This window comes from Phenylobacterium sp., from assembly GCF_030654915.1.
Taxonomy (GTDB): Bacteria; Pseudomonadota; Alphaproteobacteria; order Caulobacterales; family Caulobacteraceae; genus Phenylobacterium.
Map to the genome: position 1 here is coordinate 1 of NZ_JAURWM010000134.1, position 47,106 is coordinate 47,106.

39 protein-coding genes and 1 pseudogene are annotated in these 47,106 nt (G+C 66.5%); 15 read left to right on the top strand and 25 right to left on the bottom strand.

The features are described 5' to 3' along the window. Window positions 1-138: 138 nt before the first annotated feature. From Q7T84_RS06760 to Q7T84_RS06775, 4 genes are all read right to left on the bottom strand, one after another. Window positions 139-765 (bottom strand): PEPxxWA-CTERM sorting domain-containing protein, encoded by a 627-nt coding sequence (locus Q7T84_RS06760; RefSeq protein ID WP_304807000.1) that lies wholly within the window; start codon window positions 763-765, stop codon window positions 139-141. A 296-nt stretch (window positions 766-1,061) separates the two neighbouring features. After that, window positions 1,062-3,695 carry an alanine--tRNA ligase gene (alaS, locus tag Q7T84_RS06765; protein ID WP_304807001.1) on the bottom strand — a complete coding sequence of 878 codons (2,634 nt, stop codon included), beginning with the start codon at window positions 3,693-3,695 and terminating at the stop codon, window positions 1,062-1,064. A 249-nt stretch (window positions 3,696-3,944) separates the two neighbouring features. Next, on the bottom strand, window positions 3,945-5,018 hold the full coding sequence (gene recA / locus Q7T84_RS06770; protein WP_304807002.1) for a recombinase RecA: 1,074 nt from the start codon (window positions 5,016-5,018) through the stop codon (window positions 3,945-3,947). A gap of 153 nt (window positions 5,019-5,171) precedes the next feature. Next, a complete protein-coding gene (locus Q7T84_RS06775; RefSeq protein WP_304807004.1) occupies window positions 5,172-7,556 on the bottom strand; it encodes a TonB-dependent receptor in 2,385 nt (794 codons plus the stop codon). A 358-nt stretch (window positions 7,557-7,914) separates the two neighbouring features. Here Q7T84_RS06775 and Q7T84_RS06780 point away from each other — a divergent pair, with 358 nt between their 5' ends. From Q7T84_RS06780 to Q7T84_RS06795, 4 genes are all read left to right on the top strand, one after another. Further along, the gene (locus tag Q7T84_RS06780) at window positions 7,915-8,478 is read left to right on the top strand and encodes an RNA polymerase sigma factor (RefSeq protein WP_304807005.1); all 564 of its coding nucleotides are present in this window, start codon (window positions 7,915-7,917) and stop codon (window positions 8,476-8,478) included. Continuing rightward, complete coding sequence (locus tag Q7T84_RS06785; protein WP_304807007.1) at window positions 8,441-9,463, top strand: FecR domain-containing protein; 1,023 nt, start codon at window positions 8,441-8,443, stop codon at window positions 9,461-9,463. The genes Q7T84_RS06780 and Q7T84_RS06785 overlap by 38 nt, the downstream gene beginning before the upstream one ends. 72 nt (window positions 9,464-9,535) lie before the next feature. Continuing rightward, complete coding sequence (locus Q7T84_RS06790) at window positions 9,536-11,026, top strand: amidohydrolase (protein WP_304807009.1); 1,491 nt, start codon at window positions 9,536-9,538, stop codon at window positions 11,024-11,026. A gap of 210 nt (window positions 11,027-11,236) precedes the next feature. Further along, entirely contained in the window at window positions 11,237-13,999 is a 2,763-nt protein-coding gene (locus Q7T84_RS06795) for a M14 metallopeptidase family protein (protein ID WP_304807011.1), read from the top strand. A gap of 178 nt (window positions 14,000-14,177) precedes the next feature. Here the strand turns inward: Q7T84_RS06795 and Q7T84_RS06800 are convergent, their stop codons facing one another. Next, window positions 14,178-17,141, bottom strand: a complete 2,964-nt coding sequence (locus Q7T84_RS06800) for a TonB-dependent receptor domain-containing protein (protein ID WP_304807013.1) — start codon at window positions 17,139-17,141, stop codon at window positions 14,178-14,180. A gap of 288 nt (window positions 17,142-17,429) precedes the next feature. Between Q7T84_RS06800 and Q7T84_RS06805 the strand changes: the two genes are divergently transcribed. Next, the gene (locus Q7T84_RS06805) at window positions 17,430-18,707 is read left to right on the top strand and encodes a dicarboxylate/amino acid:cation symporter (RefSeq protein WP_304807015.1); all 1,278 of its coding nucleotides are present in this window, start codon (window positions 17,430-17,432) and stop codon (window positions 18,705-18,707) included. A 155-nt stretch (window positions 18,708-18,862) separates the two neighbouring features. Here Q7T84_RS06805 and Q7T84_RS06810 read toward each other — a convergent pair whose 3' ends face one another. Together Q7T84_RS06810 and Q7T84_RS06815 are read right to left on the bottom strand one after the other, a co-directional pair. Beyond that, window positions 18,863-19,837, bottom strand: coding sequence for a CorA family divalent cation transporter (locus tag Q7T84_RS06810; RefSeq protein WP_304807017.1), 975 nt, complete (start codon window positions 19,835-19,837; stop codon window positions 18,863-18,865). A 74-nt stretch (window positions 19,838-19,911) separates the two neighbouring features. Next, on the bottom strand, window positions 19,912-20,064 hold the full coding sequence (locus Q7T84_RS06815; RefSeq protein ID WP_304807019.1) for a hypothetical protein: 153 nt from the start codon (window positions 20,062-20,064) through the stop codon (window positions 19,912-19,914). 326 nt (window positions 20,065-20,390) lie between these two features. Here Q7T84_RS06815 and Q7T84_RS06820 point away from each other — a divergent pair, with 326 nt between their 5' ends. Then, window positions 20,391-20,792, top strand: coding sequence for a GFA family protein (locus Q7T84_RS06820; protein ID WP_304807021.1), 402 nt, complete (start codon window positions 20,391-20,393; stop codon window positions 20,790-20,792). Window positions 20,793-20,796: 4 nt separating this feature from the next. Here the strand turns inward: Q7T84_RS06820 and Q7T84_RS06825 are convergent, their stop codons facing one another. Further along, window positions 20,797-21,885 carry a phosphatidylinositol-specific phospholipase C1-like protein gene (locus Q7T84_RS06825; protein WP_304807022.1) on the bottom strand — a complete coding sequence of 363 codons (1,089 nt, stop codon included), beginning with the start codon at window positions 21,883-21,885 and terminating at the stop codon, window positions 20,797-20,799. A 44-nt stretch (window positions 21,886-21,929) separates the two neighbouring features. After that, window positions 21,930-22,424 (bottom strand): NUDIX hydrolase, encoded by a 495-nt coding sequence (locus tag Q7T84_RS06830; protein ID WP_304807024.1) that lies wholly within the window; start codon window positions 22,422-22,424, stop codon window positions 21,930-21,932. A 123-nt stretch (window positions 22,425-22,547) separates the two neighbouring features. Between Q7T84_RS06830 and Q7T84_RS06835 the strand changes: the two genes are divergently transcribed. After that, on the top strand, window positions 22,548-24,173 hold the full coding sequence (locus tag Q7T84_RS06835; protein ID WP_304807026.1) for an EAL domain-containing protein: 1,626 nt from the start codon (window positions 22,548-22,550) through the stop codon (window positions 24,171-24,173). Window positions 24,174-24,296: 123 nt separating this feature from the next. On the opposite strand, the gene Q7T84_RS06840 is transcribed toward Q7T84_RS06835, so the two are convergent. After that, window positions 24,297-26,144, bottom strand: a complete 1,848-nt coding sequence (locus Q7T84_RS06840; RefSeq protein ID WP_304807028.1) for a DUF885 family protein — start codon at window positions 26,142-26,144, stop codon at window positions 24,297-24,299. A gap of 191 nt (window positions 26,145-26,335) precedes the next feature. Here Q7T84_RS06840 and Q7T84_RS06845 point away from each other — a divergent pair, with 191 nt between their 5' ends. The 3 genes from Q7T84_RS06845 (at window position 26,336) to Q7T84_RS06855 (ending at window position 29,350) form a co-directional block, all read left to right on the top strand. Then, window positions 26,336-27,346 carry a fatty acid desaturase gene (locus Q7T84_RS06845; protein WP_304807030.1) on the top strand — a complete coding sequence of 337 codons (1,011 nt, stop codon included), beginning with the start codon at window positions 26,336-26,338 and terminating at the stop codon, window positions 27,344-27,346. A gap of 123 nt (window positions 27,347-27,469) precedes the next feature. Then, entirely contained in the window at window positions 27,470-29,098 is a 1,629-nt protein-coding gene (locus Q7T84_RS06850) for an AMP-binding protein (protein WP_304807032.1), read from the top strand. Window positions 29,099-29,155: 57 nt separating this feature from the next. Then, window positions 29,156-29,350, top strand: coding sequence for a hypothetical protein (locus Q7T84_RS06855; RefSeq protein ID WP_304807033.1), 195 nt, complete (start codon window positions 29,156-29,158; stop codon window positions 29,348-29,350). A 6-nt stretch (window positions 29,351-29,356) separates the two neighbouring features. On the opposite strand, the gene Q7T84_RS06860 is transcribed toward Q7T84_RS06855, so the two are convergent. From Q7T84_RS06860 to Q7T84_RS06875, 4 genes are all read right to left on the bottom strand, one after another. Beyond that, complete coding sequence (locus Q7T84_RS06860) at window positions 29,357-30,016, bottom strand: YoaK family protein (RefSeq protein WP_370653626.1); 660 nt, start codon at window positions 30,014-30,016, stop codon at window positions 29,357-29,359. 43 nt (window positions 30,017-30,059) lie between these two features. Next, a complete protein-coding gene (locus Q7T84_RS06865) occupies window positions 30,060-31,076 on the bottom strand; it encodes an NADP-dependent oxidoreductase (protein WP_304807035.1) in 1,017 nt (338 codons plus the stop codon). Between the two features lie 62 nt (window positions 31,077-31,138). After that, on the bottom strand, window positions 31,139-31,897 hold the full coding sequence (locus Q7T84_RS06870) for a TVP38/TMEM64 family protein (RefSeq protein ID WP_304807037.1): 759 nt from the start codon (window positions 31,895-31,897) through the stop codon (window positions 31,139-31,141). 222 nt (window positions 31,898-32,119) lie between these two features. Then, window positions 32,120-34,036 (bottom strand): DEAD/DEAH box helicase, encoded by a 1,917-nt coding sequence (locus Q7T84_RS06875; RefSeq protein ID WP_304807038.1) that lies wholly within the window; start codon window positions 34,034-34,036, stop codon window positions 32,120-32,122. Window positions 34,037-34,218: 182 nt separating this feature from the next. On the opposite strand from Q7T84_RS06875, the gene Q7T84_RS06880 reads away from it, so the two are divergent. Beyond that, entirely contained in the window at window positions 34,219-34,602 is a 384-nt protein-coding gene (locus tag Q7T84_RS06880; RefSeq protein WP_304807041.1) for a hypothetical protein, read from the top strand. 42 nt (window positions 34,603-34,644) lie between these two features. Then, window positions 34,645-35,859, top strand: a complete 1,215-nt coding sequence (locus Q7T84_RS06885; protein ID WP_304807043.1) for a TIGR03862 family flavoprotein — start codon at window positions 34,645-34,647, stop codon at window positions 35,857-35,859. Here Q7T84_RS06885 and Q7T84_RS06890 read toward each other — a convergent pair. From Q7T84_RS06890 to fliQ, 5 genes are all read right to left on the bottom strand, one after another. After that, a complete protein-coding gene (locus Q7T84_RS06890) occupies window positions 35,849-36,775 on the bottom strand; it encodes a mechanosensitive ion channel family protein (protein ID WP_304807045.1) in 927 nt (308 codons plus the stop codon). The genes Q7T84_RS06885 and Q7T84_RS06890 overlap by 11 nt on opposite strands. A 48-nt stretch (window positions 36,776-36,823) precedes the next feature. After that, window positions 36,824-38,890, bottom strand: coding sequence for a cell cycle histidine kinase CckA (cckA, locus tag Q7T84_RS06895; RefSeq protein WP_304807048.1), 2,067 nt, complete (start codon window positions 38,888-38,890; stop codon window positions 36,824-36,826). A gap of 76 nt (window positions 38,891-38,966) precedes the next feature. Further along, entirely contained in the window at window positions 38,967-40,055 is a 1,089-nt protein-coding gene (gene flhB, locus Q7T84_RS06900) for a flagellar biosynthesis protein FlhB (RefSeq protein WP_304807050.1), read from the bottom strand. Between the two features lie 4 nt (window positions 40,056-40,059). After that, window positions 40,060-40,815, bottom strand: a complete 756-nt coding sequence (fliR, locus tag Q7T84_RS06905) for a flagellar biosynthetic protein FliR (RefSeq protein ID WP_304807052.1) — start codon at window positions 40,813-40,815, stop codon at window positions 40,060-40,062. An 18-nt stretch (window positions 40,816-40,833) separates the two neighbouring features. Beyond that, window positions 40,834-41,097 (bottom strand): flagellar biosynthesis protein FliQ, encoded by a 264-nt coding sequence (gene fliQ / locus Q7T84_RS06910; RefSeq protein ID WP_304807054.1) that lies wholly within the window; start codon window positions 41,095-41,097, stop codon window positions 40,834-40,836. Between the two features lie 135 nt (window positions 41,098-41,232). On the opposite strand from fliQ, the gene Q7T84_RS06915 reads away from it, so the two are divergent. Next, window positions 41,233-41,805 (top strand): AAA family ATPase, encoded by a 573-nt coding sequence (locus Q7T84_RS06915; RefSeq protein WP_304807057.1) that lies wholly within the window; start codon window positions 41,233-41,235, stop codon window positions 41,803-41,805. On the opposite strand, the gene Q7T84_RS06920 is transcribed toward Q7T84_RS06915, so the two are convergent. The 5 genes and pseudogenes from Q7T84_RS06920 to flgB form a co-directional block, all read right to left on the bottom strand. Further along, a complete protein-coding gene (locus Q7T84_RS06920; protein ID WP_304807059.1) occupies window positions 41,796-43,334 on the bottom strand; it encodes a glycine betaine ABC transporter substrate-binding protein in 1,539 nt (512 codons plus the stop codon). The two genes, Q7T84_RS06915 and Q7T84_RS06920, sit on opposite strands and share 10 nt — an antisense overlap. Continuing rightward, the gene (locus tag Q7T84_RS06925; protein WP_304807061.1) at window positions 43,331-44,104 is read right to left on the bottom strand and encodes an ABC transporter ATP-binding protein; all 774 of its coding nucleotides are present in this window, start codon (window positions 44,102-44,104) and stop codon (window positions 43,331-43,333) included. The genes Q7T84_RS06920 and Q7T84_RS06925 overlap by 4 nt, the downstream gene beginning before the upstream one ends. Before the next feature lie 24 nt (window positions 44,105-44,128). After that, window positions 44,129-44,431, bottom strand: a complete 303-nt coding sequence (locus Q7T84_RS06930) for a flagellar hook-basal body complex protein FliE (RefSeq protein ID WP_304807063.1) — start codon at window positions 44,429-44,431, stop codon at window positions 44,129-44,131. A 12-nt stretch (window positions 44,432-44,443) separates the two neighbouring features. Next, a pseudogene (gene flgC, locus Q7T84_RS06935) lies at window positions 44,444-44,863 on the bottom strand (flagellar basal body rod protein FlgC). Window positions 44,864-44,873: 10 nt separating this feature from the next. After that, a complete protein-coding gene (gene flgB, locus Q7T84_RS06940; RefSeq protein ID WP_304807065.1) occupies window positions 44,874-45,287 on the bottom strand; it encodes a flagellar basal body rod protein FlgB in 414 nt (137 codons plus the stop codon). A gap of 106 nt (window positions 45,288-45,393) precedes the next feature. On the opposite strand from flgB, the gene Q7T84_RS06945 reads away from it, so the two are divergent. Both Q7T84_RS06945 and fliP read left to right on the top strand, forming a co-directional pair. Further along, window positions 45,394-45,681, top strand: a complete 288-nt coding sequence (locus Q7T84_RS06945; RefSeq protein WP_304807068.1) for a flagellar biosynthetic protein FliO — start codon at window positions 45,394-45,396, stop codon at window positions 45,679-45,681. Continuing rightward, entirely contained in the window at window positions 45,681-46,478 is a 798-nt protein-coding gene (fliP, locus tag Q7T84_RS06950) for a flagellar type III secretion system pore protein FliP (protein ID WP_304807070.1), read from the top strand. The genes Q7T84_RS06945 and fliP overlap by 1 nt, the downstream gene beginning before the upstream one ends. Here the strand turns inward: fliP and Q7T84_RS06955 are convergent. Continuing rightward, window positions 46,479-47,106 (bottom strand): transporter (locus Q7T84_RS06955; protein WP_304807073.1); only part of this gene is annotated, 628 nt, incomplete at its 5' end.

The following is a 47,106-nucleotide window of genomic DNA, read 5'->3' on the forward strand; positions in this document are numbered from 1 at the left end:
GCGCCTATATGCGCGACCCGACCGGCAACAAGATCGCGGTCTTCGCCAAGGGTTGAGCGGCCGCGGCAACCGGCAGAGCGAGCAACAAAAAAGGCCGGGGTCTCCCCCGGCCTTTTCCGTAACTATCTAAGTCGTCGCTTAGGCGGCGAAAGCGACCATGCGGCGGCGACGGATCGCCGTGCCGGCCAGGCCGAAGCCCGTGATCATCATCGCCCAGGTCGCCGGCTCCGGCACGGCCGAAGTAACCGACTCGCTCAGCAGCTCGAACTTGCCGGTGACGACAGAGCCGTAGCCCTTGCCTTCGTTCACGCCGAAAAAGCCTTGATTGAAGACGGTGTCCTGCAGGCTGATCTTCAGCTTGCCGCCGTTGCCGAAGGTGTAGATTTCCGGCGCGTCCCAAGTCACCACGCCGCCTTGGGTGACGAACAGGTTGAAGCCGAAGGTTTCCCCTTCAACGGGATCGCCCGACACGCCGGTCGGCGACAGGAAGTTGAAGCTCACCGCGATGCTTTTCGGCGAGAGGTCATCCCATTCGACGGTCTTCTCGTTCGTCCAGATGGTGAACAGGCCGACCGGGCCCGAGTTCTCGCCCGCGTTAAGGTCGAAGTTGAACGAATTGAACAGGCCCGACTTGATGATGAGGCCTTGGCCCGAATTGGCCGACACATTGCTGACGCTGCCAGCGATTGTGGTGAGTGCATTGGCGGCCGAAGCCGAAATCGTGAGCGCGAGCGCGGCGCCCGCCGCGGCTAGGTACTTAAACATTAAGCCATCCCTCTGAAAATCTTCGAAACCTGCGCTACTGGGCGCCACCTGGGATGGTGAATTAAGACTTAACCGTGGCTTCCGCAACGACACTCGCCTGACAGGGGTGCTGAAAAGGCAAGTTCGCCGAGCCGCGTTCCAAATGTTCGCCAGAACGCCGCCATGGCACATTTCAATGTCGATTTTCGACGTTGAGCGGCGTGGTGATTCGGCGTTCCACGCCTTCATCAGCCCAACGAAAACGGCGCAGGAGAGCCTCCTGCGCCGTTCGTCATATCTGGCTGGTCACCCGATTCTCAGCCGGCGAGCAACGCTTTCACCGCCGCTAGCCCCTCGGCCGCCTTGGCGCCGTCCGGCGCGCCGCCCTGGGCGAAGTCCGGACGCCCGCCGGCGCCCTGCCCGCCCATGGCCAAGACCGCCGCCTTGGTCAGTTCGACAGCGCTGAACTTGCCCGCCGCCGCGCCGTTTACAGCGACGGCCACCGACGCCTTGCCCTCGGCCGAGCCGATCAGGGCCACGACGCCATCGGGGACCTGCTTGCGGAATTCCTCAATGATCGGACGCAAATCCTTACCGCCAACGCCTTCCATCACCCGGGCGATGACCTGCACCCCGCCGATGTCTTCCGGACCGGAAGCCGCGCCGCCGCCGCCCATGGCGAGCTGCCGCTTGGCCTCGCCCAGTTCCTTGTCGAGCTTTCGGCGCTGGGCCTCAAGGGCCTCGACGCGCGCCAGGACTTCGGAGACCGGCGCCTTGAACTGGTCGGCGAGCGCCTTGGCGACCCCGGCCTGTTCGATCAGCCAGCGGCGCGCCGCCTCGCCGGTCAGGGCCTCGATCCGCCGCACGCCGGCCGCGACGCCGCTTTCCGAGACGATCTTGAATAGGGCGATGTCGCCGGTGCGGGCCACGTGGGTGCCGCCGCACAGTTCGACCGAATAGTCGCCCTCGCCGTCCAGCGACTTGCCAAGCGCGAGCACGCGGACGGTGTCGCCGTACTTCTCGCCGAACAGCGCCATGGCGCCGGCCTCGATCGCCTTCTCGGGCGCCATTTCCTGGGTGGTGGCGGGCAGGTTCTGACGAACCACCGCGTTCACCTCGGTCTCGATCTTGTCGATTTCCTCGGCCGTCAACGGACCGCCATGGCTGAAGTCGAACCGCATGCGCTCACCATCGACCATCTGGCCCTTCTGGGAGACGTGCGGGCCGAGCACATTGCCCAGAGCCTTGTGCAGCAGGTGAGCCGCCGAGTGATTGGCGCGCGTGGTGGTGCGCAGGTCCGGATCGACCGCCAGGCGCGCCTCGGCGCCGACCGACAGCTCACCGGTCAGGATTTCGATCTCGTGGACAAACAGATCGCCGGCCTGCTTTTGGGTGTCGAGCACCTTGGCCTTGCCGCCGGTCCATTCGATTTCACCGACATCGCCGGCCTGCCCGCCGCTCTCGGCGTAAAAGGGCGTGCGGTCGAACACCGCCAGCACGGTCTCGCCGGCCTTGGCGGCGGCGATCTCAGCGCCGCCTGACACCAGCGCCAGCAGCTTGCCGGTGGCCTCGGTGGTGTCGTAGCCGAGGAACTGCGTCGCGCCCAAGCGCTCGCGGATCGCGAACCATTCGGCACCCTGCGCGGACTGGCCCGAGCCGGTCCAGGCTTCGCGCGCCAGGTCCTTTTGACGCTTCATGGCGTCCTCGAAGCCCGACAGGTCAACCGAGATGCCCTTGTTGCGCACCGCGTCCTGGGTCAGGTCGAGCGGGAAGCCGTAGGTGTCGTAGAGCTTGAAGGCGGTTTCGCCCGACAGCATGTCCCCTGGGTTCATGTTGGCCGTCGCCTCGTCGAGCAACGTCATGCCGCGCCCGAGCGTCCGGCGGAAGCGTTCTTCCTCCTGGCGCAGGGTCTCGACGATCACCGGCTCGGCGCGGCGCAGTTCCGGATAGGCGCCGCCCATCTCGGCCACCAGCACGGGCGCCAGTCGGTGCATCAACGGCTCTTCAGCGCCCAGCAGGTGGGCGTGGCGCATGGCCCGGCGCATGATCCGGCGCAGGACGTAGCCGCGACCTTCGTTCGAGGGCGAGACGCCGTCGGCGATCAGGAAACTGGTGGAGCGCAGGTGGTCGGCGATCACCCGGTGCGACGGACCGTTGGAGCCGCCGCCGACCAGTTCCTTCGACGCCGCGATCAGCGTGCGGAACAGGTCAATGTCATAGTTGTCGTGGACGCCCTGCAGGACCGCAGCGACGCGTTCCAGGCCCATCCCGGTGTCGATCTGCGGCTTGGGCAGGTCGCGGCGGGTGCCGTCGGCGAACTGCTCGAACTGCATGAAGACCAGGTTCCAGATCTCCACGAACCGGTCACCGTCTTCGTCCGGACTGCCGGGAGGGCCGCCTGGAATGTGCGGGCCGTGATCGTAGAAAATCTCGGAGCAAGGGCCGCAGGGCCCGGTGTCGCCCATCGACCAGAAGTTATCGTTGGTCGAGATGCGGATGATCTTCTCGTCGGGGAGGCCGGCGATCTTCTTCCACAGCTCAGCGGCTTCATCGTCGGTATGATAGACGGTGACGCACAGCTTCTCGGCCGGGATCTTGAATTCCTTGGTCAGCAGGGTCCAGGCGTGCTCGATCGCGCCGGCCTTGAAGTAGTCGCCGAACGAGAAATTCCCCAGCATCTCGATGATGGTGTGGTGGCGGGCGGTGTAGCCGACATTGTCCAGGTCGTTGTGCTTGCCGCCGGCGCGCACCGACTTCTGCGACGAGGCCGCGCGCGGCGCGGGCGGCGTCTCAGCCCCGGTGAAGTAGTTCTTGAACGGCACCATGCCCGCATTGACGAACAGCAGGGTCGGGTCGTTCTGCGGGACAAGCGGAGCCGACGGAATGATCAGGTGATCATTCTTCTCGAAGTAGCCCAGGAAGGCGCTGCGGATTTCGTTGAGGCTCTGCATGGCTCGTTGGACGATCTAAAACAGGAAAACCAGATATGGGGTGACGCTAGCCGCACCGCCCCCGCGCGCGACCGTTTACGAATTTTGTCAGCGCCCGCAAAGGAAAAGGACGCTTGGACGGGCTGCGTCCAAGCGTCCTCACGCAGTGCGGAACAATCGCGCGGGGGTCTCGGCCCTCGAAGCGGGCCGAACGTCGGGTTGGGCGCGTTCGGCTTTCAGGGGCCGTGGCGACGTTCCGCGACGCGATCCCTATTCGGCGTCTTTTTCTTCCTCGACGGTCGGGCCGACCAGAAGTTCTTCCTCGATAACTTCCTTGGCGCCGCGGACCTGCTTCTCGATCTGAGCGGCGATGTCAGGGTTATTCTTGAGGAATTCCCGAGCGTTGTCGCGGCCTTGGCCGATCCGGGTCGAATTCCAGGAGAACCACGAACCAGACTTCTCGACCACACCAGCCTTGACGCCCAGATCGATGATCTCGCCCAGCTTGGAGATACCCTCGCCGTACATGATGTCGAACTCGACCTCCCGGAACGGCGGGGCGACCTTGTTCTTCACGACCTTCACGCGGACATTGTTGCCGACGATCTCATCGCGGATCTTCACCGAACCTGTCCGGCGGATGTCCAGGCGGACCGAGGCGTAAAACTTCAGCGCATTGCCGCCCGTGGTGGTCTCCGGGCTTCCGTACATCACGCCGATCTTCATGCGAATCTGGTTGATGAAGATGACCAGGGTGCCGGACTTGGAGATCGAAGCGGTCAGCTTGCGGAGCGCCTGGCTCATCAGGCGGGCCTGGAGGCCCGGCAGGCTGTCGCCCATCTCGCCTTCGATTTCGGCGCGCGGCGTCAGCGCCGCCACCGAGTCGATGACGATCACGTCGACGGCGCCGGAGCGGACCAGGGTGTCGGTGATCTCCAGGGCCTGCTCGCCGGTGTCGGGCTGCGAGACCAGCAGATCGTCCAGGTTCACGCCCAGCTTGCGGGCATAGGACGGATCCAGCGCATGCTCGGCGTCCACGAAGGCCGCGGTGCCGCCGTTCTTCTGAACCTCAGCCACCACATGCAGCGCCAGCGTGGTCTTGCCCGAGCTTTCCGGGCCGTAAATCTCCACGACCCGGCCCTTGGGCAGGCCGCCGATGCCCAGCGCGATATCAAGGCCGAGGGAGCCGGTCGAAACCGCCTCAACCTCGATCTTGCTCTTCGAGCCAAGCTTCATGACCGAGCCCTTACCAAAGGCCCGATCGATCTGGGCGAGCGCCGCTTCCAGCGCCCGCGCCTTGTCACCTTCTTCTCGTCCCACGAGTTTCAACGCCGACTGACTCATTGCAAGGCGCTCCTTGTTTCATGATTCCAACCCGACAGTTCGACTCTCGAAAGAGCCGCCGGCCGTCTGAACAAAGGCGTACGCAGTTTGTTCTATGTTCGCAAGATGTTCTTTTGAGGCGGAGCCCCGACTACGACCGATCTTGACGCAGCCTCAAAACGTCCGAATTGCGGAGAGACCAAAGCGGCGGGGACGCGGGGCCGAGACCTGCGGCTGGCGAGCGGAGGTCGCGAAGGTCGGCCGATCTGAGTCCAGGATGTTGTCCACGAAGGCGCCCAGCGTCCAGGCCTGCGCGCGCAGGCTGGCGCGGACGTTCAATAGCAACAGATCGCCCAGTTTGACGTTCGCCGCGCCGCCGTTGTCGAAGGCGCTGTGAGACACTCCGATATAGCTGGCGTCGGCCCGCGCCAGCAGCTCAAGATCGGCGCCCAGGTCACGGCGGTACTCCACCCAGCCGCCGGCCGCGAGGCGAGGAATAACCGGGATGCGGTCGCCCGCGCTCCCCAGACCGACCGCGTCGTTGGTGGCCTGGTCCTTGGTCAGGACGGCATCGGTCAGGGAAAGGTTCAGCCCGCCCCGCCAGGCGGGGCTGACGGTGTAGATGGTGTCGGCCTCGAGCCCGAGAACACGGGCCTGGCCCAGATTGGTGATGAAGGCGAAGGCGCCATTGGTGCTGTTGGCGCTGTACTGCATGTCGCGCCAGTCGATCCGATAGACCGTGGCGTTGATCACCAGCCGACTGCCCAGCCACACGCTCTTCAGGCCCGCCTCGTAGTTCCACAGACTGTCGGCGTCATAGGCGGCCAGGTCCGGCGGCAGCCCCGGCACGGTGTTGATGCCGCCCGGCCGAAATCCCTGCGCCGCCTGCACATAGCCCATCAGCGCGGGGCTGAAACGATGACTGCCGACGAATTTGAGGCTCCAGCCGGCCTGCTGGGTGGTGGTGAGGAAATTGGCTTCGGAGGTGTTGGAGATGACGTTGACCACCAGCGCCTTCCCCTCCGTCCGCTTGTCATATTCGAAGCGGCGCGCGCCCAGGCTCAGCGAGGTGTCGCGATCGGCGCCCAGCGTGACCTCGCCATAGACCGCGCGCTGATTCAGCCGACTGTCGACGATGCGGCGGCCGGTGAAGCCCGCCGAGGATAGCGGCAGGCCGCTGGCCGGATCGCCAACCACGACCTGGCTGTCGATGGTGTCCTCGCGCACTTCATGGAACAGGCCCGCGGTCCAGGCGACGAAGCCCGGCGTCTCCGATTGAACGCGCAGTTCCCCCACCCTGGCGGTCAGGTTGATGGGCTGGTTCAGCAGGCCGGGCGCCCGGCTGTCCACATAGGCTGAATAGCCGTCCAGCTCGGCCGGCGTGCAGGCGCCGCCGAGCGGCAGGCCGAGATAGCGCTGGCAGCCTTCCAGGCTGCGCCGTTCGGCCAGCAGGACGCCGGTGTACTCGATCTGGCGGGTGCTATCCCAGCGATAGCCGGCGGCCATCGCCGTCACATGGACGCCGCCGACGCGCCAGTTCGCCGATCCGTCATAAAGCGTCATCCGGCTCTCGAACGGCGTCCGCATATAGTTCTCGGAGACATGCGCCGGCCCGCCCAGGGCGCTCGCGCCCGTATCGTCATCCGTCGCGTCCTGGTGCGCGAGCGTCAGGTTGAGCTGCAGGTCGTCGGTCGGCTGAGCGCCGACACCCAGACGGAAACCCTTCGCCTCGCTGGCGTTGGTGCGCGACAGGCCGAGCCGCGCGTTCCGGGCGAACGGCGGCTCCGCACGGCGATAGGCGGCCAGGCGCAAGCCAAGCTTGTCGCCGACCAGGGGCTGATTGACGATGATCGTCTGGGCGTCGCCCACCACGCCGTCGTTGACCGAGGCCTCAGCCTCCAGGGTTACACTCGGCTTAGCCAGATCTGGCCGGTTGAACATCACCTTGAAGGCGCCGCCCATGGCGCTGGCGCCATAGAGCGTGCCCTGCGGCCCGCGCAGCAGTTCGATCTGCTGGACATCGACCAGCAGGAATTCGGGGAACGATCCGCCAGGATCGGCCGTGGTGCCGCTGGGGCCGGTGACCGGGACGTCGTCATAGTAGAGCGCGGTCGTCGCCTCGCCTGAACCATAGACGCCGCGAAGGCTGAGCCGGCTGCGGCCGACGCCGGTGGAGGTCTGGCTCAGGCCCGGCAGCATCGCCACCGCGTCCTCGAACGTCGCCGCCCCAGCCCGGCGCAGTTCGTCGCCCGACAACGCTCGCATCGACATCGGCGTGAGTTGCTCGAGGGTCGGGCGGCGCAGGGCCGTGACCACGACGCCCTCGACATCGGCGACCGCATCCTCGCCCTTGGCCGGTGGCGCGCGCTCGATCAGGAAGTGCCCCTGGAAATCCCGCCAGGTCAGGCCCGACCCCAGCAACATCGCGGTTAGGGCCTGGGTCGAATCAAGCCGTCCCGAAACGGCCCGCGACCGCAGGCCCGCGACCACGCCGGGCGTGAACAAAATGTCGCGGTCGCTCTGGACAGAGAACGCGGTCAGGGCCCGGTCGAGCGGCATGCCTGCTGGAATCGAAAACAGCGGACGCCGCTCTTCCGCTTGCGCCGAAACGCTCGCGAGAACCGCGCAACAGGTGCACGCCGCAACCAACGCAAAACGCGACAAACTCAAGGGGCGAAAGGCTCCGTTCCGTCACGCTGGCCTTCCATGCCCAGCCCCCTGGCCGCTAGCCCCCTAGCGTCGCCAAGCTGCGCTTTGCCCCTCACCGGGCGAGTGTAAACGGCGATGACCTGATACATGCCTGAAAATCCAGCAGGGGCTCCTCAGCCCTACGCCCCTTCCCATACGTCATTGACCTGGGCTTCCCCATCAACAAACATGACGGCAATAAGACAATCCGGGGTGTTCAGGAATTTAGATGGCGTGGGCGGACACGACCAGAGCCGGAAGTGAGCCGGAAGGGCTAGCGTATGCCTCGATTCCGTATCAGCAGGCGTTACGCGCGTTCTTTCGACGCCGCGCCGACGGCAACGAGATCGACGACCTGATTCAGGAGGTGCTCCTCCGACTCCACAATCGCCGCAGCGGCGGCGAGGTCACGAACCTTTCCAGCTTCATCTTCCAGACGGCGACCAACGTCCTGCTGGATCGCCACCGCCGCGACACGGTTCGCCGCCGCAGCGCCCATTGCGAGCTGGAGGAAGTCCACCACCCGCTTGACGAGCTCTCGCCCGACCGGATTCTTCAGGGCAAGCAGGAAGCCGCCGTCGCGCTGGACGCGCTGAACCAACTTTCCCCACGCAGTCGAGCCGCTTTCATACTCGTCCGCTTTGAAGGCATGAGTTACAAAGCTGCAGCGGCGCAACTTGGGATATCGGTCAGCGCCGTCGAGAAACACGTCACCAAGGCCCTCCGGATCGTGTCGATGCGGCTGCAGGAATTCGATGAACGACAACCGCCCCCAGCACGGCTCTTCCGCTAGTCCGGACGCCGCGTCATGGTTCGTTCAGCTTGAGCGCCGCCCGCACGATGCGGAGCTGCGGCAAGCCTTCGAAACCTGGTTGGCGGCGAGCCCCGAGCATCGCGATGATTGGTCGAGGGTCGGCGACGCCTGGACGCGCATGGACGCGGTCAAGGACGACCCGGCGGTTCTCGCCGCCCGCGCCGCAGTGCAATCCGAACTCGCTAACGCCCGTCGCGCCCCGCCCCTGCGCTGGGCCGCCGGCATCGCCGCGGCCGTCATGCTGGGCGGCGGCCTGCTGGCCTTCGGCGCCTGGCGGCAAGCCGGCGACGCCCCGGCGCCCGTGCAAGTCGCCTCTGCGCCCGCGGCCTTGGCGGTCTACAGCACCCCGGTCGGCGGCCAGCGGACCGTCACGCTGAAAGACGGCTCCCAGGTCACGCTTAGCACCGACACCGAGGTCCACCTGACCAGTTGGGACCGCCAGCGCGCCCTGACCGTGGTTAAGGGCGAAGCCTTCTTCGAGGTCGCCAAGAACCCCGAGCAGCCTTTCGTGGTCACCGCCGCCGGCCGCACGGTCACGGCGCTCGGCACCGCCTTCGACGTCCGCGTTCAGCCGAACCAATGGTCGGTCAGCTTGATCGAGGGCAAGGTTCGTGTCGCGAGCGCCCAGACCAGCGTCGACATGACCCCCGGCCACCACCTCTCTCAGCGGGGCGACAGCGCCTGGAGCGTCGAGCAGCGCAACGTCGCCGACCTGACGAGTTGGCGCGACGGCAGCCTTGTCTTCGAGAACCAGCCCCTGGCCGCCATCGTTCACGAGATGAACCGCTATTCGACCCAGCAGATGCGAATCGCCGACCCGGCCCTGGCGGCCACGCCCCTGAGCGGCCGCTTCAAAACCGGGGACGTGGCGGGCTTCGTCGCCACCCTTGAGGCCTACGGTATGGCCCGCTCCAGCCAAACCTCGTCTGCGACGATCAACCTCTTCCCTATCGCCCCAGGGTGAGGATATCCCATCGGCCTGCGTCTTGAAGACGACGGCCGGCGCCGTACGCGCCGGTGGCCTGGAGGGACTTCCATGAAGATGATCTACAAGGCGCTGGCGACCAGCGCGCTCTGCGCTTCGGCCTGGCTTGCAGCTGGCCCGACCCTGGCGGCGCCGCTGACCGCCACTGACCGCACCCAGCTGGTCGGCGCGGTCGACACCTATACGCCGAAGATGAACGACGCGGCGCTGAAGCTCTGGAACTACGCCGAGCTGGGCTACCAAGAAACCAAGAGCACCGCGGTCCTCCAGGACCAACTGAAAGCGGCTGGCTTCACCGTGAAGGCCGGCGTGGCCGGCGAGCCCACCGGCTTCGTCGCCAGCTTCAAGAACGGCAAGGGTCCGGTCATCGCCATCCTGGCCGAGTTCGACGCCCTGCCGGGCCTGAGCCAAGCCGCCGTCCCAACCAAGCAACCGATCCCCGGCCAGGACAACGGCCATGGCTGCGGCCACCACCTGTTCGGCGCCGCCTCGGTCGCCGGCGCCGTGGCGCTGAAGTCCTGGATGATCCAGAACAAGGTGCAGGGCGAGATCCGCGTCTACGGCACCCCCGCTGAAGAAGGCGGCTCGGGCAAGGTCTACATGGTCCGTGACGGGCTGTTCGACGACGTCGACGTCACCCTGCACTGGCACCCGGGCAACACGAACTCGGCCAACCAGGGCACCTCGATGTCCAACATCAGCGGCAAGTTCCGCTTCTCCGGCCAATCCAGTCACGCCTCGGGCGCGCCGTGGGCCGGCCGCTCGGCCCTCGACGGCGTCGAGATCATGAACGTCGCCAACAACTACCTGCGCGAACACATCCCGGACCGCACGCGAATCCACTACGTCGTCACCAACGGCGGCAAGGCTCCGAACGTCGTGCCCGACTTCGCCGAGGTCTACTACTACGTCCGCAACGCCGACCCGAAGATCGTGGTCGACGTGATGGACCGGGTGAAGCTGGCGGCCAACGGCGCGGCCATGATCACCGGCACCAAGGTCGAGTTCGAGCAAACCGGCGGCGTCTACAACCTCCTGCCGAACGACGTGCTGGGCAAGGTCATGTACAATTCGCTGACCCAGGTCGGCGGCATCACCTGGACCCCGGAAGAAACCAAGTTCGCCCAGGAACTGGCCAAGTCGCTGCCGAACGGCGGCGGTGATCTCAGCTCGGTCGGCAAGATCCAGACCTACAAGAACGCCGACACCTCCGGCGACGCCGGCGGCGGCTCCACCGACGTGGCCGACATCAGCTGGGTCACCCCGACGGTCGGCCTCTCGACGGCGACCTTCGTTCCCGGCTCGGCCGGCCATAGCTGGCAGAACGTGGCGGCGGGCGGCATGAGCATCGGCCTGAAGGGCGCGGCGGTCGCAGCCAAGACCCTGTCGATCACCGGGGCCGAACTGTTCTCCAACCCGGAACTGATCACCCAGGCCAAGGCCGAGCTGAAGGAGCGTCAAGGCGCTGACTTCCAGTACAAGGCCATGGTCGGCGACCGTAAGCCGCCACTCGACTACCGCAAGGCTGGTGGTTCCGAGTAAGGTAAGGACTGCGGCGGAACCTGGCCTTGGCGGTCAGGTTCCGCCCACTTCCCGACGATGGTTTTTCGAGCCCCCGGTATCGCCGCGGCGCCCTTCAAACTAGAGTGTGGAATGCCCTCTCGTCTGCGTCTTGTTACCGAGACGAGCCCGCTGGAGGGCTCGCCCAGTATGTAGAGAGGACGGGGGATAATGATGACGCGGAAACACGCCATGACAGGCGCCGCCATGGCGTTGGTCATGATCATGGGGGGCGGCGCGAACGCCGCGACCATCACGCCGCCGAGCGAAGCCTTCGCCCAGAACCCCGGCAGCGACTACTTCCTTGCCGACTACACCGCCTATGAAGCCTATCTGAAGACCCTGGCTGGCCAGTCCGACCGCATGAAGCTGGTCGACATCGGCAAGTCCGAAGAGGGCCGCACCCAGTGGGTGGCGATCGTCTCCTCCCCCGCCAACCTCGCCAAGCTCGACCACTACAAGTCGATCGCCAAGCGCTTGGCCAAGGCCGAGGGCCTGTCCAAGGAAGAAGCCGCCAAGCTGGCGGCCGAGGGCAAGGCGATCGTCTGGATCGACGCCGGCATGCACGCCACCGAGACGGTGACCTCGCAAGGCCAAATCCAGGTTCTCTATCGCCTGCTGAGCCAGAACGATCCGGAGACCCTGCGTCACCTGGACGACGTGATCATCCTCTACGGCCACGACAATCCGGACGGCATGGAGCTGGTCTCGGACTGGTACATGCGCGACGCCGACGTGAAGAAGCGCGACGTCAACACCATCCCGCGGCTCTATCAAAAGTACGTCGGCCACGACAACAACCGCGACAGCTTCATGTCGCACATGTCCGAAACCACCAACGTGAACAAGATGCTGTTCCGCGAGTGGTATCCGCAGATCATCTACAACCAGCACCAGCCCGCCCCGGCCGGCATGGTGGTGTTCGTGCCGCCGTTCCGCGACCCCTTCAATTTCAACTACGACCCGCTGGTCATGACGACCCTGCAGGAAGTCGGCATGGCCATGCACAGCCGCTTGGTCGCCGAGGACAAGCCTGGTTCCGGCGCGCGTAGCGCGGCCCCCTACTCCACCTGGCACAACGGGATGGAGCGCTCGGTCGCCTACTTCCACAACGCCGTGGGCCTGCTGACCGAGATCACCGGCAACCCGACGCCGATGCCGCTGGCCCTGGTGCCCGACGTGCAGCTGGCCAGCAACGACCGCCCGATGCCCGCGCCGCCGCAGACCTGGCACCTCAGCCAGACGGTCGAGTATCAGTGGAGCCTGAACCGCGCGGTCATCGACTACGCCGCGCGCAACCGCGAGCGCCTGTTGTTCAACATCTACAAGATGGGCGCGAACAGCATCGAGAAGGGCCAGGAGGATTCCTGGACCATCACCCCGACCAAGATCGACGCCCTGAAGGAAGCGGCCAAGACCAGCAAGGCGCCGCACGAGGACCCGGTCCTGGCGGCCATGATCGGCCGCGGCGCGGTTGATCCGGGCCTCTACAAGTCCGTCCTGCAATCGCCCGAGTCCCGTGACCCGCGCGGCTACGTGATCCCCGCCGACCAGGCCGACATGCCCACGGTGGTCACCTTCCTGAACGCGCTGATCAAGACCGGCGTCGATGTCGAAAAGGCCGCCAAGCCGTTCAAGGTCGGAGCCAAGACCTATCCGGCGGGCTCCTATGTCGTGAAGACGGCCCAGGCCTATCGTCCGCACGTGCTCGACATGTTCGAGCCGCAGGATCACCCGCATGACCTCGAGTATCCGGGCGGCCCGCCGAAATCGCCCTACGACATCACCGGCTACACCTTGGCCTATCAGATGGGGATCAAGTTCGACCGCATCCTCGATAGCTTCGACGGCCCGTTCGAGCGCGTTCCGGACCTGATCTCGGTGACCCCGGGCTCGGTCAAGGGTTCGGGCAAGGCCGGCTGGCTGATCAGCCACGAGACCAACAAGAGCTTCACCTTGACCAACCGCCTGCTGAAGGCCGGCGCGCCGGTCTATTGGCTGAAGGAAGGCTCCAAGGCCGGCAAGGAAGCGTTCGGTCCGGGCGCCATCTGGGTTCCCGCCTCGGCGCAGGCCCAGGCGATCGTCACCGCCAGCGTCAAGGACCTGGGCATCGACGCCTATGCGGTCGGCGCCAAGCCGACCGGCGAAGCCCTGCCGCTCAAGCCGGTTCGCATCGGCTTGGTGGACGTCTATGGCGGCTCGATGCCCTCGGGCTGGAACCGCTGGCTGTTCGAGCAGTTCGAGGCGCCCTTCCAAGTGGTCTATCCGCAGCGCCTGGACGCCGGGAACCTGGCCAAGGACTTCGACGTCCTGGTCTTCGCCGACGGCACCTTCCCCGCGCCCCAGGGCGGCCCGTTCCGGGCTGGCCGCAGCTTCCCGCAGCCCAAGGCCGAGGACATCCCCGCCGAGTTCCGTCCGTGGCTGGGCAATGTCACCGACGCCAAGACCCTGCCGCAGCTGGCGGCCTTCGCCAACGATGGCGGCACCTTGATCGCGGTCGGCTCCTCGGCCCGCTTGGCTCCGGCCCTGGGCGCTCCGGTCGAGGTGGCTGTCGCCAAGAAGGACGGCGACAAGCTGACCGCGCTCACCACCAAGGAATTCTACATTCCAGGTTCGGTGCTCCGCGCCAAGGTCGATAACCGCCAGCCCCTGGCCTACGGCATGCCGCAGGACGTTGACGTGTTCTTCGACCGCAGCCCGACCTTCAACCTGAAGGCCTCGGCGCCTGGCGTGGCCAGGGTGTCGTGGTTCGACACCGCGACCCCGCTGCGCAGCGGCTGGGCCGTCGGCCAGGAGAGGCTGAAGGGCTCGACCGCCGTGCTCGATATCGACCTCGGCAAGGGCAAGCTGTTCGTGATGGGTCCGGAAGTGACCCAGCGCGCCCAGTCATACGGGACCTTCAAATTCCTGTTCAACGGCCTGCTCTATGGACCGGCTGTCTCCGCTCAACGGTAACCGCCGCTAGAACGACGAAGGGCTCCGGGACCAAGTCCCGGAGCCCTTTTTCATGCCTGCTCGCCAGACGCCCAAAGAAGAAGGGCGCCGGTCTTGCGACTGACGCCCTTCACCGCAAGGACAACGCGGATAGTCCGGCGCTCCCCAGCCGCAGGGGCCAGGGAGCGCCTTGCTTGGCCTAGAAGCGCTTACGCACGCCCACATAGTAGGAGCGGCCCAGCACGTCGTAGTTCTGGGCGTCGTAGGTGCCTTCGATGTCGCCGGTTTGCGGCGGCGGGTTGTCGAAGAGGTTGTTCACGCCGAAGCGCAGGTCGGTTTCCCAAGGCAGCTTCACGCGGCCGTTGAGGTCGAAGGCGTGATAGGCCTTCACGCCGCGCGTGGTGCTGGCGGCGGTCACGACGCGAGCGGAATTTTCCATCTCGCTGATATAGCGCCAGCGCAGGCCGACGCTCGCCGGGCCGTTGGTGTAGGTCAGCGAGGTGACCGACTTCCACTCCGGGTGAGCCTGACCAGCGCTGGTTTCGACGGCGGTGCCCCAGGTTCCGGCGTAGTCGTAGGTGGCGGCGCCCGGCAGGTTCTGGACCTTGAAGGTGTCCAGCCAGCCGACCGCGACGTTGACCGCCAGCGAACCGGCGTTCTCGCCCAGACCGGCGTCCATCAGGTCAACGGTCCAGTCGAACTGAACGTCGATCCCGCTGGTTTCGAACTGACCCAGGTTCAGCAGGGGCTGGACCGGATTCAACGGCACGCCGCTGGCCGGGTTACGGGTCAGCAACTGGCAGTAGTAGTTGCTCGGGTCATAGTTCGGATTCGAACCGCCGGCGTTGAAGCAGAACTGGAAAGCGTTCTTGATCGGCAGCTGGCCGACAGCGTCCTTCACCTTGATGCTGTACCAGTCGACCGAAACCGACATCCGGCTGAACAGCGGCGACTCGAACGGCGACTGGACCACGGCGCCGAACGAGAAGGTGTCGGCGGTTTCTTCCTGCAGGTCCGGGTTGCCGCCGGTGAGGGCGAAGACCTGAGCCGTGCCGAGTTGGTAGCTGTCGATGATGTTCGCCGGCACGCCCTGCGCGAGGCAGAGCGCGGTGACTTGAGCGCCGCTCGCGCCCCGACGGAACGACGAGCGGACATCGCAGGGATCGCCGTCGGTGTTGGTCGGGCCGGCGGTGCCGACTGCGACGGAGCCCGTCGAGACCGGAGCAAACAGTTCGCCGACGCTGGGCGCGCGGACGGCGCGGTTATAGCCGCCCCGCAGACGCACGTTGTCGATGACCCTCCAGTCGAAGTCGGCCTTGTAGGTGCTGATCGCGCCGACCGAGCTGTAGTCGGAGAAGCGATAGCCAAGGTTCGTGTTGAACTCCTGGATGAACGGCAGGTCCTTCAGGATCGGAATCAGGATTTCGCCGAACAGTTCATAGGTGTCGACCGAGCCGCCGGCGTCGCGCAGCACGCTGTAGCCCAGCACGTCGCTGGTGCCGTCGGGCTGGTTCAGCTGGCTGTCAGGGGTGAAGGTGTACTCGTTGCTGCGGTAGTCGGCGCCGATGGCGAAGCGAACTTCACCGGCCGGCAGCTCGAAGGCGCCGCCCTGGACGCTAACTTCGACCGTGCGCTGTTCCAGGGTGTTCTGGTTCAGGGTGCGACGGCTCATGTAGCGGATGCAGTCGCCCGACGGGGTCAGGTTGCCGAACGGGTTGAAGCCGCCCGCGCAGTATTCCGTGCCGCCCGTGGGGCTGTTCAGCAGACGCGCGACCGCCGAGGCGCTGGCGCCGCCGGTTTGCTCGTTGTCGAACTTGGCGCGGCTGAACGAGGCGTAGCCGTCCCAGGTCCAGTCCTTGAAGCCGACGTCGCCCGAGAGGCCCGAGGTCAGCTGATAGACGGTGTAGCTGTACTTCTGGATCCGCGGACCCAGGATGTCGAACGCCTTGTAGAAGGTGAAGCCGGCGTTCGGGTTCGGGCGCGTGGCCAGGATGTTGCGGAAATCGTTCGTGATGTAGGGGTTCGAGACCGGAACCGTCAGGCCATAGACGTTCGAGGCCAGGGTCGGATTGCTGACGCCGGTCGACTCATAGTCGGTGAACGAGAACTGCGTGAAGAACCGCAGGTTGTCGGTCAGATCGTAGTCGAGCTTGCCGAACACCGAGTAGCGGTCGAGGTCCGACTGCATCGACGAACCGTTGTAGCCGAAGTTGACCTGCTGCTGCGTGCCGGAGGCGTTGGAGTTGACGATATAGGCTTCGTCGGTTTCCGGATCACGGAAGTTCAGGACCGGAACGCCAGCCGTCGAGAACAGGGTCTGGTCGGTGTTGAAGCCGATCTGGCCGGTGTACTTGCCCGCCGCGTTGCCCGTCAGAGCCCGCGTGCCGTACTGGCCCACGAACACGTTGTTGACCGAGGCCAGAGTCGGCAGGTTGGCGCCGAACAGCACGGTGCCTTGCGGGATGGTGCTGAGGCCCGGGGTCGAGGTGCGGAAGACATAGTAGTCGCGGGCGCTCTGCAGGGCGCGGTCGCGGTTGGTGTAGTCGACCGAGATGACCGCGCTGCCCTTGCCTTCATTGAAGCGGCCACCGGCGGTCAGGGCGATCTTGAAGGACTCAGCGTCGCCCTTCTCCGAGATGCCGTACTGGCTGTCGAGGACGATGCCTTCGAAGTTGCGCTTCAGGCGGAAGTTCACAACCCCGGCGGTGGCGTCCGAACCGTAGGCCGTCGAGGCGCCGCCGGTGATGACTTCGACGTTGTCGATCAGGGCTTCAGGAATGGTGTTCAGGTCGACCGAGCCGTCCGGGTTGGAGGGCTGCAGGCGGCGGCCGTCCAGCAGGATCAGGGTGCGCTTGGCGCCCAGACCGCGGAGCGAGGCGTACGACTGGCCGCCGTTCAGGCCGGTCGAGGTCGAGCCGGTGTTGCCTTGGCCGAACGAGCCCGAGAACTGCGGCATTTGCGACAGCGACTTCTCGACCGTCACCTGCCCGGTGTTTTCAATGGCCGCCTGGCCAACCGAGACGATGGGGCTGTTGGCGACATAGTCAGGCCGGGCGATGCGCGAACCGGTGACGACGACTTCTTCAACAGCGACCTCGGCCTCGGTCGTCTGCGCCTGCGCCGCGCCTGCGAGCAACGCGCCAATGGCGCAGCTGCCCGCCATAAGCCACTTCAACGAACTGGAATTCATCCGACCGCCCTTGGTAATTTTTAGGCCGCGCCCCTCGCGCGTCCGGTTCCAAGACGCAGGCGTTTCGAAGAGCCACATGTCCGTTTTGCAATTCTTCGCAATTGCGGCGCCGACGTGAGCAGGTGCGGCGCCAGGGCCACTCCTCGGCTCAGCCTGACCAGAGAAAAGCAATGCCTCGGTGAGGCACGGCGGGCTTGCTGCGTCTTGCAGAGGAACAGGGCGCGATGCTTCGCCTGGCCCCTTCCCTCGCCGAGTACCGCCATGAACCGCCGCTTCGCCCTGTTGATCGTCCTGTCCATGGTGCTCGGGGTGGGAGTGGGCTGGGCGTGCAACCAATTCCTGAGCCCAGGCCAGGCCGAACAGGCGGCCAGCAATCTCTCGATCATCACCGACCTGTTCCTACGGCTGATCAAGATGATCATCGCGCCGCTGGTGTTCACGACCCTGGTCGCCGGCATCGCTCACATGGAGGACGCCGCCGCCGTCGGGCGGATCGGCGCCAAGACGATGGGTTGGTTCATCGGCGCCTCGATCGTCTCGCTGCTGATCGGGCTGATGATGGTTCATCTGCTACAGCCCGGGGCCGGCCTGCACATGCAGACGGCCGCCGCCGCCAACGCCCCGGCCATGGCCAGCACAGACGCCTTTACCCTGAGGGGCTTCATCACCCACCTGGTGCCGACCTCGATCGTCGACGCCATGGCCAAGAACGAGATCCTGCAGATCGTCGTCTTCTCGCTGTTCGTCGGCACCGCGATCGCCGCCCTGGACAACAAGGCCCCGGCCATCCTGCTGCTGGTCGAGCAGGGCGCCCAGATCATGCTCAAGGTCACCGAGTTCGTGATGAAAATGGCCCCCCTGGCCATATTCGCCGCGCTCGCCTCGACCATCGCCACCCAGGGCATGTCGATGCTGGCGGTCTATGGGAAGTTCGTGCTCGGCTTCTACGCCACCATGGGTTTGTTGTGGCTGGTGCTGTTCGCCGCCGCCTTCGTGGTGCTCGGCAAGCGCGCCGTGCCGCTGTTCGGCGTCATCCGCACCCCGGCCCTGCTGGCGTTCTCGACCGCTAGTTCCGAGGCCGCCTATCCTCGCATCCTGGACGCCCTGCCGAAGGTCGGCGTTCGCCGCCGCATCGTCTCGTTCGTCCTACCGCTGGGCTATTCGTTCAATCTCGACGGCTCGATGCTCTATTGCACCTTCGCCACCATCTTCATCACCCAGGCGCACGGCGTGCACCTGACCGTCCAGCAGCAGATCTTCATGCTGTTGTTGCTGATGGTGACCTCGAAAGGCATCGCTGGGGTGCCGCGCGCCTCGCTGGTGGTGATCATGGCCACCCTCACCTATTTCGGCCTGCCAGAGGCCTGGATCGCCCTAGTTCTGGGCGTCGACCATCTGCTGGACATGGGCCGCTCGGCCACCAACGTCGTCGGCAACTCGGTCGCCGCCGCCGTGGTCGCCAAGTGGGAGGGCGAACTCGACGACATCGAAGACGAAACCCCGGACGCTGGCGGCGAACCCGCCAAGCTCCCCGCCTAACGGGCGGCGGTCGGCGCCTTCCAGACGCAGACGCTCAGGCCGAGCGCCGGCCTTCAGCCGGCGCTCGGCCTGCGCCTTCGGTGCGACGCGCGAACGGCCTTCGCGCAAACGGCCGAGATATTCGACGCGGCTTTCCAGGTGAGATCAGGGCGGCGCTACGGCATGATACGCATTCGCCGCAACACCCAGTAGGCCCCCGCCACCACCGCCAGGCATAGGGCGGAAGCCGCGACGAAGCCGCCCGCCGAGCCCGCGAAGGGAATGCCCGAAAGGTTCATTCCGAAGGCCCCGACGATCAAGGTCGGCGGGATCAACAGGCTCGACATCACCGTCAAGGCTCTCATGCTGCGGTTGGTGGCGCTGGTGATCTGGGTGTCCAACTCCTCATGCAGCAGGCGCGCGCGCTCCTGCAGACTGGCGGCCTCCCGGTCCAGGTCCTCGGCTTCCTGAGCCAACCGTGGCAAGTGCTGCGAGAGCAGCGCCACGCGGTGGTCCTCCCGTGGGACGCAGGCGCGATGCAGGGCGCTACGTAGTCCAAGATACTCCCGATGATCGCGGGAAAGTCCGCGACGGGTGGGGCCAAGCTTTAGGTTCACGATTTCGCCGTGATCGCCCAGCATCCGATCCTCGACCCGGTCGAGCGCCTCGGCCGCGGCGTGGAGGCGTTGTTCCGACACGTCCACATAGCGCTCAATGAAACGAACAATGGCCGCGGCCGGGCTGGCGATCAAAACGCCGCCCTCGGCCTCACGGCGCAGTTCGTCGACGATCCTCAAGGCCTGGCGGCGCGCCGTGATCAGTCGGTGTCCATCAAAGGCGAACAGCAGCCGCCCGGAGCCGACCGGCCGCCCGTCCAGGTCCCGCTCGAAATCTGGCAGAACGCCAAACGCCCAATGGCCGCTGAACTGAATTTGCACCCGTTGCTCGGCGCGCAAGATCAGGGCGCGGGCCGCCGCGGGCGCCGCTCCCATTCCCTCCAGATAAAGTCGCGCGCGCTGGTCGCTCAGTGGAAAATGGACCCAGGTCCACCTATCGACGGCTTCGGCGACTTCCAGGGTTTGGTCGGTAAGCGCCTGCGCGACGCCGCCATCAAATGCGTAGGCCCAGAGAAACCCGCTAGCTTGCCCCATGTCCTATCTGGCTCCCGAGCCCTGCTGGGATCGGTGATGCGACCTTTAGATGACAGGGCGATGACGCCCAGCGGCTAGCTGCTCATGCCGCGCAGGAAGGCGACGGTCTCCACGGCCGCATAGACCATCGCCCCAATCACGATCATGTCGAACGCGCGACGAACCCAAAGCAGGACGACGCTACGCCGGGGAGGCGCAATGGCTGTCTGGGCGAATGTGAACCGCATCTTGTCCTCCGCTGGGACGATCTGACTTCTCTTGCGGCGTCACCCGCAAAAGCCAAGCCAGTCGTTCAGGGAGAGGCGTCAGGACGCCAGTGTGGACCAACACCAGAGCACGGCGCCGGCCAACAGCAAGGTCCAGATGAAGACCCGGACCGCCGCCCAACCATTGATGGGCGGTTTCCGCGGCGCGGGCTCCCTGTATTGGATAGAGAAACGCGACATGCGCCCACGAATAACGATGTTCTATCAAATATCTGTAAACGGGCTTGGTTAGTTTGCCAGCCAGCGGCACAACGGCCACCCGCCAAAGCCGATCCCCCGGAGATCCCATGCACACCGGTTCCTGCCATTGCCGCGCCGTCCGCTTCGAAATCGAAGGTGAGTTGGAGCCGATCCAGGTGTGCCATTGCGGCGACTGCCGGAAGGCGCAGGGCGGGCCGTTCGGGACCAATATCCCGGTGGAGACCAGCAAATTCCACCTGTTGTCTGGCGGCGACGACCTGCGGATCTATGAGTCCACCCCCGGGAAAGAGCGCGTCTTCTGCGGCCGCTGCGGGGGCCCGCTATTCAGCCGCCTGAAAGGCAAGCCCGAGGTCATGCGCATCCGGGCCGGCACGCTCGACGGCCCGGTCGGGACGCAGATCGGCTTCCACTTCTACACGGCGTCGAAATCCAACTGGTGGCCGATCACCGACGACAAGCCGCAGTATCCGGACGCCCGGCCGACCTGATCGCTCAGGGCGCGACCGGGTTGCGCCGCGCGACGCCATCGCCGGGCAGTCGGACTTGGTAGGGGCCGCGGCGCGGATCGGCGAACATGTAGTCCGTCGAGACGAACTGAGCGCCTGACGCGAAGCCTGCCGCTTGGCGCGTCCTATCATCGCTGCGAGCCTCGAGCGTGTCAGCGTCGGCACGGGTGCGGACGATGAGGCCGGCGCGCACCGCCGCCCGGATACGGCCCCCATCTTCCTTCGGCTCGTTCAGGGTGATGTAGCCGGCGGCGGGAGAGGTCTCGTCGGTGTTTACGAACATGGCTCTGCCCTCAAGCGAGGCGCGGCGGCCGCGATAGAGCGCGACCTGGGCCTCGGGGGCGTCAAGGGCGAACATCACCTTGCCGCGCGCCGACTTGAGGCTCGGCCAGGCGCCTGCCGCGACGGCTTGACGCAAGGTCGCGTGGCGGCCTTGAACATCGTCCGGCGTGATCAGGTCCGAGGCGCTGAAGACCGCCAAGATCTCGGCGTCCACGGCGTCCATGGCCTTGGCGTCGAACGGGGCGGCGACCACCGCGCCCGGCACGTTGAGGCCGCCCTCCTTCAGATTGAGCAGGATCAGCAGCGGCAGATGACCGGCATGGGCCTTGGACCAGGCGCGGATCTCGGCCAGGCAGCCGGTGAAGGTCGGACAGCTTGAGCGGTAGTCGATGTCCTGGACGTGCATCACCTTCAGTCCAGGCCCCTTCAGGGGAGCCAGATCATAAGGCAGGTCATTGGCCATCTTCATCGCCAGCGGCGCGGCGTACCGGCCGCCCTCGGGATCATTGAGGACATCGATCTCCAACTGCCGCGCGCCTGCCTCCAATTGGGCGGTCAAGGGCGGATGGGCGTAGTCGAGGCCGTCGGCCTGCCGGGGATCGGCCGAACGCAGCAGCACCATCTGGGCCGGTGAAATCGCCTGCTTGTAGGAGTTATGGGTGCCGACCGCCTGGATCTGGTTGATCTTCAAGGCGTCGACCACCGCCCGTGTGCAACCGGGCTGGCCTGACGGCGCCTCAAGATCGCATTGCGTGGCGAGCGCCGCCGCCGCGGCGAAGATGATGCTGATCATGGCCCCTCCCTAGGACGCCCGCGCGTCACGGCCGTGACAACCGCTCAACTCGCGACGCGGACGACCGTGATCTCAATCGGCCCCTCGGGATAGAGCCCCGAAGCCACCGCCCCAATCAACTCGCCAAAGCGCTCCGGGTAGACCCGCTCGGTGGTGCGCGCCAGCTCATCGAGGGTCCACCAGCGGATGTCGTCGATGAGGTCGGTCTCGTAGTCGGCCCATCCCTCCCGCGAGGGTTCGCCGCCGGCGCACCGCGCGACTATGTAGCTTTCCTTGAACAGCACCCGCTCGCCGGACACCAGAACGCCCTCGCCCTCGCGCGTCCACACCACTGGCCCAAGCTCGACCTGCGTGAATCCGGTCTCTTCGATAATCTCACGGAGCGCGCCCTGCGCCAGGCTCTCCCCCTCCTCCACGCCGCCGCCCACGGTGAACCAGGCCGCGCTGCTCGGCGGACGATTAGGCAGCCGGCCCTTCATCAGCAGTATCCGGCCCAGGGGATCGAACAGGAGGACACGGGCGGTCAAACGGTCGCGCAAGGTAAGCTCCGCAAGCATATCGCCTCGAAACTACCCTGTTGGCGGCCGGGAGCGAACCAGCGTCTCAATCTGAAGTTAATCGCGGCGCGACAAGGTGCGCCCGACACGACATGGAGACCCCGATTGTCGCTCGGCCCCCAACGCCTGCTCGGCTTCGCCTTTGCGAGCGCCGACCTCCTTCTCGAAATTGCGCAGGATGGCCAGATCAGCTTCGCCATCGGGGCGAGTGAAGCGCTGTCCGGTTCGGCCGAGACCGCCCTGGTCGGTCGCGCCTGGCGCGACTTCATCGACCCGCGCGACCAGATGATGCTTGAGGCGTTGCTGGGCGGCCTGAAGGACGGCGGCCGTGGCGGCCCCCTGGTGGTCAGCCTGGCCGGCGCCGCCGACGGGATCGAGCGCGCGGCCTCGATGACCGCCTTCCGAATGCCCGGCAATGGCGGGGCCACCTCCTGCGCCTTCAGCCGTGCGGCGCCGAAGGCCCAACATGGATTGCAGGACAAGGCCGGTTTCGAAACCACCGCCGCGGCGCTGATCGAAACCGCCAAGGCCACCGGGCTTGAGCTCGAACTCGCGCTCGTCGAGTTCGGAGGCCTGGCGGCCCTGCGCAAACTGCTCGGCGAAGAGGGCGCCAAAGCCCTGGAAGACCGGCTATCGGGCGCGATCCGCTCGCAGTCGCATGGCGGAAACGCCGCGGCCAATCTCGGTTCCGATCGCTTCGCCCTGGTTCGCCAGAAGGGCGAGAGCGCCGAGGCGTTGGTTCAACGCCTGATCAAGCTGGTCTCCAGCGATCCCAGCGACAACCTCACGGCCACCGGCCGAACCATGGCGCTGCGGGCCGATGTCCAGCCCGCCCAGGTGCTGCGAGCGCTGCGCTTCTCGCTCGACAACTTCATCAAGGACGGCATGGCGAGCGAAGGCTCGCTGACCCTGAACGAGGCCGTCAACCGCTCGGTGCAGCGCACGCTGATCGATGTCGGCGTGCTGGGCCAGGCGGTGAACGAAAAGCGCTTCCAACTGGTCTTCCAACCGGTGGTGGACCTCAAAGCCAATTCCATCCTCCATCACCACGAGGTGCTGGTGCGCTTTGGTGACAACGCCAGCCCCTATCCGATGATCCGCATGGCCGAAGAGCTCGACATGATCGAGCCGCTGGACATCGCCGTGGTCGGCGAAACCGTGGCCAAGCTCGCCGCCTCCCCAAAACTGCGGCTGGCCGCCAATGTCTCGGGCCGGACGATCGTCAGCCCGAACTTCGTCACGGCCGTGCGCGCGATGCTGGCCAAGACGCCGCTCGCGCCCGGCCAGTTGCTGCTGGAGATCACCGAGAGCGCGGCCATTGACGACCTGGCCCTGGCCGACCGGCACCTCCAGGCGCTGCGTGCGGAGGGCTGCATCATCTGCCTCGACGACTTCGGGGCCGGGGCCGCGTCACTGGCCTATCTGCAGCAGCTCACCCTGGACATCGTGAAGATCGACGGCCGCTTCATCCGCGAACTGCAGCATGGCGGCCGCGAAAGCACCTTCATTCGCCACCTGGTCCACATGTGCACCGAACTCGGCGTCAAGACCCTGGCCGAGATGGTCGAGAACACCCAGGCCGAGGACGCCGTCCGCCGGGCCGGCGTCGACTACGCCCAAGGCTGGCTCTACGGCGCGCCGGCCGACCTGCCGATCCAGCCCGAGATCAGCCCAGGCCTGCCCCAGGCGGCGCCTGCCCGTCGCAGAGGCAGCGTCGACACCTGGGGCTGACGCCCCGTTCCAAGTCGTGTCATCCCGGTTTGCGCAGCAGACCGGGACCCATGAACACCTGATGGCGCAAGCAGCGGCTCAGCCTCGCCTCTTTCCGCCCAAACGGCGCAAAGCGGTGAACGCTCAGACGCTCGCCGCGTACTGGTCCACCACCGACTCCAGCACCGTCAGCGGCATGGCCCCTGACAGCAGGGCCGCGTCGTGGAACTGGCGGATGTCGAACTTCGGCCCCATCGCCGCCTTGGCCTTGGCCCGCAGGCGCAGCCACTCCAGCTTGCCGACCATGTAGCTGCAGGCTTGGCCAGGCCAGACGCAGTAGCGCTCGATCTCAGTGGTGGCGGCGCTCTTCGGCGACCCGTCGATCGAGCTCATGGTCTCGATCGCCTTCTCGCGGCTCCAACGCTTGGCGTGGATGCCGGTGTCGACCACCAGCCGCGCCGAGCGGAACAACGAGGACTGGATGTAGCCGATCTCGCCCAGCGGGTTGTCCTCATAGACGCCCATCTCGCGGGCCAGCTCCTCGGAGTAGAGCGCCCAGCCCTCGCCATAGGCCGAGAGGAAGGTCGCCCGCCGTATCATCGGCAGATCGGCTTCCTGTTGCAGGGACAGCTGGAGGTGATGGCCTGGGACGCCCTCATGATAGGTCAGGGTCGGCAGGGCCCATTTCGGATATTCGGCGGTGTCGCGCAGGTTGATCCAGTAGATCCCCGGCCGCGAGCCATCCAGCGAGGGCTGGTTGTAGTAGCCGCCCGGCGCGCCGGCCTCGATGAACTTCGGCACCCGCTTGATCTCCAGCGGCGCCTTGGGAAGCGTACCGAAGTACTGAGGCAAGCGCTTTGACATCGCGTTGACCTGCACCATCAGGTCGGCCAGCAGCTTCTCCTTGCCGGCGTCGGTGTTCGGGTAGTGGTACGTCTTGTTCTTGTAGAGCGCTTGGATCCGCGCCCCTACTGAGCCCTGGGTCATGCCCTGGGCGCGCAGCAACACCTCAGCGCGGGCGTTCAACTCCTTGGCCTGTTCCAGGCCGATGTTGTGGATCTCATCGGCGGTCAGCCGTGTCGTCGTGGAGTCGTGTAGGGCATGCTCATAGTAAGCCTCGCCGTCGGGCTGCCGCCAGACGCCGGCGTCGTGGACGGCCTTGCCCTGGGTTTCCTTGAAGAGCGCGATCTGGCGCTCCAGCGCGGGCAGCACCTTGTCCGAATAGATCTTGGCCGCCTGGCCTTCATAGTCGCCGGCGATGGCCTTCTCCTTGGCCCGGCGCGTCACCGAGGTGACCAGCGGCGAGGCCCCCGGCGCGCTGCGCAGGCCGGCCATCTGGCCCAGCGCCCGCTCAATCACGAAGTCCGGCGGGATCACGCCCGCGCCGATGTCGCGCCGGGCTCGCTCAGTCTCCTGGTCCATGACCATGGCGAAGTCGGAGAGCCGCGACAGATAGGCGTCGGCGTCGTCCTTGGTCTCGATCCGGTGCTGGTTGTCGAGCCAGTCAGGCGTGGACTGATAGGAGCCGTTTAGCTGGGACAGCATGTAGGGCTGGCCGGCGCCGAGATAGCCGTAGTCGAACCGCTGGTTGGCCGCATCATTGGTCTGACGGCTGAACATCAGGCTGTCGTAGTTGACCGCGGCCATGCCCGAGAGCTGCGAGCGGTCGATGGCCTTGAGCTGGCGCAGTTGCTCGGTGTTGAGCGCCTTCTGCTTAGCCTTTTCGGCGAGCGAGGCGCTGTCGAGCTTCCACTTCGCCTGGGTCCGCGCGCCGGAGTCGAGGCCAAGCCCGGTGACGAGTTGCGGTGAGTCGTCCAGCGCTTGCTCGAAGATTTGGTCCAGGTACTTCGCCAGTTGCGCGGTCGCACTGGGGGTAGAGGGGGTAAGCGGCACGGCCGGCGTAGTCGTCGCCACCGGCTCGGCGGTGCTGGCGCAGCCAGCCAAGGCGGCCATGGCGCCGGCGGACAGAAGAAGTTGACGGCGGCTTTGCATGTAGCACCCTCCCCGAACTCGTTACATTTGTGACCTTTCTATCTCGGAGCTGGCCCAGCGCTGCAACAACGCGGCGTGGCGCAAATTGTTAATTCGCCGTAATGCGGGCGCGCGATCGTTATCGACCTGTCGCAGAAGAACCCCATTCTGCGAGTAGGAAGCGGCCTATCCCCTTTTGGAAGCCTACCCACGTGCCTGACACCAAGCCTGCCGACTGGAGCCGCAAGCTCGCCGACTACAAGCGCCCGGTCCTGGCGCGCAGCATCTTTGAACTGGTGGTGACTGCGTCGGCCTTGGCGACGCTGTGGGCGCTCGGCTGGGTGGCGATGTATTTCGGCCTCTGGTGGCTGGCCCTGCTGCTGACTGTGCCGGCCGCCGCCTTCCTGGTGCGGTTGTTCATGATCCAGCACGACTGCGGGCACGGCTCATTCTTCGAGGCCAAGGCCGCCAACGAGTGGGTCGGCCGCTCAATCGGCCTGCTGACCTTGACCCCCTACGACTACTGGCGCCGCACCCACGCGATGCACCACGCCACCTCCGGAAATCTGGACCGCCGCGGCCTGGGCGTGATCGAGATGCTGACCGTGGACGAGTATCTGGCCCTGCCGCCGATCAAGCGGCTGGGCTACCGGCTCTACCGCAACCCGGTGGTGATGTTCGGCATCGGTCCGACGTTCGTATTCTTCCTGCAGCAGCGCGTGCCGGTCGGCATGATGAAGGACTGGCGGACCTGGGTCTCGACCCTCGGCAACACCGCGATCATCGCCGCCGGCGTCGGGATCATGATGTGGCTGATCGGGGTCGCGCCGGTCGTGCTGGTGAACTTCACCACCATGGTGATCGCCGCCACCATCGGGGTCTGGCTGTTCTTCGTTCAGCACCAGTACGAGGGCGTGTCCTGGTCGCGGAACAAGCAGTGGAAGCGTGACGAGGCGGCCCTGCACGGCTCCTCGCACTACGACCTGCCCCAACCGTTGCGCTGGCTGACCGCCAACATCGGCATCCACCACGTCCACCACCTGTCGAGCCGCATTCCCTTCTACCGCCTGCCCCAGGTGCTGAAGGACCATCCTGAGCTTCGGGATGTCAGCCGCATCGGCCTCTGGGACAGCTTCAAGAACGCCCGCCTGGCCCTGTGGGACGAGGCCGCCGAACGGCTCGTGTCGTTCCGCGACATCCGCGGCCGTGAGCGCCTAGCGTAACCTGCTCCTCGCCCCTTGGGGAAAGGGACGCGCCGGGCGCCTGCCCCCGCGTCAGAGTTGACACCCCGCCGCCGCTGCCCACCAACTTCCCCCCATAAGAAGACTATATGTGGGAGAGAGACCGTGAGCGCGTGGACATTCGCTGACGTCTGGGAGGCGATCGCCGCCCGGCAGCCCGACAAGCCGGCCCTGATCCAGGCCGACCGGGTGGTGACCTGGGGCGAGTTCGACGCCCACGCCGACGCCCTGGCCGCCTATCTGGTCGCCAGTGGGCTGACCTCCGACGCCAAGGTCGCGGCCTATCTCTACAACGGCCCCGAGTATCTCGAGACCTACTACGCCGCCTTCAAGGCCGGCATGGCCCCGATCAACACCAACTACCGATATGGCGGCGAGGAGCTGACCTATCTGTTCGACAACGCCGACGCGCAGGCCGTGATCTTCCACGCCGGCTTCACCGAGACGCTGGAGCCGCTGCGCGCCAAGCTGCCGCAGGTGAAGCGCTGGATCGCCGTCGCCGAGCCCGGCCATGCCTGCCCATCCTGGGCCGACGACTACGACACCATCGTCGCCGCGGAGGCGCCCCATCCGTTCAAGGCGCCCTGGGGCCGGACGCCTGACGACCTGATGCTGCTCTACACCGGCGGCACCACCGGCATGCCCAAGGGCGTGATGTGGCGGCAGGACGACCTGTTCAACGTCATTGGCGCCGGCGGCCATGCCCTTATGGGTTTGCCGCCGCTGGAACAGGTGGAGGATGTCGGCGACCGGCTCTCCACCTATGAGCAGCCGACAACCCTGGTCTGCTGTCCGCTGATGCACGGCACGGGGCAGTTCTCCGCATTCATCACCCTGAACATCGGCGGCGCGGTCGCCTCCCTGCCCTCGCGCCAGTTCAACGCCATGGAGCTGTGGGACGAAGCGGTGCGGTTGCACGCCGACAACATCGTCATCGTCGGCTTGGCCTTCTCGACCCCGATGCTGGAGGCGCTGGAAGCCAATCCCGACCGCTGGGACCTCTCCCACATCAAGGCGATGAGTTCGTCAGGCTCGATGTGGAGCCAGGAGAACAAGCGCGGCCTGCTTTCCTATGCCCGCAACGCGATGATCATGGACAGCTTCGGCTCGTCCGAGGCTGTCGGCCTGGGGGCCTCGGCCTCCGCGCCGGGCGCCGAGGCGGCGACGGCGGCGTTCATGCTCGGCCCCAACTGCGCGGTCTTCAACGAAGAGGGCCACAGGGTCGAACCGGGCTCGGGCGAGCGCGGCCTGGTCGCGGTCTGCGGCTTCCTGCCGACCGGCTACTACAAGGACCCCGAGAAAAGCGCCAAGACCTTCCAGACCCTGGACGGCCAACGCTGGAGCGTCCCCGGCGACTGGGCCGAGGTCAATCTCGACGGCACCCTGAAGCTGCTCGGACGCGGCAGCCAGTGCATCAACACCGGCGGCGAGAAGGTCTTCCCCGAGGAGGTCGAGGAGGCTCTGAAAACCCATCCGGCGGTCCGTGACGCGGTGGTGGTGGGCATCCCCGACGCCCGGTTCGGCGAGCGCATCTGCGCGGTGGTCGAGCCCGACCCATCCGTCGGCGCGCCGACCCTGGAAGAGATGTCCGGCCACGTGAAGACCCGCCTCGCAGCCTACAAGGCCCCGCGCGAACTAGTGGTGGTCGAGAGCATCGGCCGGGCGCCCAACGGCAAGGTCGACTACAAGGCTTCGCGCGAGCGGGCCCTGCTGGCCTTGGGCGTGACCGCCTAGGTTCGGCCAATTCCTTCATGTCTGAGGCCCAGGCTCGCCCCAGACAAAGGAACAACCATGGCCGACACACCGCAGACACCGGAAGCGGTGGCCTACCAGCTCATGCGCGACGTCCTGGCGATCGAGGGCGGCGCGTTGGCGGCCGGCGGCCCTGACCGCGCCTGGCTGCTCACCACCTATTCGGAGTGCCTGAAAGCCGTCCGCCCGGAAATCCCCAAGGCCGGCCCGACCCACGGCCGCAGCAGCTTCTAACGCCGCCTAGGAAGCCGCGGCCGACGCATCACCGATGCGCAATCTGGCGGCGATCATCGCCAGCAGCGCCATGACACACGCGGCCGCCCAGAGCGCTTGCGAACCGACGTAGTGATAAGCCGTGGCGCCAAGGGCGGCGCCCACCACGAGCCCAAGCCACAAGAGGAGATAGGGCGCCCAGCCCAGGCGATCCTCGCCGAGCAACGCGGCCGTGATCCGCTTGCCGAGCTTCACGAGCGTGCCGGTCATGTAGGTCAGTCCGATCCTGACCTCCCCGTCCTCGGTGAAGATGGTGTTCTCCGCGCCCATCGCCAGCGCGAGCATCAAGACCGCGAAGCGATCGGCGCCGCAAGAGGCCAACGTGGCCGCGCCTGCGAGCAACAGCGCGACCAGCGCGAGAACGGCGACGCCGCGGCGATCTTTCGCCACCCGCCCGACCAACGCGCCAATCGCCACGCCGACCACGAAAAGGACGATCAGAGCAAGTGCGAGACCAGCATAGGCGGCGTGATCGGCCAGACCGACCGCCAGCCGGGTGGAGTTTCCGCTCATGAACGAGACGAAGAACCCCCCGGTCATCAGGAAGCCGACTGCATCCACATAGCCGGCCGCAGCCGAGAGAGCCGAGGCCAGAAGCCTGACCCGACGATCATAGCGTCTCAGGATGCCGTCTCCCCACGCAGGCGTTGCCGTTCAAGGCTCACAACGACTAGTGCTCGGGCGACACGCGAACCAGCAGCTTGCCGTCGTGATCGCCGGTGAACAGCCGCTGGACGGCGGTGACGGCGTTCTCCAACCCATCCTCGACATGAGCCTTCCACTTGACCTGACCCGAGGCGACCCATGGGGCCAACTCGGCCATCGCCTCGGCGGCGCGCGGCAGGTAGTCGATAACGATGAAGCCCTGGATATGGATGCGGCGCATCAGAACCCGAGCGAAGTCGGTCGGACCAGGCACCGGACCCTCGATATTATAGGCCGAGATCATCCCGCACAGCGGCATGCGGCTATGGTTGTTCATGTGACCCATGACGGCGTCCATGACCTTGCCGCCAACGTTCTCGAAGTTGATGTCCACGCCATTCGGGGCAAGCCGGCCCAGGGCCTCGCCGACATCCTCTGACTTGTAGTCGATCGCCCCATCGAAGCCGAGGTCCTGGGTGATCCAACGGCACTTCTCCGGTCCGCCGGCGATCCCAATGACCCGGCAGCCCTTCAACTTGGCGATCTGGCCGACGATGGAGCCGACCGCGCCGGCCGCGGCGGAGACCACTACCGTCTCGCCCGGCTGGGGCTTACCGATATCCATCAGACCGAAATAGGCGGTGAGGCCGGTCGCGCCGAGCACGCTCATATAGGCGGTCAACGGGACCCCGGGGATGTGCGGCGTCCGGCGCGCCATGGCCTCCGGCGCCACGGTGTAGTCCTGCCAGCCGCCAAGGCCGGGATTGACGATCGCCCCGACCGGCAGGCTCGCCGAGCGCGACTGCTCGACCACCCCGATGACCCCACCGCGCATCACCTCTCCGATCTGCACCGGCGGCAGGTACTGGTCCTGATCGCTCATCCAGATGCGGTTGGTGGGATCGAGGGAGAGATAGATGTTCCGGACCAGGACCTCGCCGTCCTTCAGTTCCGGTGTGACGCTTTCGATCAGTTCGAGATCGTCAGGACCGATCTCACCGGTCGGACGATGACGCAGGACCCATTGGCGATTGATCGGCATGACGTTCCCCTTCGCTAAGCGACCAGGATCATGCCGCCGCGCCGTAGGGGAAGTCGAGCATTCTAGCCGACCTGGCCTGGGGCCGCCCGATCACGTCGGCCCATACGCGCGGCCAGCAACGAGACCACCGCCAGGGCGGTCAACGGCCAGGCGATAGTCGGGGTCAGCAGGATGGCGACGGTCGGCGGTCGGCCGGTCAGGAAGGCCCCGCCCAGGCCAGCGCCGAGATAGCTGTAGATCAACGAGTGGGGAACAGCCCCCAGCGCGGTCGCCGCCACATAGGGGCGGAATGGCGCACGAGCGCAGCCGGCCGCCACATTGACTAGGCCGAACGGGCTAAGCGGCGCCAAGCGAAGGGTCAGCAGATAACCGAAGGGCGCACGCTCGAAGCCCCCAACCAGCCTTCGCAGCCGGCTCGCCGCCAGACGGTTGCGGATGTGATCGCCCGCGGCGAACCGCGCGGCCACATAGGCCATGATCGCGCCAGCCGTTGATCCGACGATAGTGGCGAGCGCGCCGACCAGCGGACCGAACAGGAAGCCGCCCGCCAGCATCATGACCAGACCGACCGGCACGAAGGCCGCGGTCGCCACGGCGTAGAGCGCAGTGAACACCGTCAAGGCCAATACCGGGTGGGCCGCCACCTCCCCGCGCAATCGGATTTCATGGGCCTGGAGATTGTCGAGCGAGATGTCGGTCGCCAAGCCAGTGGCATAGAGCCAGGCCGTTACGGCGATCAGCAGCAGAGCCGGACCCCAGCGGGCGAGCGTCCGCAGAACCTCGCGGCGCCCCGTCTCGACCTCGGTCGTCTGGCGCGTCACCTCGCCATCTCCCCTGGGCTCAGACCTCAGGGGCTCCGAACATCTGGGCGAATCACAACCCAGGACCGCCGCGGAACCCGCGACGATCCTAGCTATGAGTTTGTGACCGGACGAAGACGGTCAGAGCGCTACTCGCTCCGATAGAATCGGAGCCGTGCTCTGGCCTCTTACTTTGTCGTGATTTCTGGCGTCGAACCGGTGTGCGCTTCGCCGAAAAGCGCTCTAGCGGCGCTCGTCGTTGCCCTTTTTCTTCCACGGCGGCTTGCCGGCCTTGGGGCCGGGCGCGCCCGGAGGTCCCTTGAACGCGGGCTTGGCGCCGTCACGCGGCGGGCCTTTGCGGAAGGGCGGGCGGTCTTCACCGGGCGGGCCCTTGCGGAACGCCGGCTTGCCCTCGCCCGGAGGTCCCTTGCGGAACGGACGCTCGCCGGTCGGCGGGCCCTTGCGGCCCTGACCACCACGCGGCGGCGAGGTCGGGCCGCCCGGAGGCGAGGAGGGTTCGATCTTGATCTCGTCGGCCACGGTCGCCTTCACGGCGGCGGCGAACTTCGGCTCGGCTTCCTTGGAGATCTCGAACTTGGTTTCCCGGTCGAAGATCTTGATCGAGCCGATGTCCTTCTTGGTGACATGGCCCAGCCGGCAAATCATCGGGATCAGCCATTTCGGGTCGGCGTTCTTGTCACGACCGACGCTGATGCGGAACCAGGTCGCGTCTTCCGGCGCCATGCGCGGCGGGCGACCGACAGGGCCGCCGTCACGATCGGCTGGATCATAGCGGTCGCCGCCACGCACCGGGCGCTCGCGATCACGGCTCTGGGAGTCGCGCATCCGCGCGTCGTCATAAAGCTCTTCCGGCGACGGCAGGCGCTGGCGATGCAGACGGATCAAGGCCGCGGCCACCTCTTCGGCGCTGCGGTTTTCCAGCACCAGCTTGGCGAGCGCCAGGTCTTCCTCGGCCATCGGCTCGGTCAGGATCGGGTCCTGCAGCAGGCGCGTCTGGTCCTTCGCGCGGATCTCGTCGGCGGTCGGCGGCCCTTGCCAATGGGCCTCGATGCCGGCCGAGGCCAGCAGTTGCTCGGCCTTGCGGCGCCGGGTGTAGGACACCAGCAGAACCGAGATGCCCTTCTTGCCCGCGCGGCCCGTTCGGCCCGAACGGTGCAGCAGGCCCGGCTTGTTGATCGGAATGTCGGCGTGGATCACGAGGCCGAGGTCCGGCAGGTCGAGGCCGCGAGCGGCGACGTCGGTGGCGACGCAGACACGGGCATGACCGTCGCGCAAAGCTTGCAGCGCTTCGGAACGTTCACGCTGGCCGAGTTCGCCGGACAGGCCGACGACGGCGAAGCCGCGCTCACGCAGGGCCGCATGCATGTGACGCACGCCTTCGCGGGTGTTGCAGAACACCAAGGCGCCGGGAGATTCGTAGAAGCGCAGCACGTTGACGACGGCCAGCTCGATCTCGTTCGGCGCCACGCGGATGGCGCGGTACTCGATATCGCCGTGCGGCTCATCGCGACGCACGGTGTCGATGCGCAGGGCGTTCTTCTGATAGCGCTTGGCCAGCGCCGCGATTTCCTTGGCGATCGTCGCCGAGAACAGCAGGGTGCGGCGGTCGACAGGCGAAGAATCGAGGATTTCCTCGAGGTCTTCGCGGAAGCCCATGTCGAGCATCTCGTCGGCCTCGTCGAGGACGAGGACGCGCAGCGAGCCCAGATCAAGGTTGCCGCGCTCAAGGTGGTCCTTCAGGCGGCCCGGCGTGCCGACCAGGATGTGGACGCCGTCCTGAAGAGCGAACTTCTCGCGGCGCGGGTCCATGCCGCCGACGCAGGTTTCCACCTTCGCGCCGGAGTCGGCGTAGAGCCAGGTCAGCTCGCGGCTGACCTGGATGGCCAGTTCGCGGGTCGGGGCGATCACCAGGGCGAGCGGCGCGCCGGGCTTGCCGAACCGGGCTTCCTCGCCCAGCAGGGTCGGGCCGGCGGCCAGGCCGAAGGCGACGGTCTTGCCTGAACCGGTCTGGGCCGAGACCAGCAGGTCGCGGCCCGCGGCCTCTTCAGCCAGCACCGCGGCTTGAACGGGGGTGGGTTCGGCGTAGCCCTGGCTCGCGAGCGCGCGCGCCAAGGCGGGGTGGATGTCGGGGAAGGCCATTGTCGTCCTGTCGGTTCGCGCCACACACAAAGAACGCGCGGGCGCGCCTTAGAGGCCAAGGAAGACGTTACGGCAAGCCTTCGAGCAAGGAATTCGTTAACTGGTGCGGAAGGGCCGCAGGGCGGAAACAGCTATTTTTACCTGCCCGGAGCAGGCAAGCTGGCCCCAAAAAGGGAGTTCCGATGCCTGCCTACGAGACCGAGATCGCCGCGGCCATGGCCGTGACCGACGCCTTCATGACCGCCTTCAATGCCCGTGACTTGCCGGCCTTCGAAGCGACCTTCAACTTTCCCAGCATCCGCTTGGCCTCCAACACCCTGGCCCTGATCGAGCCTGGTTATCATCAGCCGGAAATGTTCGAGCGCGGGCCGCTGTCGGACTGGGACCATTCGGCCTGGGAACGTCGCGAGGTGATTCACGCCGGGGCCGACAAGGTTCATCTGGATACGCGCTTCACCCGCTATCGCAAGGACGGCTCGGTGATCGGCGGCTTTGACTCGATCTACGTGATCACCTGCGAAAACGGCCACTGGGGCGTGAAGGCCAGATCAAGCTTCGCACCCTAATCGCTGGACATTCATGGCCAAATAGGCGCGTGACCTGCCGCCATGACCCAACGAATTGAAAATGTCGCCGTCGTCGGCGGCGGTCCGGCTGGCCTGATGGCCGCCGAGGTGCTGAGCGCCGCTGGCGTCTCGGTCGTCGTCTATGACCGCATGCCGACGCTTGGCCGCAAGTTCCTGATGGCCGGGCGCGGCGGGCTGAACCTGACCCACTCCGAGGACTTCGCGGCCTTCGTCACGCGCTATGGCGCCCAGACCAAACGGCTTCAGCCCCTGCTCGAAGCCTTCACCCCCGCCGACCTGATCGCCTGGGTCGAGGGCCTGGGCCAGGAAACCTTCATCGGGTCCAGCGGCCGGATCTTCCCGCGCGCGCTGAAGGCCTCTCCCCTGCTCCGGGCGTGGCTGGCGCGGCTGACCGCCCAGGGCGTGGAGTTCCGCACCCGGCGCGATTGGCGCGGCTGGAACGAGGCCGGCGACCTGGTCTTTCACGCCGAGGATGGCGAGGTCGAGACCGCGCGGCCGGACGCGACCATCTTGGCGCTCGGCGGCGCAAGCTGGCCACGGCTCGGTTCAAACGGCGCCTGGGCCGAGACGCTGACCGCACGCGGCGTCGAGCTTGCGCCCTTCCAGGCAGCCAACAGCGGGTTCGACGTCGCTTGGAGCGAGGTGTTCCGCACCCGCTTCGCCGGTCATCCGCTGAAGAACATCGCCCTCAGCTTCGACGGCCGCACCGTCCGGGGCGAGGCGATGATCGCCGACTATGGGATCGAGGGCGGAGCGGTCTATGCGCTATCAGCCGATCTGCGCGCGGCGATCTCGCGGGACGGCTCGGCGGTGCTGGAAGTGGACCTGCGCCCCGACGTCAGCCGCCCTAAACTGGCCGACCGACTGCACAAGGTCGTCAGCGGCCAATCGACCACCAATCTGCTGCGCAAGACCGCCGGCCTCACGCCGGCGGAGATCAACCTGCTGCGTGAGGGTCACGGCGTCGAACTGCCGAAGGACGCCGGGGCCCTGGCCCGCGCGATCAAGTCGACGTCGATCACGCTTAAGGCCATTCGGCCTATTGATCGGGCGATCTCGACCGCCGGCGGCGTGCAGTTCTCCAGCCTGGATGAGGGACTGATGCTGCGTTCCGCGCCCGGCGTCTACGCCGTCGGCGAAATGCTGGACTGGGAGGCGCCGACCGGCGGCTACCTCCTGCAAGGCGCCTTTGCGAGCGGCGTCGCCGCCGCACGGGCTGTGATCGCTACTCGCTAGTATGCTTCAGGCGATCACGGATGGAGGGGCGCTTCTTCCGCGGCGCGGGAGGCCCCTTCACATGCGGCTGGGGTAGAGGCGGAAGCGCCTCGTCCGCGCCGTCGGCCAGCAGCCGGGCGGCCAGTAGCAGATCGGCCTTCACGAGGCCGAAGTCTCCGGATTCGACCCAGGCGCGAACCGCGCCCTCGACAAAGGCCTCGGATACGCCGGTCACCTCGACGCTCGGCGCGGGGTCCTTGAGGATCAAGGGATTGGCGTCGGCTCGCGCCTTCAGGCCCGCCAACAAAGTCGGCACGTCACGCTTGTTGTCGACGCGGAAGACCGCGTCCACCCGGCGACGGCTGTGGTAGCTGGTGTTGACGATGACATCGCCAAAGACCTTGCCGTTCGGAAGCACGACCTTGAGATTGTCAGGCGTCGCCAGCTCGGTGACGAAGAGGTCGAGCATCTTCACGGTGCCCGTGCGACCGCCGATCTCGACGGTGTCGCCGACGCGATAGGGACGGAACAAGAGCAGCATGACGCCGGCCGCGACGTTGCTGAGCGTGCCTTGCAGCGCCAGGCCGACCGCCAGCGAGGCGGCGCCCAGGACCGCCAGGATCGAAGTGGTTTGAACGCCCAGCTGCTGCAGGACCGCGACCAGCCCGACGACGATGACGAAATAGCGCGCTATCGAGCCGGCGAAGCTCTGCAGCGTCACGTCCGGCGGGCCGCCGCGATGAACCCTGGCGATCAGGCGGCGCATCAGCCGCGAGGCCCAGCCCGCCGCCCACCAGGTGACAATCAGGATGATTACCGCGACCACCAGGTTCACGGCCAGGTCGCCCGCGGCGTTGATGAACTTGTGGAGGATGTTCTCGTCGGTCGTCGCTGTCTGGCGCAGACGCTCGATCAGCTCGGTTTCAAATCCCTGCATAAGGTCGCTTAGCACTCCTCGGCGGCCCAAAGCCAATCGGTGAATACGTCAGGCGGCCTTCTGGAGTTCCTGCTTCACCCGTTCGGCCAGCGTCTTGATGTCGATCGGTTTGGGCAGGAAGGAGACGTTTTCCTCGCCTTCCAGCAGGTTCGAGAACTCGGCCTCGGCATAGCCGGAGATGAACATCACCGGCGCGCCTGCCAGGTAGATACGCGCGTGCTTCAGCAGGTCAGGCCCTTGCATGCCCGGCATGACCACGTCGGAGATCATCAGGTCGATCTTGCCGGCGTACTGCTCGGCCAGTTCCAGGGCTTCCTCGCCCGAAGCCGCCTCGATCACCTCGTAGCCGCGCGCGCGCAGCAGCTTGGCCGCCACGCCGCGAACGGCGTCCTCGTCCTCGACGAACAGGATACGGCCGGCGCCCGACAGATCGCGCGCTTTGGGCGGCGCCTTGATCACCGGCACCAGGGCCGGCGCGGCGGCGCTAGGCACATGCACCGGCAGGAAGATACGGAAGGCCGCGCCCTCGCCGGCCTTGGAGGCCACGCTGATCCAACCGTCCGACTGCTTGACGATGCCGTAGACGGTGGCCAGGCCCAGGCCCGTGCCCTCGCCCACCGGCTTGGTGGTAAAGAAGGGGTCGAAGATCTTGTCGATGACGTCTGGCGAGATACCGGGGCCGTCGTCGGACACCTCGATCAGCGCCTGGTCGCCCTGGGCGGCTGGATAGCCGTGAGCCACGGCCTCTTCCTGACTCAGGCGGGCCAGGCGGATGCGGACCACGCCGCCGCCGTGCGCGCGCACGGCGTCGCGGGCGTTGACCGCCAGGTTCATCACCGCGGTCTCGATCTGACTGCGGTCGGCGCGGACGTGCGGCAGGTTTCGGCCGTATTCAGTCTCGAGCTTGACGTCCTCGTAGAGCACCCGGCGCAGCAGCACCTCGGATTCGCTGATCAGTTCGCCCAGATCAAGGGTCTCGCGCTGGACGGTCTGCTTGCGCGAGAAGGCCAGCAGTTTGCGGACCAGATCGGCAGCGCGGGCGGAGGTGGAGCGGATCTCGTTCAGCCCCTCATAGGAAGGGTCGCCGACCGGGTGGCGCTGGGCCAGCACGTCGAGCTGCATGAAGATCGCGGTCAGCAGGTTGTTGAAGTCGTGCGCCACGCCGCCGGCCAGCTGGCCGATGGCCTGCATCTTCTGGCTCTGGGAGAGCTGCAGCTCGATCTGCTTCTGCTCGGACACATCAACCAGATAGGCCACCCAACGCCCGTCGCTCTTGGCGAGGTAGAGATGGGCGACCTTGGCCTTGTCGCAGGCGAGCCGGACCTCCAGGGCGCCCACATGGCCGTCGGCCAGCTTCTGGGTCGCATCGGCGCGCGAGGCGGCGTCGATCAACTCTCCGAACACCGTGCCCGCCGCGCCGCCGCCGGCGACCGCCGACAGGGTCGGATTGGCCTCGACGATAGTGGCCGCGAACGGGTCCTCGCCGTCCAGCAGCGCCGCGCCGAACGGCGAGGCGGCGGCGAAGGCGTCCAGCACCTTGGGCGGCGGCGGCTTGGCGGTGTTGAAGGCGTCCAACACCTCGGCGGCGGCGCGCGGCAGGGCCAGCGGCGCGGGCTCAGCCAGCCGCACCAGGAAGCGGCGCTCGCCGAGCGGGGCGACCGTGGCCGTATGTTCGGCGCCATTGTTGCGGATCGAGGCCTGGGCCGTCTCACCGCGGCGGGCGGCGGCCAGGGCTGAAAACAGACTGGCGGCCGAGGGACCGCCCTTGGGCAGACGCGCGGCGGCGCCCAGCGCCGTTCTCCACGAGGCGTTGGCGGCATGAATCCGACCGTCGGCGGCGGCGATCGCCGCCGGCTCGGACAGCGCATGGATCAGCTTGTCGGCGCCAGGCTCGGCCGCAGGCGCGGGCGCCGCCGAATTGCGCACGGCGAACAGCCCCAGGCACGCCACCCCGGCCAAGCCGATCAGCAGCATCAGGCCGGCGCGCGTCGAGGGACCCGCATGAATGGCGGGCACAGCCGCAAAGCCTACGGCGGCGACGAAGCACACGGCCGCGAACACCGTCAGCAGATCGAAACGGCGGCGAGCGCCATCATGGTTCGGCGGCTTGGCCATAGGGAGGCCTCGGTTGATCCCAGACGAAGAGGCGAAGGCCCCTGGCGAATCAGTCACGCGATCTTCTCACGATTTCTCAGCGGCCACGGGCATTTGCGACCACGCGGGCGCTGTTGCTCATGATGAAGCCGATCAGCTTGGCGACGGCCTCGTAGTGGGCCGGCGGAATGAACTCTTCGAGTTCAACGGCGGCGTAGAGCGCGCGGGCCAGCGGGGGGTCCTCGATCACCGGCACTCCATGCTCCTCGGCGAGGGCGCGGATCTTCAAGGCTATGGCGTCCATGCCCTTGGCGACGCACTGCGGGGCGGCGGTCTCGCCGGCCTCGTACTTCAGCGCCACCGCGTAGTGCGTCGGGTTCATCACCACCATGGTCGCGGTGGGAATGGCGGCCATCATCCGGGTGCGTGAGCGCTGAAGCGCGATCTGCCGGCGCTTGGCCTTGAAGTGGGGGTCGCCTTCGGCGTTCTTGTATTCTTCCTTCTGCTCTTCCTTGGTCATGCGCATGCGCTTGAGGAAGCGCTGGCGCTGCCAGAACCAGTCCAGCCCGGCGATAGCCAGCATCAAGGCGGCGGTGGCGAAGACCAGCTTGCGAAGGATCTCGGACAGCAGCGGCAGCATCGCCGCCGGTTCCATCGCCGCCAGCTCGCGCAGCGGATGAAGATAGGGCTTCATCACCACCCAACCGACCCAGCCGACCATGACGATCTTGGCCACGGACTTCACGAACTGCATCAGGTTGTCGAGCCCGACGAGCCGCTTGACGCCGGCCAACGGCGAGACCTTCTTCCAGTCCGGCTTGACCTTGTCGGGGCTGTACATAAGCCCCGACTGGATGAGGTTCCCCCCAGCGCCCATCAAGGCGGCGACGGCCAGCACGGTGATCAGGATCGGAGCGCCGGCGCGCACCGCGATGCGGGCGACCTCGATGGAGCCATGGCCCTCCAGGCTCATGCTCTCAGGGTGGGCGATGAAGGGCAACAACGCGCTGGCCAGGTTCTGCGACATCCAGCCGCCGGCGATGGCGATGACCGCAGCCGCGCCGGAGAACGAAGCCAGGGTGGCCAGGTCCGGGGTCTTGGCGACATCCCCCTTCTCCCGCGCCTTCTGGAGCTTGGTGGCTGTCGCCTCTTCTGTCTTGGAGGATTCGTCCTGTTCGTCGGCCATGGCTCTAGCCCAGGAAGAGCGAGGTGAGCTCGCGGTAGCGGTTGAGCCAGACCATCCCGATCACGCCGAGGCTCATGGCGAAGATCGACAGGCCCAGCAGCACGATCAACGGGGTGGCGACGAAGAACACCTGGAACTGCGGCATCACCCGGCCGACTAGGCCCGCCGCGATGTTGAAGACCAGCGAGAAGACCACGACCGGGGCGGCCATCTGCAAGCCCAGTCTGAAGGAGCCGGCTACGGTCTGCACGGCCAATTGGGCGCTGTCGGCCACCGGGATTTCGCGCCCGAACGGGAACAACACATAGGACCTGACGATCGCGGTGAGAAACATGTGGTGCAGGTCGGTGGCCATGATCAGCGTGACGCCGATCAGACCCAGGAACGTGCCGAGCGTGGTCGAGGGCGCGGCCTGGCCGGGGGCGGCGGTCTGGGCGAAGGACAGGGTGGTCTGGATCGAGATGATCTCGCCGGTGGTGGTCAAGGACGATAGGAAGATCCGCAGGATCCCGCCGATCATCAGGCCGATCATCACTTCCTTGATCACCGCGCCGGCGACCCCGGAGACGGCGGCCGGGATCGGCATGCCGCGCGCGACCACCGGCATCAGCAGCATGGCCATCAGAAAGGCGAAACCCAGCCGGACGCGCGGCGGCACGGTGGTGTCGCCGATGCCGGGCAACAGCATGACCATCGCCCCGACGCGGGCGAAGATCAGGCCTCCTGCATAGACCTGGGATGCGGCTGCGAAGCTTTCCATGAACGGGCCGAACGGCCGCTACATCGCTGCGATGCGAGCGGCGATCTGGCGCATGAAGCCGCTCATCAGAGCGCCCATCATCGGCAGGAACAGGAGCAGCGACAGGAAGATGGCCACGATCTTCGGCGCATAGACCAGGGTGGCTTCCTGGATCTGGGTCAGGGCCTGCAGCAGGCCGATCCCCACCCCGACCACCAGCCCGACGATCAGCACCGGCGCCGAAAGCTGGATGGTCAGCCAGATGGCGTCGCGACCGATGTCGAGAACCTCGGCGCCGTTCATCTTTGGCCTCTTGGGTACGCGTGAAGCAGGGAAATCAAGCTAGGCGGAATTTGCCTAGTTATGGTTAACGAACGACTACCCGCGAACGATGCCGTCAGGGTCGCCGCCAACTGTTCGGCGAGCTAAGCTGTGCCGATGGACAACACGTTCGTTTACCTCATGGGACCGCCCGGTGTCGGAAAGTACACTGTCGGCAAGTTGCTCGCCGAGCGCATGCCCGCGCGGCTCATCGACAACCACTACTGGAACAATCCGATCTTCGAGATCGTCGAGCCGGACGGCAAGACACCGTTGCCGGCCGAGGTTTGGGATCGCACTCATGCGGTGAGGACTGCGGTCCTCGAGACCATCGCCACACTCGCGCCGCCCAAGCGCAACTTCATCTTCACCCATGCGGTGAGTAACGAAAACCATCCGATGGACCGGCTGATCGCCGGACAGATCCTGAGCACAGCCGATCGGCGTGGAGCCAACACCCTCCTCGTCAGGTTATCGTGCGCGTCCGCTGAACTGGCGACGCGCATTGAGGAACCGGGCCGCGCCATCCGACTAAAGGCGCGCGATGGGAGCCAGGCCGAACGCTACGCGACACTGACCAAGCTCGATGCGCATCACCCCTGGACCATCGATCTCGACACCACCGGTTCAGAGCCCGACGACACGGCGAGGCGCATTCTGCAGGCGCTCGCCGATCCGCCTCAGGGCTGAAGCGCCCGCGCCGCTTCGGCTGGGCTCGCCTTGCCCTGGTCGCGATCGACGCTGTAGTTGGCCGCCCGCATGGCCTCCACCGAGATCGAGCCGATCAGCGGCTTCAGCGCGGCCAGCAACCGCTCATCCCCCGCGCGCTTGGGCGAAATCAGGATGACCGCGTCATAGGGCGGCAGCGCACCCCTAGGATCGGTCAGCACCACCAACTTGTCGGCCGAGATCCGGCCATCAGAGGAGAAGGCTGAGATCACGTCGGCCTCGCCGCCCGACAGCGCCCGATACATGAAGGTTGGCTGGAACGAGCGTTCGGTCTTGAAGTTGAAGCCGTAGGCGGCGTCGACCGCCTTCCACTCCGGCCGTGACAGGAACTCCAGATCCGAGCCCAGGGTCAGGCGCGGGGCCTGGCGGGCGAGATCGGCCAGGCTGACGATCCCCAGCGCCTTGGCGCGGTCGGCGCGCATGGCGAAGGCGTAGGCGTTCTCAAAGCCAAGCGAGCCCAGCACCACGACCCCGTCGCGCTTCTTCAGTTCGGTGGTCAGTTCGGCCAGGACCTGGGCGCGGCCGGGATTGTCCTCGCGCTTCAGGACGTTTGTCCAAAGCGTGCCCGAATAATCGATATAGACGTCCAACTCGCCGGCCGCCAAGGCTCGGTAGGCGACCGCCGACCCCAGATCCTCTTTGCGCGAGACGTGGGCGCCGGCCCTCTCCAGCCGCTCGGCCATCACCTCGGCCAGGATGTACTGCTCGGAGAAATTCTTGGCCCCGACGACATAGCTCGACGGCTTGCCGAGCGCGGCCAGCGGCGTTAGCGCGGCCAGCACGCCGACCACCAGCAGCGCCGCGCCCGCGACCATCAGCCCGCGCTTGCGCCGCGCCGCGCCAGTCTCGATCAGGCCCAGCAACTGATCGACGCTCATGGCCAGCGCCGCCGAGGCGGCGCAGCCGAACAGGACGAACACCCAGTTCTCGGTCTGCAAGCCGGCGAAAATGTAGTTGCCAAGGCTGGTCTGGCCGACCGGCGTCGAGAGCGTCGCAGCGCCAATGGTCCAAACCGCGGCGGTACGCACGCCCGCCATGATCACGGGCATGGCCAGCGGAAGTTCGACCTGGAACAAGCGCTGGCGCGGCGTCATGCCCACCCCGTCGGCGGCCTCGCGCACCGCCGGATCGACGCCGAGTATACCAGCTGTCCCGGTCCGCAGGATCGGCAGCATCGAGTAGAGGGTCAGGGCCAGCAGCGAGGGCAGGAAGCCCAGCGCCGAGAAGCCGTGCCCGAAGACCTTTTGGCTCAAGGCCGACAGCGCCAGCAGCAGCGGGTAAAACAGGGCCAGTAGGGCCAGGCTGGGAATGGTCTGGATCAGGCCGGCGAAGGCCAGGACCGGCCAGCGCAGCCGCGCGCTGCGGCTGGCGGCGACCGCGAGCGGCAGGCTGATCAGCAGTCCGAGCACCAGGGCGCTGGCGCTGAGCAGCACATGCCAGGCGAGATATTCGGGCAGCAGGCCCCAAGCCTGCGCGATACGGCCGCTCACGAGGCCGCCTCCAAGCGTTGGCGCAATCGCTCGGCCTGCCGACGCGGGGCTTCCAGCAACGCACGGACCTCGGGGTTTTCGGTCGAGGCGAGCAGCGCTCCTGGCGGACCGTCAGCGACAATGGAACCGGCCTCCAGCACCACGATCCGGTCGGCCAGCAGCACGGCCTCGGTCATGTCGTGAGTGACCATGACGCTGGTCAGGCCAAGCTTGTCGTGCAGGGCGCGGTAGTCGGTGCCGAGCGAGTCGCGGGTCAGGGGATCGAGCGCGCCGAACGGCTCATCCATCAGCATGATCTTCGGTTCGGCGGCCAGCGCGCGCGCCACCCCGACCCTCTGGCGCTGCCCCCCCGAGAGTTCCGACGGCGCGCGGGTCGCAACTTCGCGCGGCAGCGCCACAAGGTCGAGCAGTTCCTCGACGCGCGCGGTCATTCGCGCACGTTCCCAACCGAGCAGCTTTGGGGTGATGACGATATTCTCGGCGATGCTCAGGTGCGGGAACAGCCCGACCTCCTGGAACACATAGCCTATACGGCGGCGAAGCTGATGGGGCGGCGCGGCGCCGGCGTCCTCGCCTCCGACCCTGATCTGACCAGCGTCCGGCGCAATCAGGCCGTTGATGGTCTTGAGCAGCGTCGTCTTGCCCGAGCCCGAGGCCCCGACCAGGGCGACGAACTGGCCCGCCGGAACGTCCAGAGACACCCCGGCCAGCGCCGCCTGCGCGCCGTACCGTTTCTCGATGCCGATAAGTTCAATCGCCGGTTGGGTCATGCCACCAACCTTAGACACGATCCGTCAAATCGGCATCCGCATGATTTCTTGATAGGCGTTGATCACCTGATCGCGAACCGCCATCACTGTCTCCAGGCTGGCTTCGGCCGCCGAGATCGCGGTGACCACGTCGATCAGTTCGCCCTTGCCCTGCACCTGCGCCGTGATCTGCGACTCGGCGGCCTTGGTGTTGTGCATGACGTCGTTCATGGCCGACTTGACCATCGAGCCGAAGTCGAGCCCGCCCGCGCCGGCCGACGGCGGCGTGATGGGCGCGGTGTTCTGGGTGGCGGCGTAGGCCTTGGCGGCGGCGAGCGCGGTCATCATGGCTTAGGCGCCCTACTTCTTGAGGATGTCGAGGGTGCGCATTTCCATGGAGCGCGCCGTCTCAATCACATTCAGATTGGCTTCGTAGGCCCGCTGGGCTTCCTTCATGTCGAGCGCCTCGACGAGGGTGTCCACGTTCGGCAGCTTCACATAGCCCGCCGGGTTCGCCGACGGGTGGCCGGGATCATAGACATTGCGGAAGTCCTTGCGATCCGGCTCGACCCTGGCGACACGAACGCCCTGACCGCCGTCGGTGCGGACCGGGGTGAACACCGGCACCTGCCGGCGATAGGGATCCCCGCCCGGCTGGCGCGACACTGAATTGGCGTTGGCCATGTTCTAGGCGATCACCCGCATCCGCGCCTGCTGGGCGCGAAGGGCGGTGGCGGCGATGGCCTGGGTGGCCCCGGTCATGGGTTTGATGTCGGCCATCTAGGAGATCCTAACCGCGACCGGGCGCGCGGCTGGCCATGCGCAGCATGGCCAGCGACTTCTGGTAGAAGCTAATGGCGGCGTCGTAGTTCATGCGCGCCTCGGCCATCTTCATCATCTCTTCCTCGAGCACGACCGAGTTCCCATCGAGGGTGGTCTCGGAGTCCTTGGCCTGGATCGGCCGGAAGGTCGTATTCGGACGCGCCGCGGGCGCCATGTGCCCGACCTGAGTCACCGCCTGGGTCGTCACCGGGCGCATCTGCGACTGCATCTGGGCCCGGAAGCTATAGGCCTGGAGGTCGGTCGGCGTGTAGCCGGGCGTGTCGGAATTGGCGACGTTCTGCGAGATCAGCCGTTGGCGCTCGCCGAGGTGACCGAACCGGCCCTTCAACATCGAAAACAGCGGAATCTCGGCGAGGTTCATAAGGAATATGGTGAATAAATAGGGTTAACCGCGCCTTAAGACCCTACAGGGCAAACCCAGGACCAACGGCGATTTCGCGCCGCCTGACCCTATTCGAACATCCCCCATGGCATTCGCCGATTTCCTTCGCGCCTTCTTCGCCCTGGCGCTGACCCTGGGGCTTGTCGGACTTGCGGCCGTCGCCTTGCGGCGGTTCGGCCCGGACGCCCTGGCGCGGTTCACCCCCACCCGGAAGGAACGCCGGCTGGCGATCGTCGAGACCCTGGTGCTCGACCCCGCGCGGCGGCTGGTGGTGGTCTCGCTGGACGGTGAGGAACGCCTGCTGCTGCTGGGCGAGGGACAGCTGCTTCCGACCCCGGCCAAGCCCGCCCGCAAACCCAAGACGGCCGCCTGATGCGCAAGTTCTTCTCCGCCCTCACCCATCTGGACGCCGCCGACTGGCGCCGCGCAGCCGGGCTGTCGGCCTTGGCCACCCTGGTCAGCCTGATCTTCCCGGCGGTGGCCGCGGCCCAGGCTCTAAACATCGATCTTGGCACCGGTGCGGGACTGTCCGAACGCGTGGTGCAGATGGTCGGTCTGCTGACCGTGCTGTCGCTGGCGCCGTCCATCGTGATCATGACCACGTCCTTCGTGCGGATCGTGGTGGTTCTAGGCCTGCTGCGCACCGCCCTTGGCCTGCAACAAAGCCCGCCGAACGCGGTGCTGATCAGCTTGGCGCTGTTCCTGACCGCCATCGTCATGGGTCCGACGCTGCAGAAGTCCTACGAGGACGGCATCCGGCCGCTGATGGACCAGCAGATCGAATTGTCCCAGGCCTTCGACTCCGCCAGCGCGCCGGTGAAAACCTTCATGCTGGGCCAGGTGGACCAGGACGACCTTGCGCTGTTCATCCGCCTCTCGAAGATCGAGAAGCCCGCGACCATCCAGGACACCCCGCTACACGTCGTCACCCCGGCCTTCATGATCTCGGAGCTAAAGCGCGCCTTCGAAATCGGCTTCCTGCTGTTCATCCCCTTCCTGGTCATCGACCTGGTGGTGGCCAGCGTGCTGATGAGCATGGGTATGATGATGCTGCCGCCGGTGGTGGTGTCCCTGCCCTTCAAGCTGATCTTCTTCGTCCTGGTGGACGGCTGGCGGCTGGTGGCGGGCTCGCTGGTGGAAAGCTTCCAGCGCGGCGCGGGCGGCGGCTAGCTAGAACCGGCGCGACAGCCCTATCCCGACGGCCAGGTCGGGAGTTTCCTTGGTCAGGCCGCCATAGAGACCGGCGTCGAACTGCAGGTCCTCATGGCCGGCCGGCGCCCAGGCGATGGTCAGGTCCAGCGAGGCCTGGGTAATCCGCTCAGCCGGATCGTCGTCCACGGCGGCCCACAATTCCAACCCCAGCGTCACCGGCCCGAACGGCTTGCTGAGCCCGGCCGCGCCTGCCCATCCCCAGTGCGTTCCATGACCATCGCTATCGGCCAGCAGGTCGATCTCCGGCGCGAGGCCGAGCGACAGGTCGCCGCCCAGCGGGATCGACATCGGCGCGATCAGGCCGCCTTGCCAGCCACCAGCGCCGATCCCAGACTTGCCGGTCGGGGCTGAGACAAAGGGCTGCAAGGCGAGCGACAACCCGGAGCCGTCAGGGTTCTTCAATGACCGACGCACCGCGAAGGTGAGATCGCCCACCCCCTCTGTTCGGACGGTCTGCCCCTCGGCGCGATCGCGGATCTGGGTATAGGGCGTCCACAGGATTTGCCCCTCCATCATCTGCGTCAGGCCGAGCCGTACCTGGATGTCACCGACGGCGTAGGCCTCAGTCGAGCCTGGACCAGAGCGC

Excerpts from the sequence above, each read along its gene's own strand:
- Q7T84_RS06805 (WP_304807015.1), top strand. The coding sequence starts at position 17,430 with ATGAACCGCCGCTTCGCCCTGTTGATCGTCCTGTCCATGGTGCTCGGG.
- flgB (WP_304807065.1), bottom strand. The coding sequence starts at position 45,287 with ATGAACCTCGCCGAGATTCCGCTGTTTTCGATGTTGAAGGGCCGGTTC.
- flhB (WP_304807050.1), bottom strand. The coding sequence starts at position 40,055 with ATGGCCGACGAACAGGACGAATCCTCCAAGACAGAAGAGGCGACAGCC.
- Q7T84_RS06865 (WP_304807035.1), bottom strand. The coding sequence starts at position 31,076 with ATGCCGATCAATCGCCAATGGGTCCTGCGTCATCGTCCGACCGGTGAG.
- Q7T84_RS06875 (WP_304807038.1), bottom strand. The coding sequence starts at position 34,036 with ATGGCCTTCCCCGACATCCACCCCGCCTTGGCGCGCGCGCTCGCGAGC.
- Q7T84_RS06840 (WP_304807028.1), bottom strand. The coding sequence starts at position 26,144 with ATGCAAAGCCGCCGTCAACTTCTTCTGTCCGCCGGCGCCATGGCCGCC.
- fliP (WP_304807070.1), top strand. The coding sequence starts at position 45,681 with ATGCGCAAGTTCTTCTCCGCCCTCACCCATCTGGACGCCGCCGACTGG.
- Q7T84_RS06880 (WP_304807041.1), top strand. The coding sequence starts at position 34,219 with ATGCCTGCCTACGAGACCGAGATCGCCGCGGCCATGGCCGTGACCGAC.
- Q7T84_RS06785 (WP_304807007.1), top strand. The coding sequence starts at position 8,441 with ATGAACGACAACCGCCCCCAGCACGGCTCTTCCGCTAGTCCGGACGCC.
- Q7T84_RS06825 (WP_304807022.1), bottom strand. The coding sequence starts at position 21,885 with ATGATCAGCATCATCTTCGCCGCGGCGGCGGCGCTCGCCACGCAATGC.
- cckA (WP_304807048.1), bottom strand. The coding sequence starts at position 38,890 with ATGGCCAAGCCGCCGAACCATGATGGCGCTCGCCGCCGTTTCGATCTG.
- Q7T84_RS06815 (WP_304807019.1), bottom strand. The coding sequence starts at position 20,064 with ATGCGGTTCACATTCGCCCAGACAGCCATTGCGCCTCCCCGGCGTAGC.
- Q7T84_RS06890 (WP_304807045.1), bottom strand. The coding sequence starts at position 36,775 with ATGCAGGGATTTGAAACCGAGCTGATCGAGCGTCTGCGCCAGACAGCG.
- alaS (WP_304807001.1), bottom strand. The coding sequence starts at position 3,695 with ATGCAGAGCCTCAACGAAATCCGCAGCGCCTTCCTGGGCTACTTCGAG.
- recA (WP_304807002.1), bottom strand. The coding sequence starts at position 5,018 with ATGAGTCAGTCGGCGTTGAAACTCGTGGGACGAGAAGAAGGTGACAAG.
- Q7T84_RS06925 (WP_304807061.1), bottom strand. The coding sequence starts at position 44,104 with ATGACCCAACCGGCGATTGAACTTATCGGCATCGAGAAACGGTACGGC.
- Q7T84_RS06810 (WP_304807017.1), bottom strand. The coding sequence starts at position 19,837 with ATGGGGCAAGCTAGCGGGTTTCTCTGGGCCTACGCATTTGATGGCGGC.
- Q7T84_RS06790 (WP_304807009.1), top strand. The coding sequence starts at position 9,536 with ATGAAGATGATCTACAAGGCGCTGGCGACCAGCGCGCTCTGCGCTTCG.
- Q7T84_RS06945 (WP_304807068.1), top strand. The coding sequence starts at position 45,394 with ATGGCATTCGCCGATTTCCTTCGCGCCTTCTTCGCCCTGGCGCTGACC.
- Q7T84_RS06780 (WP_304807005.1), top strand. The coding sequence starts at position 7,915 with ATGGCGTGGGCGGACACGACCAGAGCCGGAAGTGAGCCGGAAGGGCTA.
- Q7T84_RS06800 (WP_304807013.1), bottom strand. The coding sequence starts at position 17,141 with ATGGCGGGCAGCTGCGCCATTGGCGCGTTGCTCGCAGGCGCGGCGCAG.
- Q7T84_RS06795 (WP_304807011.1), top strand. The coding sequence starts at position 11,237 with ATGACAGGCGCCGCCATGGCGTTGGTCATGATCATGGGGGGCGGCGCG.
- Q7T84_RS06775 (WP_304807004.1), bottom strand. The coding sequence starts at position 7,556 with ATGCCGCTCGACCGGGCCCTGACCGCGTTCTCTGTCCAGAGCGACCGC.
- Q7T84_RS06820 (WP_304807021.1), top strand. The coding sequence starts at position 20,391 with ATGCACACCGGTTCCTGCCATTGCCGCGCCGTCCGCTTCGAAATCGAA.
- Q7T84_RS06930 (WP_304807063.1), bottom strand. The coding sequence starts at position 44,431 with ATGATGACCGCGCTCGCCGCCGCCAAGGCCTACGCCGCCACCCAGAAC.
- fliQ (WP_304807054.1), bottom strand. The coding sequence starts at position 41,097 with ATGAACGGCGCCGAGGTTCTCGACATCGGTCGCGACGCCATCTGGCTG.
- fliR (WP_304807052.1), bottom strand. The coding sequence starts at position 40,815 with ATGGAAAGCTTCGCAGCCGCATCCCAGGTCTATGCAGGAGGCCTGATC.
- Q7T84_RS06855 (WP_304807033.1), top strand. The coding sequence starts at position 29,156 with ATGGCCGACACACCGCAGACACCGGAAGCGGTGGCCTACCAGCTCATG.
- Q7T84_RS06915 (WP_304807057.1), top strand. The coding sequence starts at position 41,233 with ATGGACAACACGTTCGTTTACCTCATGGGACCGCCCGGTGTCGGAAAG.
- Q7T84_RS06760 (WP_304807000.1), bottom strand. The coding sequence starts at position 765 with ATGTTTAAGTACCTAGCCGCGGCGGGCGCCGCGCTCGCGCTCACGATT.
- Q7T84_RS06885 (WP_304807043.1), top strand. The coding sequence starts at position 34,645 with ATGACCCAACGAATTGAAAATGTCGCCGTCGTCGGCGGCGGTCCGGCT.